50 protein-coding genes are annotated in these 52,315 nt (G+C 42.4%); 32 read left to right on the top strand and 18 right to left on the bottom strand.

Annotation, left to right across the window (positions count from 1 at the left end; translation table 11 throughout):
• Nucleotides 1–218 precede the first annotated feature (218 nt).
• Complete coding sequence (locus ABN256_RS17875) at nucleotides 219–821, bottom strand: hypothetical protein (RefSeq protein WP_048608523.1); 603 nt, start codon at nucleotides 819–821, stop codon at nucleotides 219–221.
• Between the two features lie 366 nt (nucleotides 822–1,187).
• Between ABN256_RS17875 and ABN256_RS17870 the strand changes: the two genes are divergently transcribed.
• From ABN256_RS17870 to ABN256_RS17790, 17 genes are all read left to right on the top strand, one after another.
• Nucleotides 1,188–1,514, top strand: coding sequence for a hypothetical protein (locus tag ABN256_RS17870; protein WP_048608521.1), 327 nt, complete (start codon nucleotides 1,188–1,190; stop codon nucleotides 1,512–1,514).
• A 15-nt stretch (nucleotides 1,515–1,529) separates the two neighbouring features.
• Nucleotides 1,530–1,949 carry a single-stranded DNA-binding protein gene (locus ABN256_RS17865; RefSeq protein ID WP_012368368.1) on the top strand — a complete coding sequence of 140 codons (420 nt, stop codon included), beginning with the start codon at nucleotides 1,530–1,532 and terminating at the stop codon, nucleotides 1,947–1,949.
• A gap of 79 nt (nucleotides 1,950–2,028) precedes the next feature.
• On the top strand, nucleotides 2,029–2,847 hold the full coding sequence (gene bet, locus ABN256_RS17860) for a phage recombination protein Bet (RefSeq protein WP_000414662.1): 819 nt from the start codon (nucleotides 2,029–2,031) through the stop codon (nucleotides 2,845–2,847).
• A gap of 82 nt (nucleotides 2,848–2,929) precedes the next feature.
• The gene (locus ABN256_RS17855) at nucleotides 2,930–3,073 is read left to right on the top strand and encodes a hypothetical protein (RefSeq protein ID WP_015066581.1); all 144 of its coding nucleotides are present in this window, start codon (nucleotides 2,930–2,932) and stop codon (nucleotides 3,071–3,073) included.
• 60 nt (nucleotides 3,074–3,133) lie between these two features.
• Entirely contained in the window at nucleotides 3,134–4,150 is a 1,017-nt protein-coding gene (locus ABN256_RS17850) for a YqaJ viral recombinase family nuclease (protein ID WP_024015926.1), read from the top strand.
• Between the two features lie 209 nt (nucleotides 4,151–4,359).
• Nucleotides 4,360–5,319 (top strand): AAA family ATPase, encoded by a 960-nt coding sequence (locus tag ABN256_RS17845; protein ID WP_024015927.1) that lies wholly within the window; start codon nucleotides 4,360–4,362, stop codon nucleotides 5,317–5,319.
• Nucleotides 5,319–6,086, top strand: a complete 768-nt coding sequence (locus ABN256_RS17840) for a hypothetical protein (RefSeq protein WP_053410253.1) — start codon at nucleotides 5,319–5,321, stop codon at nucleotides 6,084–6,086. The genes ABN256_RS17845 and ABN256_RS17840 overlap by 1 nt, the downstream gene beginning before the upstream one ends.
• Nucleotides 6,087–6,184: 98 nt before the next feature.
• A complete protein-coding gene (locus ABN256_RS17835) occupies nucleotides 6,185–7,138 on the top strand; it encodes a DUF3150 domain-containing protein (RefSeq protein ID WP_000027441.1) in 954 nt (317 codons plus the stop codon).
• Nucleotides 7,139–7,199: 61 nt separating this feature from the next.
• Nucleotides 7,200–7,640, top strand: coding sequence for a hypothetical protein (locus tag ABN256_RS17830; RefSeq protein ID WP_024023027.1), 441 nt, complete (start codon nucleotides 7,200–7,202; stop codon nucleotides 7,638–7,640).
• Nucleotides 7,641–7,709: 69 nt separating this feature from the next.
• The gene (locus ABN256_RS17825; protein ID WP_053410252.1) at nucleotides 7,710–9,365 is read left to right on the top strand and encodes a VWA domain-containing protein; all 1,656 of its coding nucleotides are present in this window, start codon (nucleotides 7,710–7,712) and stop codon (nucleotides 9,363–9,365) included.
• Nucleotides 9,366–9,447: 82 nt separating this feature from the next.
• Nucleotides 9,448–9,945, top strand: a complete 498-nt coding sequence (radC, locus tag ABN256_RS17820; RefSeq protein WP_000797298.1) for a RadC family protein — start codon at nucleotides 9,448–9,450, stop codon at nucleotides 9,943–9,945.
• Nucleotides 9,945–10,286, top strand: coding sequence for a hypothetical protein (locus ABN256_RS17815; protein WP_024023025.1), 342 nt, complete (start codon nucleotides 9,945–9,947; stop codon nucleotides 10,284–10,286). Before radC ends, ABN256_RS17815 begins: the two co-directional genes overlap by 1 nt.
• A gap of 91 nt (nucleotides 10,287–10,377) precedes the next feature.
• Complete coding sequence (locus tag ABN256_RS17810; RefSeq protein ID WP_024023024.1) at nucleotides 10,378–11,451, top strand: DUF7146 domain-containing protein; 1,074 nt, start codon at nucleotides 10,378–10,380, stop codon at nucleotides 11,449–11,451.
• Between the two features lie 88 nt (nucleotides 11,452–11,539).
• Nucleotides 11,540–12,244 (top strand): hypothetical protein, encoded by a 705-nt coding sequence (locus tag ABN256_RS17805; RefSeq protein WP_024023022.1) that lies wholly within the window; start codon nucleotides 11,540–11,542, stop codon nucleotides 12,242–12,244.
• A 92-nt stretch (nucleotides 12,245–12,336) separates the two neighbouring features.
• Entirely contained in the window at nucleotides 12,337–13,281 is a 945-nt protein-coding gene (locus ABN256_RS17800; RefSeq protein WP_053410251.1) for a thioredoxin family protein, read from the top strand.
• 2 nt (nucleotides 13,282–13,283) lie between these two features.
• A complete protein-coding gene (locus tag ABN256_RS17795) occupies nucleotides 13,284–14,672 on the top strand; it encodes a conjugal transfer protein TraH (protein ID WP_064497420.1) in 1,389 nt (462 codons plus the stop codon).
• Between the two features lie 3 nt (nucleotides 14,673–14,675).
• Complete coding sequence (locus tag ABN256_RS17790; protein ID WP_349439849.1) at nucleotides 14,676–18,245, top strand: conjugal transfer protein TraG N-terminal domain-containing protein; 3,570 nt, start codon at nucleotides 14,676–14,678, stop codon at nucleotides 18,243–18,245.
• A 32-nt stretch (nucleotides 18,246–18,277) separates the two neighbouring features.
• Here ABN256_RS17790 and eexS read toward each other — a convergent pair whose 3' ends face one another.
• The 7 genes from eexS to ABN256_RS17755 are packed head-to-tail and all read right to left on the bottom strand — an operon-like array spanning nucleotide 18,278 to nucleotide 21,953.
• Nucleotides 18,278–18,709: an entry exclusion protein EexS gene (gene eexS / locus ABN256_RS17785; RefSeq protein WP_024015938.1), complete on the bottom strand. Its 432-nt coding sequence runs from the start codon at nucleotides 18,707–18,709 to the stop codon at nucleotides 18,278–18,280.
• A 57-nt stretch (nucleotides 18,710–18,766) separates the two neighbouring features.
• Nucleotides 18,767–19,300 (bottom strand): FlhC family transcriptional regulator, encoded by a 534-nt coding sequence (locus ABN256_RS17780; protein WP_000566755.1) that lies wholly within the window; start codon nucleotides 19,298–19,300, stop codon nucleotides 18,767–18,769.
• Nucleotides 19,297–19,596 (bottom strand): flagellar transcriptional regulator FlhD, encoded by a 300-nt coding sequence (locus ABN256_RS17775; RefSeq protein WP_000210563.1) that lies wholly within the window; start codon nucleotides 19,594–19,596, stop codon nucleotides 19,297–19,299. Before ABN256_RS17775 ends, ABN256_RS17780 begins: the two co-directional genes overlap by 4 nt.
• Nucleotides 19,593–20,141: a lytic transglycosylase domain-containing protein gene (locus tag ABN256_RS17770; RefSeq protein WP_024015939.1), complete on the bottom strand. Its 549-nt coding sequence runs from the start codon at nucleotides 20,139–20,141 to the stop codon at nucleotides 19,593–19,595. The genes ABN256_RS17775 and ABN256_RS17770 overlap by 4 nt, the downstream gene beginning before the upstream one ends.
• Nucleotides 20,128–20,790 (bottom strand): DUF6475 domain-containing protein, encoded by a 663-nt coding sequence (locus tag ABN256_RS17765; protein WP_024015940.1) that lies wholly within the window; start codon nucleotides 20,788–20,790, stop codon nucleotides 20,128–20,130. Before ABN256_RS17765 ends, ABN256_RS17770 begins: the two co-directional genes overlap by 14 nt.
• Nucleotides 20,777–21,646 carry a hypothetical protein gene (locus ABN256_RS17760; RefSeq protein WP_024015941.1) on the bottom strand — a complete coding sequence of 290 codons (870 nt, stop codon included), beginning with the start codon at nucleotides 21,644–21,646 and terminating at the stop codon, nucleotides 20,777–20,779. The genes ABN256_RS17765 and ABN256_RS17760 overlap by 14 nt, the downstream gene beginning before the upstream one ends.
• A gap of 55 nt (nucleotides 21,647–21,701) precedes the next feature.
• Nucleotides 21,702–21,953 carry a helix-turn-helix domain-containing protein gene (locus ABN256_RS17755; RefSeq protein ID WP_024015942.1) on the bottom strand — a complete coding sequence of 84 codons (252 nt, stop codon included), beginning with the start codon at nucleotides 21,951–21,953 and terminating at the stop codon, nucleotides 21,702–21,704.
• A gap of 117 nt (nucleotides 21,954–22,070) precedes the next feature.
• Between ABN256_RS17755 and ABN256_RS17750 the strand changes: the two genes are divergently transcribed.
• The 10 genes from ABN256_RS17750 (at nucleotide 22,071) to deoD (ending at nucleotide 33,840) form a co-directional block, all read left to right on the top strand.
• A complete protein-coding gene (locus ABN256_RS17750; protein ID WP_000854920.1) occupies nucleotides 22,071–22,718 on the top strand; it encodes a LexA family protein in 648 nt (215 codons plus the stop codon).
• A 256-nt stretch (nucleotides 22,719–22,974) separates the two neighbouring features.
• Nucleotides 22,975–24,564 carry a peptide chain release factor 3 gene (prfC, locus tag ABN256_RS17745; protein WP_164526749.1) on the top strand — a complete coding sequence of 530 codons (1,590 nt, stop codon included), beginning with the start codon at nucleotides 22,975–22,977 and terminating at the stop codon, nucleotides 24,562–24,564.
• Between the two features lie 620 nt (nucleotides 24,565–25,184).
• The gene (locus ABN256_RS17740; RefSeq protein WP_255297126.1) at nucleotides 25,185–25,493 is read left to right on the top strand and encodes a BON domain-containing protein; all 309 of its coding nucleotides are present in this window, start codon (nucleotides 25,185–25,187) and stop codon (nucleotides 25,491–25,493) included.
• A 98-nt stretch (nucleotides 25,494–25,591) separates the two neighbouring features.
• Nucleotides 25,592–26,647, top strand: coding sequence for a patatin-like phospholipase family protein (locus ABN256_RS17735; RefSeq protein ID WP_072069005.1), 1,056 nt, complete (start codon nucleotides 25,592–25,594; stop codon nucleotides 26,645–26,647).
• A gap of 2 nt (nucleotides 26,648–26,649) precedes the next feature.
• Nucleotides 26,650–27,432, top strand: a complete 783-nt coding sequence (locus ABN256_RS17730; protein ID WP_349439847.1) for a TatD family hydrolase — start codon at nucleotides 26,650–26,652, stop codon at nucleotides 27,430–27,432.
• A 329-nt stretch (nucleotides 27,433–27,761) separates the two neighbouring features.
• Nucleotides 27,762–29,063, top strand: coding sequence for a NupC/NupG family nucleoside CNT transporter (locus ABN256_RS17725; protein ID WP_115350218.1), 1,302 nt, complete (start codon nucleotides 27,762–27,764; stop codon nucleotides 29,061–29,063).
• A 520-nt stretch (nucleotides 29,064–29,583) separates the two neighbouring features.
• On the top strand, nucleotides 29,584–30,363 hold the full coding sequence (deoC, locus tag ABN256_RS17720) for a deoxyribose-phosphate aldolase (RefSeq protein WP_072069002.1): 780 nt from the start codon (nucleotides 29,584–29,586) through the stop codon (nucleotides 30,361–30,363).
• Between the two features lie 67 nt (nucleotides 30,364–30,430).
• The gene (deoA, locus tag ABN256_RS17715) at nucleotides 30,431–31,753 is read left to right on the top strand and encodes a thymidine phosphorylase (protein ID WP_072069001.1); all 1,323 of its coding nucleotides are present in this window, start codon (nucleotides 30,431–30,433) and stop codon (nucleotides 31,751–31,753) included.
• A gap of 66 nt (nucleotides 31,754–31,819) precedes the next feature.
• Complete coding sequence (gene deoB / locus ABN256_RS17710) at nucleotides 31,820–33,046, top strand: phosphopentomutase (protein ID WP_072069000.1); 1,227 nt, start codon at nucleotides 31,820–31,822, stop codon at nucleotides 33,044–33,046.
• 77 nt (nucleotides 33,047–33,123) lie between these two features.
• Nucleotides 33,124–33,840, top strand: a complete 717-nt coding sequence (gene deoD / locus ABN256_RS17705) for a purine-nucleoside phosphorylase (protein WP_036934279.1) — start codon at nucleotides 33,124–33,126, stop codon at nucleotides 33,838–33,840.
• 90 nt (nucleotides 33,841–33,930) lie between these two features.
• Here the strand turns inward: deoD and ABN256_RS17700 are convergent, their stop codons facing one another.
• The gene (locus tag ABN256_RS17700) at nucleotides 33,931–34,380 is read right to left on the bottom strand and encodes a hypothetical protein (RefSeq protein ID WP_340893864.1); all 450 of its coding nucleotides are present in this window, start codon (nucleotides 34,378–34,380) and stop codon (nucleotides 33,931–33,933) included.
• Nucleotides 34,381–35,072: 692 nt separating this feature from the next.
• Between ABN256_RS17700 and ABN256_RS17695 the strand changes: the two genes are divergently transcribed.
• The gene (locus tag ABN256_RS17695; protein ID WP_196554851.1) at nucleotides 35,073–36,809 is read left to right on the top strand and encodes a pyridoxal phosphate-dependent decarboxylase family protein; all 1,737 of its coding nucleotides are present in this window, start codon (nucleotides 35,073–35,075) and stop codon (nucleotides 36,807–36,809) included.
• Nucleotides 36,810–36,905: 96 nt separating this feature from the next.
• Here ABN256_RS17695 and ABN256_RS17690 read toward each other — a convergent pair whose 3' ends face one another.
• From ABN256_RS17690 to ABN256_RS17675, 4 genes are all read right to left on the bottom strand, one after another.
• Nucleotides 36,906–37,172 carry a DksA/TraR family C4-type zinc finger protein gene (locus tag ABN256_RS17690; RefSeq protein ID WP_072068997.1) on the bottom strand — a complete coding sequence of 89 codons (267 nt, stop codon included), beginning with the start codon at nucleotides 37,170–37,172 and terminating at the stop codon, nucleotides 36,906–36,908.
• 157 nt (nucleotides 37,173–37,329) lie between these two features.
• Nucleotides 37,330–38,490 (bottom strand): MFS transporter, encoded by a 1,161-nt coding sequence (locus tag ABN256_RS17685; RefSeq protein WP_072068996.1) that lies wholly within the window; start codon nucleotides 38,488–38,490, stop codon nucleotides 37,330–37,332.
• Nucleotides 38,491–38,520: 30 nt separating this feature from the next.
• Nucleotides 38,521–39,816: a hypothetical protein gene (locus ABN256_RS17680; RefSeq protein ID WP_197269873.1), complete on the bottom strand. Its 1,296-nt coding sequence runs from the start codon at nucleotides 39,814–39,816 to the stop codon at nucleotides 38,521–38,523.
• A 39-nt stretch (nucleotides 39,817–39,855) separates the two neighbouring features.
• A complete protein-coding gene (locus ABN256_RS17675; RefSeq protein WP_231619356.1) occupies nucleotides 39,856–41,043 on the bottom strand; it encodes an ROK family transcriptional regulator in 1,188 nt (395 codons plus the stop codon).
• Between the two features lie 285 nt (nucleotides 41,044–41,328).
• On the opposite strand from ABN256_RS17675, the gene ABN256_RS17670 reads away from it, so the two are divergent.
• Nucleotides 41,329–41,745 (top strand): Rap1a family protein, encoded by a 417-nt coding sequence (locus tag ABN256_RS17670; RefSeq protein ID WP_072068995.1) that lies wholly within the window; start codon nucleotides 41,329–41,331, stop codon nucleotides 41,743–41,745.
• Between the two features lie 105 nt (nucleotides 41,746–41,850).
• On the opposite strand, the gene pyk is transcribed toward ABN256_RS17670, so the two are convergent.
• Both pyk and ABN256_RS17660 read right to left on the bottom strand, forming a co-directional pair.
• Nucleotides 41,851–43,302: a pyruvate kinase gene (gene pyk, locus ABN256_RS17665; RefSeq protein WP_284551146.1), complete on the bottom strand. Its 1,452-nt coding sequence runs from the start codon at nucleotides 43,300–43,302 to the stop codon at nucleotides 41,851–41,853.
• A 65-nt stretch (nucleotides 43,303–43,367) separates the two neighbouring features.
• The gene (locus ABN256_RS17660) at nucleotides 43,368–44,705 is read right to left on the bottom strand and encodes an MFS transporter (protein ID WP_196554848.1); all 1,338 of its coding nucleotides are present in this window, start codon (nucleotides 44,703–44,705) and stop codon (nucleotides 43,368–43,370) included.
• Between the two features lie 312 nt (nucleotides 44,706–45,017).
• Here ABN256_RS17660 and ABN256_RS17655 point away from each other — a divergent pair, with 312 nt between their 5' ends.
• From ABN256_RS17655 to ABN256_RS17645, 3 genes are read left to right on the top strand one after another with little or no spacing between them, the layout of a single operon-like run.
• Nucleotides 45,018–46,307 (top strand): ABC transporter substrate-binding protein, encoded by a 1,290-nt coding sequence (locus tag ABN256_RS17655; protein WP_196554847.1) that lies wholly within the window; start codon nucleotides 45,018–45,020, stop codon nucleotides 46,305–46,307.
• 57 nt (nucleotides 46,308–46,364) lie between these two features.
• Nucleotides 46,365–48,740: an ATP-binding protein gene (locus ABN256_RS17650; protein WP_349439846.1), complete on the top strand. Its 2,376-nt coding sequence runs from the start codon at nucleotides 46,365–46,367 to the stop codon at nucleotides 48,738–48,740.
• Nucleotides 48,718–49,995, top strand: coding sequence for a sigma-54-dependent transcriptional regulator (locus tag ABN256_RS17645; protein ID WP_072068990.1), 1,278 nt, complete (start codon nucleotides 48,718–48,720; stop codon nucleotides 49,993–49,995). Before ABN256_RS17650 ends, ABN256_RS17645 begins: the two co-directional genes overlap by 23 nt.
• A 77-nt stretch (nucleotides 49,996–50,072) precedes the next feature.
• Here the strand turns inward: ABN256_RS17645 and ABN256_RS17640 are convergent, their stop codons facing one another.
• The 3 genes from ABN256_RS17640 to ABN256_RS17630 all read right to left on the bottom strand — a co-directional run.
• Nucleotides 50,073–50,657 carry a common pilus major fimbrillin subunit EcpA gene (locus tag ABN256_RS17640; protein ID WP_196554845.1) on the bottom strand — a complete coding sequence of 195 codons (585 nt, stop codon included), beginning with the start codon at nucleotides 50,655–50,657 and terminating at the stop codon, nucleotides 50,073–50,075.
• A 466-nt stretch (nucleotides 50,658–51,123) separates the two neighbouring features.
• Complete coding sequence (locus ABN256_RS17635) at nucleotides 51,124–51,810, bottom strand: fimbrial biogenesis chaperone (RefSeq protein ID WP_340893843.1); 687 nt, start codon at nucleotides 51,808–51,810, stop codon at nucleotides 51,124–51,126.
• Between the two features lie 139 nt (nucleotides 51,811–51,949).
• Nucleotides 51,950–52,315, bottom strand: a 366-nt coding sequence (locus ABN256_RS17630; protein WP_502929707.1) for a fimbrial adhesin EcpD family protein, incomplete at its 5' end; no start/stop codon positions are given.

The raw sequence follows: 52,315 nt of genomic DNA, 5'->3' as shown, positions 1-52,315 counted from the left end.
ACCAGATAATCCGATGAGATGCCGGTCTGTCTCACTCTCATGCAAAGGTAAGATCAACCATTTAATCCGCTTACCCTAAAGAAAGTAACGAAAAAATTAGTTCTATTCATGTAGCTTGGCCAAAAATGACAGTTAAATTCATTTTAATGATTTTGATAGAAAATACAGCAAGATGAAGAGCCCCTTCGAGAGGGGCTGGTTGATGGGAGCCTAGTTGGCTAGTTGGCGGGGTTATCTGTTTCCTCTTCAGTGATATCGTCATCGGTTGAAGGCACCGCTTGCTCAACTTCTGCTTCTTTACCCTTAGCTTGGGCTGATTTTCGTGCTCGAATTTCGATATCAATAATGCGTCGTGCAAGTTTGATAATGCGCTGTTGCCATGCGTAGTTGCCATCAACGCGTTGCTTGTTGCTAAGCACGCTAGACAACCAGAGAGTGTCCATTGAGATCATTAACGCATCGAGTTTGCGCACTAAGCCGACAAACTGGCCAACCTGAGGCGAGCTTATTTTGGCGTTGAAGGTAATCGGGTCGGTGTAGTCAGGTACTTCATCGATACCGTTGGACTCCATCAATTTGTCTAAACGAGCTTGTTCGTTGTCTACCGCCTTAGCGCAATCCTCGATCAACTGGCTAATGATCTGTTCCACTTCATCAATTTCGTTCTCATCGCCGATGATGCGCAGGATGACATCGATTCCGTAAAGCGCACTGACCGTCCGTCTAAAAACACGGTCAACGACACGTTGCGCCTGTAAGCTATTAATTGTGAATGATTGTTCAAAGATGGGTTTTGAGTAATTGGGTCTTGCTTGGGCCATAAGTTTGCTCCTGATATGACAATAATCAGTCCCTAGCCTAATCCTCTGTGCGGTAATGGCCTTTCAGCTAGGTGGAAGAATTGAGCATCTTTCTAACTATCCTGTCTGGATAAGACGGTTACACTGACTATCAAATATTGCTGATCTGTTTCAGTGATATCTGCGCCTGAGAGCATGAGCTCAAAGGAAGCCCGCCGCTGAGTTTTCTCAGTGGTACTAAGAGGTAGCTAGCCTCCTTAAACAAATAGCCTGCATGTTTTTACATGCGCAACCATGCGTTCCTTACGGTTCGCCTTTTCACCACCCAACTGGGGGAGTTTTCCCCAGTTGGGGTGACTCCTTCACAACCAAATTAAGGAGTCACCAATGGAATATATCTTCGGATTTATTATCCAAATCGCAGGCATTATGTTGCTTGCAAAACTGAGCTGGTCGCTTTTGCGATTACTTGCTCGTCAAACCGTGCGCCCGTTTCGATTTGTACTTACTCAAATCAAGCGATTGCTCACACCAACATCAAAACGTCGTCCAATGGCAGTGCCTAAAGCTCCTGGTATGCCCCGTTTGACATCTGCGTTTTACAAAGAGCCACATCAGTACGACATGGCTTTACTCGAAATACCAACCTATCTGCGTCGTCAGTCTTCTTTGCCCAGTCGGGTAGAAGCAACTGTGTGCACAGAGTTCAACTAAGACGAGGAGAACATCATGAAAAACCAAGTAACACTCATAGGCTACGTTGGCTCTGAGCCAGAGACGCGAGCCTATCCATCAGGTGATTTAGTGACCAGCATTTCACTGGCCACTTCTGAGAAATGGCGCGACCGTCAATCCAATGAGCTCAAAGAGCATACGGAATGGCATCGGGTCGTTTTTCGAGATCGTGGTGGATTTAAGTTAGGGCTAAGAGCAAAAGATTTGATCCAAAAAGGAGCGAAGCTTTTTGTTCAAGGGCCTCAGCGCACGCGCTCATGGGAGAAAGATGGCATTAAGCATCGATTGACCGAAGTGGACGCGGATGAGTTTCTGCTTCTTGATAGTGTGAACAAAGCATCTGAGCCATCACCGGCGGATGATGCGAGCTCCCAAGCTAATTGGGCACAAACTTATCCTGAACCAGATTTTTAACCGAGCGATAACGCTTTAACCCAGCCGGGAGTACTTTCCCGTCAGGGGCAGACTCCCACTTTGATTGTCGGAGTCCATAATGGAAAAACCAAAGCTAATCCAACGCTTTGCTGAGCGCTTTAGTGTCGATCCAAACAAGTTGTTCGATACCCTAAAAGCAACAGCATTCAAGCAACGTGACGGTAGTGCACCGACCAATGAGCAGATGATGGCGCTCTTGGTGGTTGCAGATCAGTACGGTTTGAACCCTTTCACCAAAGAGATTTTTGCGTTCCCTGATAAACAAGCTGGGATTATCCCAGTGGTAGGTGTCGATGGATGGTCTCGCATCATCAATCAACACGACCAGTTTGATGGCATGGAGTTCAAGACTTCAGAAAACAAAGTCTCACTGGATGGCGCGAAAGAATGCCCTGAATGGATGGAATGCATCATCTATCGGCGCGACCGTTCGCACCCAGTCAAAATCACTGAGTATCTGGATGAAGTCTATCGACCGCCTTTTGAAGGTAATGGCAAAAATGGCCCTTACCGTGTAGATGGTCCATGGCAGACGCACACTAAGCGAATGCTAAGACATAAATCCATGATCCAGTGTTCCCGCATTGCGTTTGGCTTTGTGGGAATTTTCGATCAAGACGAAGCGGAGCGAATTATCGAAGGCCAAGCAACACACGTTGTTGAGCCATCTGTGATTCCACCCGAGCAAGTTGATGATCGAACCCGAGGGCTTGTTTACAAGCTTATCGAGCGGGCGGAAGCTTCAAACGCTTGGAATAGTGCATTGGAATATGCCAATGAACATTTTCAAGGTGTTGAGCTGACGTTTGCGAAGCAAGAAATCTTTAATGCTCAGCAACAAGCAGCCAAAGCGCTCACACAGCCTTTAGCTTCTTAGCGCCACGCATTCATTTTACTAACCCTGGCGGGATTATTCTCCCGTCAGGGGGAAGGTCTCGTCTTTTTTTTGGAGATCTTCCATGACTAAATCAGCCTCACTTTTTCGCTTGGTATTGGTTGTTGCCCTTGTCTTAGGTTCGATTCAAGCCGGTAAAGCGGCAATTGATTCGGTTCAAGCAAGTGTTGTTCAGCACCAAACAGCGTTAGCACAAGCTGCAAAGTAACCACTTAACCCTGAAGGGGAGTTCTCTCCTTCAGGGGAGTCTCCCTTCAAAGGAGGCAATATGAAGGTTATCGACCTATCACAACGTACTCCTGCATGGCACCAGTGGCGCATTGCAGGGGTTACGGCATCTGAAGCCCCAATTATTATGGGGCGTTCACCCTACAAAACACCTTGGCGATTATGGGCAGAAAAAACCGGATTCGTATTACCGGAAGACCTGTCGAATAATCCAAATGTGCTTCGTGGTATAAGGTTGGAGCCTCAAGCAAGGCGAGCATTTGAGAATGCGCATAATGACTTTCTTCTGCCGTCATGTGCAGAAGCCGATCATAACGCAATCTTTCGAGCCAGCTTTGATGGCATCAACGATGCGGGCGAACCCGTTGAACTGAAATGTCCTTGCCAGTCAGTTTTTGAGGATGTGCAAGCTCACCGAGAACAAAGCGAGGCGTACCAGTTGTATTGGGTGCAAGTACAGCATCAAATACTGGTCGCCAATAGCACGCGAGGTTGGTTGGTTTTCTATTTTGAGGATCAACTGATTGAGTTTGAAATACAGCGAGACGCGGCGTTCTTAACTGAGTTGCAAGAAACAGCGCTTCAGTTTTGGGAGTTAGTACAGACCAAAAAAGAGCCGTCAAAATGCCCTGAGCAAGATTGTTTTGTTCCCAAGGGTGAAGCCCAATACCGTTGGACATCGCTGTCTCGACAGTATTGCTCAGCACATGCCGAAGTGGTCCGACTGGAAAATCACATTAAATCTTTGAAAGAGGAAATGCGAGACGCCCAGTCAAAATTGGTCGCCATGATGGGTAACTACGCTCATGCCGACTATGCTGGGGTCAAACTCAGCCGCTACATGATGGCGGGCACGGTGGACTATAAGCAATTGGCCACCGATAAGTTAGGCGAGCTGGATGAACAGGTTTTAGCCGCTTACCGAAAAGCGCCACAAGAGCGGTTGCGCATTAGCACCAATAAGCCAGAGCAGCCCGTTGAAACACCAATCAAAATCAGTCTTGAGCAAGATAACTTGGTTCTGCCAGGTGACTCGCCGAGCTCATTTTACTTTTAACGTTCACTTGGAGCCGATTTCGGCTCCTTTCTCATGCGCTTACATCGAGTGCATCAGAAAGCAGTTTCACTCGTAGCCAATGCTGGGTACGAATGATAGAGCGAGCTGAACTCTTACATACACAGCCATACCACAATCAACACACCACCCGACGGGGACTTCATTCCCTGTTGGGGCATGGGGCCTCGTTAAAACTAATGAGGTTTACCATGACAGAACAATCCCCATTTTTGGTTCAAGTGAATCAAGCGTTTAATGTCCCGGCTCCTGATGCTTTCGTTCTGGAAGGATTTAGTGCCGACACTACCCATCCAAACATTCCCGTTCGCAAGGACGAGTATGTTTTTAGAAAAGAAGACTTACGTGACGTATTGGCGTTCTTGTCTCACCCAGACGGTGACGGTTTGTATATTACAGGCCCCACTGGATGCGGTAAGACCTCGCTAATTTGCCAAGTTGCTTCTCGATTGAATTGGCCTGTTCAGCAAATTACTGCGCACGGTCGATTGGAGTTGTCCGATCTTATCGGTCACCACACACTGGTTAATGGCAACATGACCTTTGTGTATGGGCCGCTGGCACTGGCTGTCAAGCATGGCCATTTGCTGATCATTAATGAAATGGATCTTGCTGAGCCTGCTGAACTGGCTGGGCTCAATGACATTTTGGAAGGTGCCCCGTTGGTCATCGCACAAAATGGCGGTGAGATCATCATGCCACATACCAAGTTTCGTTTTATCGCTACCGGCAACAGTGCGGGCAGCGGTGACCAAACGGGCTTGTATCAAGGTGTGCTCCAACAGAATTTGGCTTTTCTTGATCGCTTTAGAATCATCGAAGCGACCTATGCAGAGCCTTCTGTAGAGGAAGCCATTCTGGAGAACGTTGCGCCGGGCTTGCCAGAAGTCTTTCGCCAAAAAATGGTGAAAGTGGCTGGTGACATTCGTCGTCTCTTTATTGGGGGCGCGGATGGTGGTGCTGAGCTTAGTATCACTATGTCCACTCGGACCTTGGTGCGCTGGGCAAAGTTAACACTTGCTTTTAAAGGCGCTCCTAACGCAGTGGAGTATGCACTGGTTCGGTCTTTGACGGCTCGTGCTGAGTTGGAGCAACGAGAAGCCATTCACCGTATTGCCGCTGATGTCTTCGGTGACCATTGGGAGGATTGATGATGGATAAGTGCTTTGCTCTTTACCGTTACCGTCATTCTGATGGGACAGCCAAAGAATGGGCCATTTACGTTGGATCGGATACCCAGGAGATTGAAGTTCGGTTTGGAAAAGCCGGTCAATTGTCGCAGCAGCGATTGATTGATTCGACTGATCCTAACGCTGAAGCAGACCGACGAATCAATGAGAAAATCAACAAGGGTTATCGATTGGTTGGACAAGTCGGCATTGATCATCAAGGGCGGCCATTTGAACTCTCAAATGCGCTAGATAGTGTCGCGTGCGTCAATAACGTCAGTTGGGAGTTTCGTACTCGCAAGGACGTCAATGGCCAAATATCGCTGGCGAAAAAAGCGTTGTTCGATATGGCAAAGCTGCTTGAAGCCTATGGCTTGGCTGTTATTGATGATAACCAAGTCAGGATTGGAGAATGGTCATTAGGGTTTTGCAAAAGCGGATTACCTAGTACCAATCAAATCAGCATGGTGTCAGGTGAAGGCGCTGGCATTGTTAACACTGATGATGGCCCGTGGCCATTGTTGCTGTTACTGGCTTTTAAGCGTCAATTACCACCACTGTGTTCGCTCACAGTAGCGAGTCCTGAAGGGATAGAAGTATCCGACCAACTGAAGTTGGAAAAAGATGTATTGCGGTTGCTAGGCAGTGATTTAGAGCGGGTTCGCCCGATAGCTGAAGCACTGGACTTAATGCCTGTGAAAATCGATCTCAACCAATCGTCGCCTGATTCGCAAAATTACTATTTCTGATAGTGGTATTGCCATTAGCGCGTCAACTACTACCACCCAAACGGGGGCCATTGCTCCTGTTGGGAGTGGTGCGTCCCCATCTCGCATGAGGATGCACTATGAGTATTCAAACCCTCGACAAACTGTTGATTTGTCACATCGACTGTTCCATCTGGAGCGGTAGAAAAAAGCTAAGGCCTGAAGATTTCAGATTAGCCAATGGCAGCCAACTTCCACCGAAGGATGTTGCCAGCTTAGGGAGTAAAAAAATTTGCGACCCAGAGGCATTGGCGAACTTTGAAAGGCTTAAGAAAGAAGCGCAGCGCTTGTGTGAGCAAGTCGGTGTGCGGTTTTTAGGTGGCTATGCCGTCCCTGAAGACCGAATTGATCAGATTGTTCCAGAGCTTGACAGGATCGGTCAGGAGTTTGCGCAGTGCAAGCAGTTGTTCTTGGACAACTATGATCAGGTGACGTTTGACTGGGTTGCGAAACACCCGGAATTTGCAGATGCAATTCGGCGTGCGCTGTCACCCATCGAAGACGTGGAACAACGGCTTCAGTTCGATTATGCCATCTATCGAATGCAACCGGCTGAACAAGCTGGTGGCTTAGATGACAAGGTCAATGGCATGGGACACACCCTATTTAGGGAGGTGGCTCGTGATGCTAATGAACTGTTTGAGCGTTCCGTTGCAGGAAAGAATCAAATCAGTCAGCGTGCCCTTAATCCTCTCAAGCGATTAAGAGACAAGTTGGATGGTTTGTCATTCCTGGATCATCGAGTTCAGCCGATGGTTGAAGCGATGGACAATTTATTTGTTCGTCTGCCGAAGACCGGCCCTGTGACAGACAATCTCTATCACGAACTGATGGCGACCATTTTAATTTTGTCTGATCCAGACAAGATGAGAATGCACGGTGAAGGTCAATTGGATATCAGACAACTGATGCCCAAACCTGAACCTAAACCCGCACAGCCAGTATCTGCTCAGGCAGATAACTTACGTGCAATACCACAACCAACCGTCAGACCAAACCTTGGTTCGACTGTACCAAACTCATTTTATTTCTAACGTCCTTGAGGGCATGTTGCCCTTAAGGGCGCATGTCCTCTGAACTATGTAAGAGGAAATTATGCAATCAACCATCCATAACCCCAGCCAACTGAACCAGTTTGAACCGCATTTTCGTGGTGTGACTGATGCGGTTGAAAGTGAATCGATACCAGAAGTGGCGTGTTGTCGAACGTTAGTACAACGATCGTACTCAACACATAGTGTCGTGATCCCCAAGAACCCTGTATTGATCGCAGATGCGGACGGGCAAGGTGTTTGGGTAACGGCCATGGTGTTTGTTCCAAACATGGCATTGCAGCAAACCGCTCATGAGCGGGCCTGGCTGCAATATCAACACGAGGTGTCTACTCAGTTACAAGACCAGTATGGTCTGACATTGGATGACATCCTGAGTTTAGACCAGCTTAAAACGTCATTTGAGCAGCACGAGAGTACCGCTCAATTGGTGGCTTGGTTAGGTCAAAAATACGACCTGGTTAAGCTAAAAGCACAGGTTTAAACACTTACATTCCCAGCGGGGAAACGCTCCCGCTGAGGGAGTATTCCCCCTAATGATTAGGAGACTCCCATGAATCATCCATTAAAAAATGCACTGCCAATCGTTGCCGCCGCTTATGGCGAAAAGTTTGGTGTGAAGGTGCTTATTCAAGGACAAGATGCGTTTACCGATGGTGAGCGGATTGTGATCCCAACAGCAAACCCAGACGACCCACACTATCAACAAATAGCTTGGGGTTATCTGGCTCATGAAGCGGCGCATATTCGGCATACCAATTTTGACATGGTGAAGAAGGCGTCGTCTAAGCCGATCCGTAAGGCACTTCTCAATATTATTGAGGATGTGCGCATTGAAAACGAATTGGCAAAGGATTACCCCGGAACCCGGCGCAGTATTTCGCAAGTGATTGAGTACATGGTGGACACACAGCAAATGTGTGTACCTGAACAGCCTGAGCCTGCATCTAACTTGCAAGCCTGGTTGTTGTTTCGCTTGAGATGCCATTTTCTGGGCCAGAAAGCGCTGACGCCTTTGTATCAAGCTGTTGATGAAAGAGTGAGACAACTCTTTCCTGCCGCAGCGATGAGCCGGTTAAGCGCCATGCTGACAGCAGTGCCTAGCCTGGCATCTACAGGTGAAGTGCTGAAACTTGTCGATGCCATCGTTGCCATGTTGGAAGAAGAATCTCGTCCACCACAGGATGAGTCTGATGCTGATGGCGGTGATGACATTGGACAAGATGCGAGTAATGACAGCAATAGCAGTAGTGACAGTCAAACCCCGGAAACAAGTTCGTCTGCAACAGGGGATGCTGCTGAAACGAGTGATTCAGATAACTCTGATCAAGCTGATAATTTGCGACAAGCCTTAGAGGCCAGTGCCGCTCACTTTGAACCCGATACCTTTGCACAAGTGGCAGAAGTGTTGTCGGAACAAGCAGAAGGACATCAGGGCGTCACTCCACTCAGTTTGCCCCAAGCAGAGCAAGCTATGTTGGGTGATGAGGCTATCTTGACCTTATCGGCGTCTGAGTCGGCTCAAATTCGAGCCCGACTTAGGGGCATGGTTCAGTCCAGTCAGGACAATCGGAATCATGCCAAACGGTACGGTCTTCGAGTGGCAACTCATCGTCTTGCCGCTTCACAAGCAGGTGAGTCGAGATTGTTTATTCAAAGGCAGCCCCGCATTGCGCCTAATGCTGCTGTGCACTTGCTTGTCGATATATCGGGCTCAATGGGTAAGCCCATTGGCGAAGGTAATCGCAAGTATTTTCATGTTGCCAATGAAGCCGCTTTGGCTTTAGCCATGGCATTGGAAGGTATACCGGGTGTTGTACCTGCGGTCAGTTATTTTCCTGGTATTCATCAGGAAGTTTCTATCGCGTTATTGCCCAAGCAATCGGTTCGACATCGGGCCGCCTGTTTTGACCAAAAACCAAGAGGTTGTACGCCTATGGCACAAGCTATGTGGTTTGCGGCAAACAGTTTGTTGGCACAAAAACAGAAGCGAAAGCTAATGATAGTGCTAACGGATGGTGACCCAGATGATTGGGCTGCCACGCATGACATTGTTGACCGGTGCAGACGCAGTGGCTTTGAGCTGCTGGGGATCGGGATTCAAACACGCAGTGTTGAGAAATTCTTTCCTCGAAGCATCGTGATTAACGACGTCAAAGATCTGAAGCGTGAGTTATTCGAAGTAACACAACAACTGATAATTCAGTAACCACATCCATTTTACCACCCTGCGGGGACGATTCCGTCCCCGCCTGGGCATGGGTTCGTCTCCGTTTTTTTTGGAGACTCCTATGAAAAACAGAAAGTTCTTAGCTGGCGAAGAAGCCGGTACTTACATCGTTCCTGAGCAAGTGACTGAAGCGGATATCTTAGATATGGCGCTCAAGCTTGCCCGTGGTCGATTGAGTAAAGGTCGAAAAATTGAACAGCCATCGTCGGCGTTCTCATACCTGCAAACACTGATGCACGAGTATGAGCACGAAGTCTTTGGCGTACTGTTTCTTGATACAAAGCATCGCGTTATTCGATTTGAAGAGCTGTTCAAAGGCACTTTAGATGCAGCGAGCGTTTATCCAAGGGAAGTAACAAAACGAGCGCTAGAACTTAATGCGGCAGCAGTGATACTGGTTCATAACCATCCATCGGGTGATCCTGAACCCAGTGAAGCTGATAAACGCATCACTCATCGACTCCGTGACGCCTTGTCACTTGTTGATATTCGAACGCTTGACCATGTCGTGGTCGCATCCGAGGGCTGCGTTTCGCTTGCCGAACGCGGTTATCTTTAATGAATGGGCGCATTGCCCATTCTCCTTCATCACAAAAGCAGTCCTATCAACACACGTCATCACAGCTCGAATTTCTATTTGAGTTTGATGATGCCCCAGTCACTTGGTCTGACACGGAAATCTGGCAGTTACGCGAAGGCATTCTATTGGATGCGATCCGTGTATTGCTGGACGGTCGTGTCAGTACTCGATTGCGAAGGGATGTGTTGTCGTGGATTCAAAATGACGAATTAACGCCATTTTGCTTTCGTGTTTGCGCGATGGCTGCGGTTGTCGATCCTGATGTGCTTCGTGATTCCATCATGTGGCTATTAAGACGACATGGTATCCAGCTTGACTAACGTTCCTGCATTAACCAAACGGCTCAATGCAGGACCCAAGCTGACTTTTACCACCAGTGGTAGGAGTCGGCTTTTTACTTAAGGAGGTTATATGGCGTTACCTTTACAAATTGAAACAGTAAGGCCATATCTTAATGGCCAATGGCTTCAAGTATTAGCGGTATTGGTGCCAGAACTTGATGCCGCCATTGCTCGAAAGGGCCGTCATGTGGCTTGTCCTGTTCATGGCGGTCGTGATGGCTTTAGGCTATTCAAAGATGCTGAATATACCGGAGGTGGCGTTTGTAACACCTGCGGTATCTTTCATGATGGTTTTGAACTGTTGTCTTGGATTAATGGATGGAACTTTGCTCAGTCTATTGAAGCAATCGGCCAGGTTCTTGGTATTCAACCCGGACAAATACAAGCGCCTATTCGGCCAATACCGAGTAACGCAGTTGATTGGAAGGCTAGAAAGCAGGACGAGGACAAAGCGATTATCCATCGCTTGAATCAAACCTGGGGAGAAACGTTTTCTCTTGCAGATACTCGTGCGCAACCAGTTTGGAACTACATGCATCGTCGTGGCATTGTTACCCGGCTTCGTCCTGAATGGGATTCGGTGCTGAGGTATCATCCAAACTTGCCTTACCATGATGAAGATGGCTTGTTTATCGATAGCTACCCAGCGCTGCTAGGTAAAATCGTTACTCAGCAAGGGCGTTCGGCCACGTTTCATCGGATCTACCTAAGTGAAGATGGATTCAAAGCGCCGGTTGAAAAGCCTAAAAAGATGATGCCGATACCAAGTGACAGAACAATCACTGGTGGTGCCATTCCGATAGGTGAGCCTGGTGAGGTATTAGGTGTTTCTGAAGGCATCGAAACAGCTTTAGCGGTTACCAGAGCTACGGGACAGACATGTTGGTCGGTTGTGAATGCAACGCTACTGGCTAGGTTTGAACCACCAAGTAATGTGAAAATGCTGTACATCTGGGCAGATCACGATCTCTCTGAGACCGGCCTGAATGCAGCGAATGAACTCAAGAAAAAAGCCTGGCAAAAAGGCATTCTGACACAAGTTCTGATCCCTCCGATACCAACGTCACTTGGCGTGAAAAGTTGGGATTGGAATGATGTGCTGAATGTTTACGGAGCCATGGGCTTTCCGAAAGTTCATATCTGATCTAAGGGGCTTCGGCCCTTTTTTTGCGCCTTGCATATTTGAAAAATCATGGAGAATGAAAAATAGATAACCAATAGGAGAAACAAACATGATGGTATTAACCCTGTTAACAAAGCAGATTGATGGTGAGTTTACGGTTTACTGGAAGACCGGCCTTCGAAGAGGTGGTGAACTAAAGGTCGATTTAGGTGAGCAATACGACAAGCTAACTGAGCAGCAAAAGCCAATTGCAGCTGAGCTCTATGCGATTCATCACCTACTGTCAGTGAAAGAGGTGATGGGGAGTAACCGAAGCGGTAATGGGCTTCAAATCCGGGTCAGTAAAGGAGCTATCAAAAAGTTACAGAAACAACGCTCAACTCAGCATTCACTTTACAGCCTGACTAGGTTTTTGCTCACTCGATACCAGGAAGCACAGATATCGGTAGAGAAACGGGAAGATTGGCTCTCATATTCCTTCGAAGAATACAGCGTCGATAATGCTACCGTGAGAGAAATCGATGAGGTCATCAACGTTCCGAACATTGGGCCTGTCGTGGTGACTCGTCATGCACTGGAAAGGTTTGTGGAACGGCTTTCAGGCGGTGTACCTAAGCATCCTTGGAAGGCTTTGTGCGCTAAATTGTGTAGCACAGAATTGGCAAAATCTTTATTGCCAGAATGTATAGCTTCAAAGAAAGCAAAAAAATATTTCGTACAGGCAGAGTTTTGGTGTCATGGGAGCTCTGGTATGCACTTTGTGATGGTGCCATCAGCCAAAGCACTTACGTTAGTAACAGTGTTTAATAGATAGTCAGAAACACACACGATTCCTTCATCTATCTGGCCAATCGCTCTTACGGGGATCTTTAGCATGTTAGCTCTGTGAAATTTCTGGAGCTGACAATGAGAACGCCTTTGTTACCTTGGTTCATCCTATGGGTGACCATCCCAATCATTATTTTCTTTCTATTCATCTTGCCCGCCTATGCTAGTGATGGGCAATTCTATCAGCGTGGTCAGGAAGGTTGGTTTTGGTATCAGGTCATTCCCGAGCCAGCCGAGTCTGAAGACCTAATGAAGCCGAAATCTGGTGTTGTGGAGCCCACTAAGGACGGGCTAAAGCCTTTCAGTGCTGCCTGGTTTCGTGAGCACATGCAGTCGTTCATGGACAAGGCAATTGATGAGCCGACGAATGAGAACGTCAGAGCCTATCTGTATCTCCAGCGCGTCATGATGGATAAGGGCTCACAGTTTGCTGATGTTAGTCAGCAGGTGGTCATGGGCGATCCTGTTTTGGATGAAATCAGTCGCAGACCCTTGGCGACCTATGCTGCCAATCGGATGGATCGAGAAGCTGGCACTCAACGTGATGTAGCTTTAGGTGAAGTAGCGAAGCGGGCTGGTTTGTTCTTTTTCTATCGTTCGGATTGCCCTTATTGCCATGCTCAAGCGCCTATCATCGAATCTATGGCCTTGAACTATGGGTTCGAGGTGTTTGCTATTGCTGTCGATGGCTTGCCTTTACCCGGTGGAGAGTTTCCCAATTACAAAGTCGATTCAGGACAAGCCCAATCCTTGTCCGTTACGACTGTCCCTGCCGTGTTCTTAGTTGACCCGCCTAACGTTATTACTCCGATTGGACAAGGCGCAATGAGCCTTGATGAGCTCAATAATCGAATCATTCTCGCAGCCCATCAAGCCGGTTGGATTGACGATCAAACTTACTATGCCACCAGACCTGTTCAACCCGGCGTGTCACTCGCGATGTCAGCCCAAGAGCTTAACGAAAAGATATTACAGGACCCTGAGTTCCTTGTTCGCTATCTGCGTGCACAAGGAGGGTTATAACAATGAAAAAAGTAATCCGAGTATCGCTAATCGCCTGTGCGATTGGTTTTTCATCTATGAGCCAAGCAAGCTTGCAACAGGAGATGAACCAGTTGTTTGGTTCAATGACCAACACCACTGCGCCTGGTGTATTCGAGAGTCAGCGGCGTGGCGTTATATCTGGAGGAAGCGTTGTTGTTCGTAACAGGATCATGAACGAGAACCTCGTCTCTATGGTGCCACCGTCATTCCAAGCCGGTTGTGGCGGCATTGATATGTTCGCGGGAAGTTTGTCATTTGTTAACGCGGATCAGTTTGTTCAATTACTTCGCTCTGTTGCTGCAAACGCCAAGGGGTATGCATTCCAATTGGCGCTCAGTGCTATGTGTGAGAAATGCTCTCAGCACATGGAGACACTGCAAAAGAAAATCCAGCAGTTGAACGAGTATTTTGGTAATTCCTGTCAAATGGCTCAGGGAGTCGTGAACGATACCCTGGCTGCTTTTGGTAAAAAGGGGCAAACAGAAGCCAGCATGTTGAGCTCACTTAAAGGGGCTGGGGACATTTTTACCAGTTGGAGTGAGTCCAATGGTAAGAACCCATATGAGAACGCTTCGAGTGTCGCGGCATCTGATGTAAACAGAACGATTAAAGGTAATTTGGTTTGGCGAGCACTGAAACGTCATTCGGCATCAAGCTGGTTTGCATCGGGGGATGACCGTTTTCTTGAAGCGGTTATGTCCGTGACGGGCTCGATCATCGTTGGTGATTTAGCGAATGCGGCTGATGGTCAAGGTAAAGCCCCGAAACTGACCAGACTGAATGGCAATAAAGTGACTATTGAACATCTAATTCATGGCGGTAACGTCGCTATGTACCGATGTGACACAGTGACGCAAGACGGTTGTCTGAACCCAATAATCACTAACGTGACTCTTACCGGGTTATCAACTCAGGTAGAAAATTTACTTCTTGGTACAGGTTCTAGTAACGGCATTATTTTTAAGTTTGCTCGAAATACAGGGGCTGCTAGCGCCACCGAAAAGGCTTTTATGACCTCGGCTCCTGCCAGCATTGGGGGCATGATTCGAACTCTTTCTGCATTAAATGAAGGGGCCGCTAGGTCGTTTGCTTCACGAGCGGCACCATTTATTGCTGTTGAGATGGCCCGAGCATTAGTTGAAGACATGCTCAATGCAGCTAGAAGTACCTCCGGTGTGGAAGATCATGCCTATGCGAAGTTATTAACGGAAGACCTTGAACGTGCACGTCGCCAAATCAATGAGGAGTACGCCGCGTTGCAGCGAAGATACGGCTCAGAGCAAGAGTTGCTGGCACATTTTAACCAGGTGATACAGACCATTCGCAAACAGCGTTATTACACCGTTAAATCTACGGCGCTGGGGGAATAGGTCATGTGGGAAATCTATTCCATCGGGGATTCGGCTTTTTTAGAGCAGGTCCTGAACGCTGTCGCGATGATCACTGGTACAGGCGATTTTACTTCAATGGTTCGCATTGGCTTGCTCATTGGGGTATTGATGGTCTCTGTCCAGGCCTTAATGCAAGGCGGTCGTGGGATTAACTTTCAACACGTTTTAGTCTCATGGCTAGTCTTTGCAACCATGTTTGGACCCAGTACCCGAGTGAGCATTGAGGATACGTACACCGGACAAGTTCGAGTGGTTGATAATGTGCCCATCGGTGTTGCTGCCGCAGGTAGTACGATTTCGACTGTTGGCTTTCAAATCACGCGATTGTTTGAAACCGCCTTCTCAACTCCCGCGATGACGGAATACGGCTTTGCATCCAGTTTACAGTCACTGATTAAAGTGAGAAAACAGGTGATGGATCGCTCTGGGTTGGGTGATGCAAATCGTGTCGGCGGCTCGGACATCGAGCAATCGTGGTTTAACTACATCAAAGAGTGCACCTTGATTGGTATCGACATCGGCCAAAAGAACCTCGATCAGGTGCTGAGTGATCCTAACCCGATGACAGCGATTAGGTTTGATTCGCGCATTTATGGCACTCGAATCATGCTCAGTGGTAGCAGTAGCGATCTGGACTGCACCGATGCCTATAGCCAACTGAAACTCATGACAGAATCAACCTTCATTCCAAGGCTTAAACAGGTTCTGTCAGCCTCATTGGGGACTTCGTCAGCAACGGACACTGATGACGTGATCCGAAATGCACTGAATAACCTTGGTTTGGCTTCGGTTAACACCCAAGAGTATATGACCGCGTCAGTGCTTTTGCCTATTTATGAGCAAAGCGTGACGGGCAAGTATATGGATGATCAAGCTTTCACCGCAGCCGTTATGGTTAACCAAGCGATTGAGCAGCGTAATACGCAATGGGCGGCGGAGCAGACCCTGTTCCAGAGTATCGTTCGTCCGATGATGACGTTTTTTGAGGGGTTCATTTACGCCATCACCCCATTGATGGCCTTTGTGATAGCCCTTGGCCAAATCGGGATGCGAATGGCTGGGAAGTACTTGTTAATCCTGCTTTGGATTCAACTTTGGATGCCTGTCATGGCCATCATTAACCTGTATATTCATTTAACCGTTGCAGGGAAAATGTCTGCTCTTGATGCCTTTGCAGGTACAGAAGTGCCATCTTTTGCTGGGATGATGCAGATGGATTCAGTGCTGCAAACCTGGATAGCTACTGGCGGCATGTTGGCGTCGAGTGTTCCGGCGATTTCGCTCATGCTCGTTTATGGCTCAGCAATAACCGCTACCCACTTGGCTGGGCGTCTACAAAACGGTGATGCCATTGATGAAAAGCTGGCAAGTCCAGATGTCGCGAAAAATGCCCCGGTAATGCAATCACAGTCAATGTTCCAAAATTCAGCCCTCACTGGTTCTGCTATGACCGGCGCGTCAAACCTACTAAGCAGTTTCTCTGTCGGAAACGCAGTGGGTTCAATGGTCGGCTCTGCAAAAGAATCCATGACTCAGGCAACTCAAGCCTTTAGCCGTCAGGTTGGCAATACCATGAGTCGAACCTTTGGTGAAAAGCTAAGTTACGACAACCTTTCTTCGGTTGGACGTCAGATTGGTTCTTCTAACTCCGCATCTAGCGCCGTTGTTAATCAGGTTACTGATGACCTGCAAACTCGGTATGGTTTTGGAGACGATAAAAAAGATGCTGTACGTGGCTTGGTATCGGGCGTGCTATCGGGAGGCCTAAGGGTCGGTGGCGATGGAACCATTACTAATCCCGGTGAGAAAGAAGTTGCTGATAAGGGCTTTCTTGGAAGGCTTCTTGGTACTGGCGGCAATGATTCTCCACAGGGCAACTTGCCAGGAGTCGATAAGCCAGACTCATCTCGTGTACCAAAACTATCAAGGGTACGAGCAGGGCTGGATTTAGGTGGTAACTTTAGTGGCCAAGTTGAGTCGTCAGAAGGCAGTTCTCGATCTACGACCGCAAATACGCTCACTGGGGAGATGCAAAGCTTGGCATTAAGTGATTCACGACGTGCTGAGTATCGCGATGCGATGGTTAAGGACCTTTCAGATTCAAGACGTTCTGGCGTTGAAATGTCGTTGTCTAACCAAGACTATCAGTCACTTCAGAGTTCAGCACAAGACGTTGTCACGGCATCAAATCGCTTTAGTGAGCTTGATCAGGCCAGCTACAGTCTATCAGGACAAAGAAATACTGATGGTGCGACGTTAACCCGATTAGCGGCGGACAATCCTGAAGTCATGGATTATTTAGGTCGCTATATGAACCAGCATGTTGAAGCAGGTAACCGTTTACGTGAAAACCTTCCAATGTATCAGCGCTTGCTACCTGATGATAATCAGGCGTATGTAGCGGCAGCTATGGAGTCTTTAACCTATAGCAACTCTTCAACGCCCGCTGAACGCGACAATGATTATCAAGCTGCAATGACGGTTATGGCCATGGCTACCGGAGCCGATTTACGATCAATTCAGCCGCGCTCAAATGAAGGCTTGTCATCAACTGCACCTACTTTTGGTGGTACTCAAAGCCAAGTTGAATCGGGTGTATTGGGCGGCTACGAGGATGCAGCAACAGTTCAAACTCAGTTCAACGCAGCTCAATCGGCTTACCAAACCAATCTGTCTGGTATAGATGGACAGTTGAATGCGCATCAGCAGCAAGCTCAGCAGGCCGTAGCTACTGACACAAGTACCTATCAATCTGGACTAAACAGTGAAGCTGGATCTCAGTGGCGATCACGCATTATGGCTGATGATAGCGGAGTTTCTGGTGCTGAAATGTTCTTCAACAGCGCCAGTGCTATTGGTGATTTCAGTGGCAAGCATACTGATGCAGCTCTGCATACCTTGAATCACTTTGGCGAAGACTATGAGAGTTACAAAGAACAAGCGCTTGAAGATCCTGGCTCACGAGGTTTCTTGCACAACGCAACGGTGGCCAGCAAATCAACCTGGGATGGGTTAAAAGCCGCCGTTGATGCCGGAACCTCTTTGGAAAATCCATTGACGGCGTTTAATGATGCATACAGTGGATCGAGTTCGCAGTATGCCTCCGAAGTAAACTGGGGCACTAAGTCTGAAGCCATGTTGGCGGGGGCATTTGGTGCGGCAGTTAACAATCGATATGGTGAGTTCTTAGAACAGTATGCCGATGATTTCAAACAGGAAGCATACAGCGAAGGGCAGAGAATGGGATTGACCCCGATTCAAAGTCAAGTGTTCGCTCAAGCTTTCAATGAAGGTTTGGCGGGACGCGTATTCAACTCTGAAGACTCATCGAGTTGGTCGCCTGAAATGCTAGGTCTAAGGGAGCAAATGCTAAATGAGTATCGTCAAAAGGATGAGAGTGGCGCTTACATCCCTGACAGTGTGTCTGAAGAAGATAAAGCATTTGTGGATAAGCAGATAGCGGTGATCTCAAATGCATCGCTTGCGGGAGATTATGCTCAGAACAACTTGATCGATATTAGGGCTTATAACCAGGCATCAGGAAGGAACTGAAAATAGAAGGTAGCCAGCTTGTGGTTGGCTGGCTATTTTTTTGGCTTTTTGGGATACCTTGGATAAAAGCCATCAAAAAACGAATGGAGCTTATACCAATACCATTTTTCTTCAATGCTCAAAGTTCTACCCGAATCTTTAACTTGGCTACTCAAGAATCTAATTCCAGTACAAATAGCTAAGAAAGAGAGTCCCAAACCAACAATTGTCCAACTCGCTTGCCAATATGCGATTGCTACAAGCATAGTGATTATGGCTATAAGTCCGATGGGATTACAGGTCGCTTTGAAACCCAAGTAGCTGAAAAAAACGACGGTGCAGAACAGAAATGGCAAAGCCGCTAACTTGGCAGATGCCGTTAATATTTCTGAAGGAAAGAAATGAGCCGCAGCCAAAGTCGCCAGAAAAAGCCCCAGTGATATAAACCAGCAGCGTGCTGGTAAAGATTTAAGTAAGTTTGTCATCTTCTTAGTACTCTCAAAGTGCACGGGAGGTGCACAATCAAATCATGCATCTGCATGTTAGTTCTCAAAAAGTGCTCTAGTGGTTTGCTCGGCCATAATCTCACACACAGGACATTTAAGCTGAATGCGCTGTTGTGATACCGTCAAATACAGACTGCCGCATCGACACCGGTGTAAGGATGCAAGCTGTGATCTTAAATCACGAGCTAGAACCCAACCTTCATTGATGGTCAGTTTTTTCCAGGGGATCTCAGCTGGAAGATCTGCTTCTTTTCTTGCAACCAAATACGCATCGTAAGCCTTCATCAAAGCATCGATATTTAATTGCTTGTAGACATTATCACCACCAATATTGACATAAAGCGCCATAAGCAGGGAGCCTTCAACTAATGCTCTTCTGCTTTTGACGATGGCATCAGATTCTGGCAATTGACCAGGACAAGGTGACTTGCCAGTCACTTCTTTGTGGAGCCTTCTGATAATGTGGATTGGCAAACCTGTATCGAGCGCGATAATGGTTGTTCGAAATCCGTATTTAATAAGCAGCGAGGCTCGGGTAAATAGCTCACTTTTGGACAGGTTATCAATCATGCATCCCCCTTGTTGTTTAGGGTTGATAATAAATAAGCGATTCTTGGGATACCTGTGCCTTTGCTCTTCACCATCTCAATCAGTTGGCTTTGGTTACCCCTTGGTTGAAACAGCATGAATGATGAGGTCGCCACTCGTTGCAGGTCGTCAACACCAGCATTAATCAGAGCATCAACCACGTCGCGTGTAAGTCCAAAGCGCAAGACGGCCTCTTGCGGATCAATTCGCGCCAATTCTCGTGCTGCGTGTAGGTACGCCAAATTTAATTGATAGAAGTCTTGTTGATTGGTTGTCATTGACGGACCTCCAGTTCATGTAAAATATTGCGATAGATAGAAAGCACTCTTTGCCCATACCAGCGTGCACGCTCTTCGTTCCAACTGTGATAGCGGCCTATGCCAAGCTCTAAATCATTTGGTGAAGACTTGATTGCTTCGGCCAAAATACTTGAGCCGACCGTAAGGTTGGTGATGGGGTCTAGCAGTTCCGCTGCTGAGCTCACCCGATGCCCATGCCAATGCAAATTGATTTGCATAAGGCCAATATCGAGCTGATATTTTTCAGTCTCTTGCAGTGCCTGGTTTAACAGTTGCTCTGCTTCTGTCTTAGATTTGGCGTAGGTTGCGTTTGAACCATTGCGAATTGCGTATGGCCATGGACTGGTCATGTTGAGACCACGATGTGAGGCCGACTCAGCCAAGGCAACGGCGTAGAGCATGACTGGATCAATACCAACGCTATGTGCTGCTTTTTCCCACTGATAGCCCGGAAACGCATAGACTGAAGTGCTTGCGGACATGGCTATCACTAGGGCAATGGTTTTTGCTTTAATCGTTTTCATTTTTGTCCTCTAATTGATTTCCGAGAAGCGCCTGAATGGCTTTCGGGCTTATTCTTTTTAATGGCACTGCGCTAAAGTCGGCGATGCCTCTCGTATAAACTTGTGCCGCTTTTGACCAGTCGCCTACGGCAACCGGCGCTTGCATATCAAATCCTTTTTGCTGGTTCTGATGGTCTGCAATACCCTGTAATAGCCTTGGGTATTCACCCACTTCGTCCCGCAGCAAGTAAGCCTGGTAGCGTGTTAAAAACTCTTTTTGCTTAAAGGGGTATTCCCTGTCATCAACCTTGCAGAGTTCAACCCATCCACCCATGTCTGAAATCACGCGGTGGATAAGCGCATCGTCAAACATCACGGATGTCCAAGCGCCAACCTGACGAACAGCCTTGTCAACTTTGTTCCAAGCAACCATGGCTCTTGAACCTGAGTTGCCGTCGATATGCTTGATGACGTCAGCGGGCTTTGGAAAAAATTGCCCAGTATCCGGTGATTGAATATGCCGAGTCAGACCGATTCGCACTTCTTCAATGCTATAAGCACGAAGGGCTTCAAATGCGATGGATAGCAATTGCGGTGATACGCTTTTGCCATACATGGCCCAAGCTGCTCCCCAAATTTCAGCAAACTCGCGTTTATCAACCTCCTGCACTTGAACGAACCTCCCGAATACCTGGTCCGGCCCAGCTTTCAGCAATGCGGCGATTGCTTTCTTCAATATTCAATTGGTGATTGCTGCCCTTTAGGCTCGTCGATGATTGCTGTACTTCATCAATGCGAACGTACTCGTCTTCCCATTGCCGGTTTAAAAGCCAGTTATGTGGCATAGGGGTCTTAGTCCGATCTTGATACTGCAATCGGTTGTCTCGTTGCTCTTTCCAGCGTGTTAGCACTTCCAAGGCGAGTTCATGGTCTTCATTGAGGCCCATGCGTAGCCATTCTTCTTTGGCTTTCGCTTTTTTTTCTTTGCGTATTTGTACATCCCAGAAGTCTTCAAACTGTATCTGGTCAACAGTTTTAACTGTTGGTTTATTGCTTCTCTCAGAGTCATCCGACCGTTGAGAGTCCCTTACCGGGTTGCCATCAGGCATAAACAATGATGAAAATTCTTCTGGAAGCCGAGCTTGAAAAGCGGCAAGAGATTTCAAAAGCGATGCCATACCAACGAAGTCGGCAGGTACATCTTTAAGCAACCGAAAGGCTGCCTTACCTTGGTTTGGGTTTTCGATTGGGTTGTGCTTCAGAAAGCTTCGAATCAAAGTCCAACCAGATCCCTCGCAACGAATCAGGAACTGATCTTGTTCTAACTCACTTAACGCCTTGGCAACCTGTTGCTCATCCCAGTTCAAGTCAGAAGCAACGTAACCAATCGGCAGTCGAAAGCAGCCAAGCAAATTACAATGTGGGCATGTAAGCAAATACAGTCCTAGCAACTTCGCAGAGTCACTCCAGGACAAAACGTTTTGCTTTAGCCAAAAGCGGGTATAGACCTTGCCATAATCACGCATGGAGGTACTCGCTTCTGTGTTTACGTAAAATGCTGACCATTACTTGCCCTTAATCCTACTGGTTACTGGCTTTCAGCTCGCTTGGGCATTCGGGATAGATGTCCGGTCTTAACTGAGATCGGGTTACCTGTCCTTGCGTAGCTTGTTCGATGGGTAAAACGAATTCAGCGGGAACACGCCCTGATTTATTCAACCAAAACCAGACGTTTTGCTGTTTTGAGTTGATGGCTCTTGCTAATGCTGATTGCCCGCCGACCAAGTCAATGGCACGGCGGAGATGTTTTTGTGTCGTTTTGAACACTTCCATACCGTCTCCTATTACAATAATAACTGTTACAAGATTGAATGTTACAGTTTAAACTGTAGATAAGTCAACAGTTAAAATTGTTGAAAGACTACAGTTTTATTTGTAGAATGCGGGCTTATGAAAACTTTATCCGAACGACTAAACCATGCCTTGCAGCTTACTGGGGTAACTCAGTCTGAGTTGGCTCGTCGCATTGGTATCAAACAGCAGTCGATCAGCCAGATTTGCTCTGGTAAATCGGCTAGGTCTCGTTACACCATGCAGATCGCGGAGGCGCTTCGCGTGAATGCTCATTGGCTCGCCACAGGTGATGGCGAGATTGGCTTGGGGGTCGGTAATGTAGAAGTCGGGCCTGATATTAAGGGAAGAATTCCTCTCATTAACTGGGTTCAGGCCGGTGATTGGACTGAAATAGCGGAGGGATTTGCCCATGAAGATGCTGAGGAGTGGCGTGAAGTCACTGGGAAAGCACATGAGGGTTGTTTCGCACTTCGCGTAAAAGGCGACAGTATGGAAAATCCAAGCGGAAAAAAATCCATACCTGAGGGGGCAGTGATCGTTGTTGATCCTGAGTTACCTTACTCTTCAGGTTCATTGGTTGTTGCGCGTTTGGATGATTCGAAAGAAGCAACCTTTAAGCAGTTGGTTATTGATGGTGAACAGAAGTATCTAAAACCTTTGAACCCGCAATACCCTGCAATACCGATCAACGGCAACTGCACCATCATCGGTGTAGTACGACAAGCTATCATCGATTTCTGGTAGCGAAGGAATTTGTGGTTTAGCCACAGTTGTTCATTAGCTGAAGAAGCAACGATTGCAAACAGCTACAACTGAGCATTGGTGCACGCTGAGAGTAAATGGTAACCGATTAGATAACCATTGATTGTTTATAAAGTCAAGATCAGCGAAAATAGCGGCCAATTACGATTAACACGACGGATTTGACAAGCGAAGAACTGAAAAGAGAGTACTTCCAAAAGTGTGTACAAATCCGTGTACAAACTAAAAGAATTTATACATGGCAAACCAAGATTTTCTTAATGAAATCAATAAGCGAAGGACCTTTGCTATCATCTCGCACCCCGATGCGGGTAAAACAACCATCACTGAAAAAGTGTTGTTATTCGGACAAGCGATTCAACGTGCAGGAACCGTAAAAGGGCGTGGTTCAAATCAGCATGCAAAATCTGACTGGATGGAAATGGAAAAACAACGTGGTATTTCTATTACAACTTCAGTTATGCAATTCCCTTATGCTGATTGTCTAGTTAACTTACTTGATACCCCAGGGCATGAAGACTTCTCTGAAGATACCTATCGTACTTTAACGGCTGTTGACTGCTGTTTAATGGTGATTGACTCTTCTAAAGGGGTCGAAGATCGTACACGTAAGTTAATGGAAGTAACACGTTTACGTGACACTCCAATTTTAACTTTTATGAATAAACTCGACCGTGATATTCGTGACCCAATGGAAGTCATGGACGAAGTTGAAACTGAGCTAAAAATTGCTTGCAGTCCGGTTACTTGGCCTATCGGTTGTGGAAAACTTTTTAAAGGGGTTTACCACATTCTCAAAGATGAAACTTATCTTTATCAAACAGGTCAAGGCCACACTATCCAAGATTCTCGTGTCATTAAAGGATTAGATAATCCAGAGCTTGATGAAGCGATAGGTGATGATTTAGCAAGCCAATTACGTGACGAATTAGAGTTAGTACTAGGTGCATCTCATGAATTTGATCATGAAGCCTTTTTAGCGGGTGAATTAACGCCAGTGTTCTTTGGTACAGCATTAGGTAACTTTGGTGTTAACCACATGCTTGATGGCCTTGTAAAATGGGCCCCAGCACCAATGCCTCGCCAAACAGATATGCGCCAAGTTACAGCAAATGAAGAAACGTTCACCGGCTTTGTTTTTAAAATCCAAGCAAATATGGATCCTAAGCACCGGGATCGTGTAGCATTTTTACGTGTTGTATCTGGTATGTATGATAAAGGTATGAAATTACATCAAGTCCGGATCAAAAAAGATGTAGTGATTTCAGATGCATTAACCTTTATGGCAGGCGATCGTTCCCACGTTGAACATGCTTACCCTGGCGATATTATTGGTCTTCATAACCATGGTACTATTCAGATTGGTGATACTTTTACTCAAGGTGAAATTCTTAAATTTACGGGTATTCCAAACTTTGCGCCAGAGTTATTCCGTCGTATTCGTTTACGTGATCCATTAAAACAGAAGCAGTTACTTAAAGGATTGGTACAGTTATCAGAAGAAGGTGCTGTACAAGTCTTTAGGCCATTGGCAAATAACGATTTAATCGTCGGTGCAGTCGGTGTGCTTCAGTTTGATGTGGTTGTTGCAAGACTTAAGAGTGAATATAACGTTGAAGCGATTTATGAATCCGTTAACGTTTCAACGGCACGCTGGGTTGAGTGTGATAACGAGAAGAAACTCGAAGAGTTTAAACGTAAAAATGAACAAAACTTGGCACTAGATGGTGGCGATAACTTAACGTATATCGCACCAACGATGGTGAACTTGAACTTAACGCGTGAGCGTTATCCTGATGTGGAGTTCCATCAAACACGCGAACACTAATTTACTCGTCATACTTCAAGCTACAACGTTGTTGACTACGTTCATTCGCGCTAGTCACATACTTATGTATGCTCCTAGCGACTTATTCACTTGTCGCCTAGTTGTAACTTGAATTATTTAGAGTAAAAATACTTGGCATACTTCAAGCTATTTAGAGTATGTAATCTAATGAAAAGGCTATATTTTTAATATAGCCTTTTTTGTTTCTTTATTTGGTTGAGTGTTTGTACTTAAAAAAGCTCGGTAAGAGACTCAATTTTTTTGTTAAATGCCCTTTGCATATCCCTAATATCCTACCGAAAAACCCTTCTTCATTCGGAATTACTCTTTTTTTTTTCTGTTAACATGACGCCTGTTTTTACACTTATTCATAAATATATGTAAAATTTTTTATAGTTTTATTTGTTGTTTTTAGAATAAAATTATTAGGATTAGTCTTTATTTGCTATTTTTTGCTTTATTTAATATTAATAGCTTATTAGTGTAATAACTTAATTTGTTAAATTTTTGTAATGCTTCATAAAAATAAAGATATTAAAACACACACATTTCCTAACTCAGTTATTGTGATTAAGGGGAGAGCAATGAAACAATATAAAACGTTTAAGTTAGCATTATTCATGTCCATGGGGCTTGCTTTTGTCAGTATGGGAGCATCAGCTGAAGTATCATGGTATAGCGAAATTAATAGTGGAACGAATAATACAGGTTACGCTATCAGCGATACGGCTATTTCTACAAAAATTAAAGATACATTATTGCCAATCGAAAGCATTGATAGTGAATCACTTTCTATTCGTACAGAATTTGGTCATGTATCTGTGACAGGCTTTGTTAAGAATAAAGAACAAGAAGCGCAAATTATGCAAATTATTGAAAAAGTAGAAGGCGTGAAAAGTGTTGATTTTTCAGTAAATACTCGTTCCTAAATTAAAGTTTGTTTTTTTTTATTTGTATGAATACGTAAAAAGAATGACGCCGAAAAAATGTGAGGGTATCCTTTGTTAAGTTGTGTAAAGGAGACATTATGGGGAAGTATGTACCTGTCACATTAAATAATATTACAGCACTCGAATTTCAATCATCTTTACCACAAGGTAAAGTCGCTTTAGTCTGTGAAGGTGGAGGTCAACGTGGGATCTTTACCGCAGGTGTTCTTGATGAATTTATGCGTTCACAATTCGATCCCTTCGATATTTTGCTTGGGGTGTCTGCGGGTGCACAAAATTTATCCGCTTTTGCCTGTGGTCAGCGTGGCTATGCACGTAAAATTATTAATCGTTATACAACTAATAATCAATTTTTTAATCCCATCCGATTTGTTCGTGGTGGTAATTTATTAGATTTAGATTGGTATATAGAAACGACAGCAAAAGAAATGCCTCTTGATATGCCAACGGCATTACGGCGTTTTGATACTGGCCGTGAATTTTATATGGTAGCCAGTCGTTCTGATAATTTCCAAGCAAATTATTTTCAACCAGATGAGCCAACTTGGCTTGATATCATCAAAGCATCTAGTGCAATTCCTGCTTTTTATCGTAATGGTGTTTTATTCCATGATGTTGTCTATCATGACGGCGGGATAAGTGATGCTATTCCAGTCAGGGAAGCTTATCGGCGGGGGTGTCGTACTATTGTTGTTGTGCGCACGGTTCCTTCTGAATATCAATATACAACTGAGTGGGTCGATCGCATGGGTAAATGGTTCGAAAATAGCCGTTTGCAACGTTTTATGGCGATGGCTCAAGTTCATATTGAAACCTATACCGAAACACTTAAATTTATTCAATCGCCTCCAGAAGATGTTGTGGTTATCGAAATCTATCCACCAACGACATTACAATCGAGTGCATTAGGTAGTCGTTTAAATGCATTAAATCATGATTATCATGTAGGTAGACGCTGTGGACGCTATTTTTTAGCGACAATAGGTCAGCATTTTTCTAAGAAAAAATTCAAACAGCATGATAAAAAAATCTTTAGCTTATTTGAGCAAGAAGCAAAGGCAGACAAAGCGGAGGATGCTTCTATTATTCAACAAGGAACAAGAAGTGTGCACCCTGATGTAAGGCAGGTTTAATAATGAATAAATTTATTGATACTCACTGTCATTTTGATTTTCCTGTTTTTTATAATGATATTGCGAATAGCTTATCTTTAGCGAATCAAGCGCAAGTTAAAAAAATCATTATTCCTGCCGTTGCTCGTTGGAATTTTGATGTAGTGACTGAGTTATCAAATGAATATCCTCAATTACATAGCGCATTAGGATTACATCCTTTATATATTGAAGAGCATACTGAGCAACATCTTATTGAATTGGAAGAGAAATTAAAAATAGCTCCTCGTTGTGTTGCTGTTGGGGAAATTGGTCTGGATGACTATATGGATAACCCGCAACCAGAAAAGCAGGAACACTTTTTAATTGCACAACTTAAATTAGCAGCTAAGTTTGATTTACCCGTTATTTTACACTCACGTAAAACTCACGATAAGTTAAGCGCGCTGTTACGTCGTTATGATGTTCCTCGTAAAGGGGTGGTACACGGTTTTGCTGGAAGCCAACAACAAGCTGAAAATTTTATTCAGCAAGGCTATTTTATTGGTGTTGGTGGTACGATTACTTATGAACGAGCACAAAAGACACGACGAGCAATTGCTTCATTGCCACTCGAATCGCTATTACTAGAAACAGATGCTCCCGATATGCCAGTGAGTGGTTTCCAAGGTGAGCCTAATCGACCTGAGCGTATTCAATCTGTTTTTTCCCAACTCTGTGAGCTACGTCAAGAACCCTCTGAGGTAATTGCACAGCAACTCTATCTTAATAGCCTACAATTATTTCGGTTAAAAGATAATGCCTAGTTGTTGAATTGAATTCATCTCAATTTAATCTTATTTATATAAATAAGGTGTTTATTTAACTTTATTGTTTAAGATTGAATACAAGAATTGTTAATCATATGATGTTTTCCTTTTATTCAGCCTATTCAATAAATGCGTTTTTCTCTCTTTTTGTGTGATCCACTTCTCATTTGTGACCTTTTTGTTACTTTTTTCAGATCCTATTTGTGATGGATGTTGAGGGTTCTTTTCTTAGACTAGGTATAATTATCCGGCAAAAAGAGTCAATAAGCTCTGACTAGAGCGTTATTGATAATCCATTAAATTTTTATATGAACAGGGATCCTTCAATGCAACTCATTATGAGCTTGGTCGGAATGGTAACATTAATTTTGATAGCCATTCTGTTTTCCAGCAATCGACGTGCAATTAGACTACGTACAGTTGGTGGCGCATTCCTTATTCAGATTGGCTTAGGTGCATTTGTTCTTTATTCCGACGGTGGTCGCGAGGTACTTCTTGCGGTTTCTGATGGTGTTAAGAATGTAATTGATTACGGCAATAACGGGATGAGTTTCCTATTTGCAGGCCTAGTATCAGATAAAATGTTCGAGTTGTTTGGTGGTGGCGGTTTCGTATTCGCCCTGCGCGTACTGCCTGTTATCGTATTCTTCTCTTCACTCATTGCAGTGCTGTATTATCTTGGCATTATGCAAATAGTCATTAAAATTCTCGGTGGTGGTTTACAAAAAGTACTTGGCACATCACGAACAGAATCTATGTCTGCCACTGCAAATATTTTCGTTGGACAAACAGAAGCCCCACTGGTTGTTCGTCCTTATATTGCAAGAATGACAACCTCTGAACTCTTTGCTGTTATGTGTGGTGGTTTAGCCTCTGTTGCGGGTTCAGTACTTGCTGGATATGCCAGCATGGGTGTGCCGTTAGAGTATTTGATCACAGCATCCTTTATGGCGGCTCCGGGTGGTTTACTCTTTGCTAAATTGTTGATCCCTGAAACAGAAACGCCAGACGATCAAAAAGACGCGCTTGATAAAATGGCAGATGACGAAAAGCCTGCGAATATTATCGATGCCGCAGCTGCGGGCGCATCTTCTGGTCTACAGCTTGCTCTGAACGTAGGTGCCATGTTGCTGGCTTTTGTTGCCTTGATTGCATTAGTTAATGGTATTCTTGGTGGTATTGGTGGCTGGTTTGGCTATGAGAATTTCTCATTAGAACTCGTGCTAGGTTGGGTGTTTGCACCAATTGCCTTCCTGATTGGTGTACCTTGGAGTGAAGCAACCATTGCAGGCTCATTTATTGGACAAAAAATTGTTATCAATGAGTTTTATGCTTACTCTGAATTTAGTAAATACCTAAAAGAAGATGCATTAGTCGCAGGTTCTGGATTAGTGGTGTTATCTGCTCAAACGAAGGTTATTATCTCCTTTGCATTATGTGGTTTTGCTAATCTCTCTTCTGTTGCCGTACTACTCGGTGGTTTAGGTGGAATGGCGCCAAACCGTCGTAAAGATGTGGCTCGTTTAGGAATGAAAGCTGTACTAGCGGGTACACTCTCTAACTTAATGAGTGCAACAATTGCTGGATTCTTCTTTGCATTAACGGCAATGGCAGTTGTTGCCGCTTAATTGATTTAATTGTAAAGAGCAGATGGGTATTTTACCTATCTGCTCTTTTATGTTTGTTTTCTGCTGTAATGTTAACTACTTTTATTGTGTGAGATATTTCGCATATTGTATTGAATATGGTCACAAAGGTTGTCATTTAATGCGTATCACACTTTTTTTGCGTTATAAAGACGACTTAAAAACGGTATTCAAGTAACATTAAACCAGAAAATGACCTAACTGTGACATTTATCACACTTTTATGTCATTGTTTGCAAGTTACATTTGATTAGTGTGACGCAAAGCACATCTAATTGTTCCTTAGCGTGTTCAAATAAGATGTGCTGAAACTTCATGGAATGGCGAAGGCTCAATGACGGGTCGCCGAAGTGAGCATAGCGCGGTGAGAGGGAGCTCAGCTGTCGTTGTAGCACTAGTTACAACAACATCTTCAAGGAACCAAGTCCGCTCGCCAACAAATTTAATCGCTAACCTTAAGCGTATGCCCAAAAGGGCTTAAGAAACATCGTTGGAGAGTTTTATGACAGATTTAACCGCTGCAGCGCGCCTTGCGCTGTCTTTGATGGATTTAACTACATTAAATGATGATGACACTGATGCAAAAGTGACTGCGTTATGTCATCAGGCTAAAAGCCCAGAAGGCAATACAGCCGCTATTTGTATCTACCCACGCTTTATTCCGTTAGCACGTAAAGTGTTACGTGAGCAGGGTACTCCAGAAGTCCGTATCGCAACCGTAACTAACTTCCCTCATGGTAATGATGATTTAGATATCGCATTAGCAGAAACCAATGCGGCATTAGCTTATGGCGCAGATGAGGTTGATGTAGTTTTCCCTTACCGTGCACTAATGGCAGGTAACGAGCAAATCGGTTTTGATATCGTTAAAGCATGTAAAGAAGCTTGCGCAGAAGCAGGTTCTTTATTGAAAGTCATCATCGAAACGGGTGAACTGAAAGATCCGGCTCTTATCCGTAAAGCTTCTGAAATTTCAATCAAAGCGGGTGCTGACTTTATTAAAACTTCCACAGGTAAAGTACCTGTAAATGCAACACTGGAAAGCGCTGAGTTAATGATCCAAGTGATCCACGATATGGGTGTTGGCAAAGAAGTTGGTTTTAAACCTGCAGGTGGTGTTCGTACCGCTGAAGAAGCTGCTCAATATCTAGCATTAGCTAACCGCATTATGGGTGACAACTGGGTTGATGCCCGTCACTTTCGTTTTGGTGCATCAAGCTTGTTAGGTAATTTACTAGCCACTTTAGGTCATGGCGAGCAAAAATCGTCTAGTGGTTACTAATCCATTCGTGTAATACGCCCACGTTTTATTGTGGGCGTTATCAATGCTATAAAACCAGGAGGTTGCAGTGTTTCTTGCCCAAGAGATTATTCGTAAAAAACGTGATGGTCATCCTTTAACAGAGGAAGAAATTCGTTTTTTCATTAACGGTGTCAGAGATAATACTGTTTCTGAAGGTCAAATTGCTGCATTAGCAATGACTATTTATTTCCACGATATGACCATGCCTGAGCGTGTTGCTCTGACATTAGCCATGCGTGATTCCGGTACAGTATTGAACTGGAAAAGCCTAAATTTAAACGGTCCAATTGTTGATAAACATTCAACAGGTGGTGTGGGTGATGTCACTTCACTGATGTTAGGGCCAATGGTTGCCGCGTGTGGCGGTTATGTTCCTATGATTTCAGGTCGTGGATTAGGTCATACAGGTGGAACATTAGATAAACTCGAAGCTATCCCAGGTTTCGATATTTTCCCTGATGATGAGAAATTTCGCGATATTATTCGTAACGTGGGTGTTGCTATTATCGGACAGACTAACTCATTAGCACCTGCTGATAAACGCTTTTATGCTACCCGTGATATTACTGCTACAGTTGATTCAATCCCTCTTATCACAGCCTCTATTTTAGGTAAGAAATTAGCCGAAGGCTTAGATGCATTAGTGATGGACGTTAAAGTGGGATCGGGTGCCTTTATGCCAACTTATCAGAAATCTGAAGAGCTGGCTGAGTCTATTGTTCAAGTAGCAAATGGCGCAGGCTGTCAAACTACGGCACTGTTAACGGATATGAATGAAGTTCTAGCTTCTAGCGCAGGTAATGCCGTCGAAGTTCGTGAAGCAGTTCAATTCTTAACAGGTGAATACCGTAACCCTCGTCTATTTGAAGTCACTATGGCGTTGTGTGTTGAAATGTTAGTATCAGGCCGTTTAGCGGACTCACGTCAACAAGCTCGTCAAAAACTGCAAGATGTGTTGGATAACGGTAAAGCGGCAGAAGTCTTTGGTCGTATGGTTGCAGCACAGAAAGGCCCATCTGATTTTGTTGAAAACTACAATAAATACCTGCCAACTGCGGTATTAAGTAAACCTGTATTTGCTGAGAAAACTGGGTTTATCACAGAAATGGATACGCGTGCATTAGGTATGTCTGTTGTGACATTAGGTGGTGGTCGTCGTAAAGCCACTGATGCAATTGATTATAGTGTGGGATTAAGCGACATCGTAGCGCTTGGTGCTGAAATCAACACAGACACTCCGTTAGCGATGATCCATGCTAACAGTGAAAAATCATGGCAAGAAGCTGCGGCTGAAGTCCGTAAAGCGATGGTAATTGGTGATAGTAAACGTGAAGCCTCACCAATGGTGTACCGTCAAATCAGCGAATAAGAACTCAATTACGATTTATAAGTGACATATCCGTGGTCTACGGAGAATGACACAGGAGAGAGAATTATGAAACGTGTACATATCATGGTATTAGATTCCTTCGGTATCGGTGCTGCCGGTGATGCAGAGAAATTCGGTGATCAAGGCTCAGATACTTTAGGGCATATCGCACAAGCGTTTGCTGACGGTAAAGCAGATAAAGAAGGTCGTAAAGGCCCACTTCATTTGCCAAATCTTTGCCGTTTAGGTTTAGGTAAAGCCGCTGAAGAATCAACAGGTAAATTCCCTATTGGTTTAGATAAAAACGCAGATATCATCGGTGCTTATGGCTACGCGAGTGAAATCTCTTCTGGTAAAGATACTCCGTCAGGCCACTGGGAAATTGCGGGTGTTCCTGTGCTTTTTGATTGGGGATACTTTAAAGAGCTGAAAAATTCATTTCCACAAGAACTGCTAGAAAACATCGTTAAACGTGCAAAATTACCGGGGTACTTAGGTAACTGCCACGCGTCTGGTACGGTTATTTTGGATGAGCTTGGCGAAGAACACATGAAAACCGGCAAACCGATTTTCTATACTTCTGCTGACTCTGTATTCCAAATTGCATGTCATGAAGAAACTTACGGTTTAGACGAATTATATGAGCTGTGTGAAATTGCTCGTGATGAACTAAACAAAGGTGATTACAACATTGGTCGTGTTATTGCGCGTCCATTTATTGGTGATAAACCAGGTAATTTCGCCCGTACAGGTAACCGTCATGATTTAGCAGTAGAACCACCAGCACCAACTATGTTGAAAAAACTGGTTGATGAAAAACAAGGCCATGTTGTTTCTATCGGTAAAATTGCTGACATCTACGCAAACGTAGGTATCACTAAAAAAGTGAAAGCAACAGGTATTGATGCACTGTTTGATGCAACACTTGAAGAAATGAAACTTGCGGGCGATAACACAATCGTCTTCACCAACTTTGTTGACTTCGACTCCTCTTATGGCCACCGTCGTGATGTTGTTGGTTATGGTGAAGCACTGGAATTATTCGACCGTCGCTTACCTGAATTAATGGAGCTGGTAAAAGAAGATGACATTCTTATCTTAACAGCAGACCACGGTTGTGACCCAACTTGGCCAGGTTCTGATCATACTCGTGAGCACATTCCTGTTCTGGTTTATGGTCCTAAAGTTAAACCGGGTTCATTAGGTCATCGTGAAACCTTCGCTGACATCGGCCAAACTGTTGTGAAATACTTCGGTTTATCACCGGTCGATTATGGTAAAGCAATGTTTTAATTTAATTTCGGTAGGTATAGCAATATGCCTACCGAATGATATTTGAATAGTAAAAAGATCAATTAAAAGGAAGAATTATGGCTACCCCTCATATTAACGCAGAAATGGGCGATTTTGCTGATGTCGTTTTAATGCCGGGCGACCCGCTTCGTGCTAAATACATCGCTGAAACTTTTTTACAAGATGTCCGTCAAGTAAACAATGTTCGTGGTATGTTAGGTTTTACAGGTACGTATAAAGGCCGTAAAGTTTCTGTAATGGGCCACGGTATGGGTATTCCTTCCTGCTCAATTTACGCTAAAGAATTAATTACTGATTTTGGCGTAAAAGTGATTATTCGTGTAGGTTCATGTGGTGCCGTATTACCAGATGTTGAATTACGTGATGTTGTTATCGGTATGGGTGCATGTACAGACTCTAAAGTTAACCGTCTACGTTTCAAAGACCAAGATTTCGCAGCTATTGCAGATTACCAATTAGTTCAAAATGCTGTTGATGCAGCAAAAGCGAAAGACATTAAAGTTCGCGTAGGTAATATCTTCTCTGCTGATCTGTTCTATTCTCCAGATCCAGAAATGTTTGATGTAATGGAAAAATACGGCATTCTAGGTGTTGAAATGGAAGCCGCAGGTATTTACGGCGTTGCAGCTGAATACGGTGCAAAAGCGCTGACTATCTGTACTGTATCTGACCACATCAAAAAAGGTACACAGACTACAGCAGAAGAGCGCCAAACTACCTTTAACGAAATGATTGAAATTGCATTAGAATCTGTTCTGCTATTAGAAGACTAATCAATACATCTCGTTGCTTAAAAATATTAAAAACCCAATTTAAAAATTGGGTTTTTTTATGTCCATATGTTTGATTAATTAAATTAGAAACTAAGGAGCATAAATATAGGTTTCTAAATAAGGGTCCATTTTAATAGCGTAGTTTTTTAGATTATTCAGGCTAGGTGTTAACGGATCTTTGCACTCTTTTTTACTAATAATATTATTGTCTTTATAAACAATCACGCCATTAAAGTTCCATCCTCTACCTTCACCGTCATAAACAACGTAGCTGTAATTTCCATTCTTAAATCGAATATAAGTCGATGCTCCTGCAACAAACATCTGATGCCCATAAAAGACATTATTATTGGGTTGTTGAGGCACTGGTAGTGTTATCTCTGTTTTGGCAAGAGTGCCATAGCGATACACCGGAGGGGTTCCATGTTCGGCAAATACACTGACATACTTACCATTTTCAAGTTGGCAGGTAAATTCTTCAGCATAGACACTTGCGGATAATAATACGAATACAGCAACAACAGCGATACGTGCTTTCATATTGTCTTCTCCGTTAATTACCTACTTTATTACTTTAAGTATCGGCAAAAAAAACAAAAAATGTAGAGTAAATATTCTGATTATTTAGCAGGGTGACTATGTTGTTTTTAACTGATATTTTTGTAATTTGCAGAGTTATTATCTGTGATTATTTTCTCTTTTATATTTTCATTAGTGACTGCTTTCTATTTTAACCTTAACCCATATTTTGTACCTAATAATAGTTAAAATTAGAATTAATTTGCTAATTATGAAAAATATCATAGTGTTTTCGTTTGATTTTGTCGGTAGTAATTAAACTTAATATAATTTTAGCCACACTAATTGCAGAAATAACAGATTAATTCAATTAATTAAATTAAGAATTCAGTAATATCAGTTGGTTAGCATGTGATTATTATATTTTGATTATATTTCAAATAGTTAATAGTATTGCAGGTGATTATTTTTGTTTATAGCCTTATTTTCACTGTGATGTCAGTCACATAAGCATATAAATGAAATAATAATATCTGTAAATTTAACTTTCCGAAGATTTCTATTGTATTGATATTAAATAAAATATTTTGTTTTATGTGGTTGCTAACAGAAGCTATGTGATCGCATGAAGCACTAACTAATTTAATTAGAAAATGTATAGTATTGCTATGCAATCAATTTAAATTTTTGTCGGTTTCTATTTGGAGAATATAGTGAAAAATCAAGATTTATTAGGTCTATCTTCTGCTAACATTCTGAATGCGGAATTTGAGAAGAAATACCACGACGTTATTGCTCACTTTTTCAGCCGAGATCCGAAGTATTGGCCGATATTTCAGGATAAAACAATCCAATCGATTACACAGTTTAGAAAAACAACAACTAATGATAATGACCAATTACAACGTTACTCAAATGGGCAACAGCTATTCGATCGTTTAATGGCGGATACGCAAATCCAACAAAATATTAATTACCCAGAAAACGATCCTAATGAATTACTGATGTTAGTTTCGACACTGTGTAAAAACTGGGAAAATCCATTAGCTGTTGAAAATGTTATTGCAATGCCAAGTGATCCGGGTGTTTATGGTTCAATCTTGGGGTTAATGGGCAACCCTAACATGGTGTATTGCGAATATTCAGGTGTGGCGGATGCGTTAGAAAAAGTGACCATCAAAAAAGTCGCTAAATTGGTTGGTTACGATCCTGAAGTTGCATCTGGTGTGTTCACTCAAGGTGGCACCATGTGTAATTTATATGGTTATCTATTTGGTTTACGCAAATCTATGCCTAATTCTAAACACTTAGGTATGGCAGCAGATCAAGATTATCGCATCATTAACTCTCAAGGTGGTCACTACTCAAACATGACTAACCTTGCGCTGTTAGGTGTTGATGTTGATAACAAAACCATCCGTATTAAAGTGTCTGAAGATAACACCATTAATTTAGAGCACTTAGAGCGTGAATTGAGAGCGTGCTTTACTGTTAAATGCAAAGTACCAACTATCATGTTAACCACAGGAACAACAGACACCTTCGGTGTGGATGATGTGAAAGGTGTTTGTGAGTTACGTGACCGTTTATGTGAAGAGTTCGAGATCCCTGTTAAGCCTCACGTACACGTTGATGCTGCTGTTGGTTGGCCGATTATCTTCTTCTTAGAATATGATTTTAACAGTAACCCGCTGGCAATTAATGATGTCACCTTAGAAGGTTTACGTCAGAACGTAGAGAAATTTAAGCATCTGAAATATGCCGACTCTATTACTATCGACTTCCATAAATGGGGCTATGTGCCTTATACCTCAAGTTTAGTATTAGTGAAAAATGGCAATGACTTCGTGGCACTGGAAAACGATCCTGAAAACTTCACCTATTTTGAGCACGAATTAGAAGGGCAGACTCACTTACAATCCACTATTGAATGTACACGTAGTGGTGTGGGTATCTTTGGTGCTTATTCTGCAATGCACTATATGGGAATTGAAGGTTACCAAACCATCATTGCTCACTGTTTGCAAAACGCGAACTACATGCGCCATCAGTTGTTAGAGATGGGTAATGCAAAAGTTATCGTTCCTCAAAACCAAGGTCCAAGTGTTGGTTTTAAACTGTATGATCCAAACTTAGTGAAAGACCCTAATGTTGCCTTTGATTTAGAGTTAACGTGCTCTACAGATAAAGAAGCATATGACTTTATGGTTCATAACACACAATGGCATAGAAAACTTTTCTTACAACGTGGTAGAGAAGGATTATTTACTAACTGGGTAGATTCTATTGCCTGCTCGAAATATGCGAAAAATAACCGTTACGTTTATCTTCCAGGTGAAAAAGCGGTATTTATGAATCCAAATACGGAACGTACACATATTGATAATTTTATGAAAATATTAACCGAAATGAGTCAAAATATGAGCTCAAAAAAGGTTGCGAAAATCTAATTAAATCATTGTCTGATTAAATAAAATAAACTGTACTTTAATCGAGGAAACTCATATTAAGGTACAGTTTTTATTTTATATGATAATAATTGCAGATTATCTGAGTTGGCTATCTTTGCTACCACGGCGATTATATCCACTAAAGGCATTATTTTTTTTATCAATTGCCTCTTGGCAGTTTAAACAATAACGCACACCAGGAACGGCTTTTTGCCGAGCTGGAGAGATTGGTTCACCACATTCATCACAAAACTCTGCACTTTCACCTTGTGCCATTTGGTTGCGAGCTCTTGCAATTGCATCATCAATGGTGGCATCTATTTGCTCTTGAACAGCACTATCATTAGCCCATCCACTCGCCATTATATTCTCCTATTTTTGCAGTGAATATAAATACTATTATTAGGGCGATGGTGAAAAAATCAACAAAATAAAAAGGGAAATGTACCTTAACTTACTGCGATAGAAATAAAAAACCCCTCATAGAGAGGGGTAAATTTCAGAGGCATAACGGTTGTTGTTATTGTTTTTGTTCTCTAATAAACAGAGAAATAATAAAGAAGAGGGCGACAAATACAATAATCAGGTTAAAGCCAACAGAAACATTATAGCTTTCTGATACTTGACCAATTAATGAACCTGCTAACGCACCACCCAATCCAGAAGCAACATAAATCAATCCCATCACCGAGCCACTTTTACTGGTTAATTTTGTGGCAACGGCGGCTGCTGTTGGAAACAGCACTGATAATGCAAAACCAAATACCATAAACAGATAAACAATATCTTGTACAAAGATACGGCTTACAATAATGGCTATCAGAGAAAATAATGAAAATAGAATAAGTGTTTTACGATCACCCAATGCAAGGTTAATAAAGCCACCAATAAAACGGCCAATAGTAAATAAGAATGCAAAACTGGAAATCACATAAGCGGCTGTTTCTGCTTTTTGCGCGCTACTCATATTTCCAATATCCATAGAGGTATAGAAAATAGGGAAGAAATTTAAGAAAGCGGCTTCAGCAGCAACATACAGCGTAATAAATAAGATAACCAATAATAGCGACTTTTGTGTCAGTAACTCTAAAAAGTCACTGAATTTCATATCGACTTGTGCGCTGTTTTCTATTTTTAATGTACTCAATACGAGAATAATGACCGCAACAATAACGGCAACACCCACATAAAAAGTACGCCATGAAATAGAGTGTGAAAATAGATATTGTAAAATTAGCGGAGTGACAATCATCCCTACGCCAAACATTGCATTGGAGACGTTAAACATCATGCCCGCTTTCTCTTTATAGAAAGTCGGAATAACGGTAACGATAGAGACAAGCATTGAGCCAATACCTAATCCAATAACCAGATAAAAGCCAAAAAATAGCATCACATTAAAAGCAAGGCTGGTTCCTGTTAAACCAACAGCCATCATCAGTGAGCCAATAAACATCATGACTTTTAACCCTTTCTTATCGGTAAAATAACCCGTTAATAAACTGGCAATTAAAAAACCGATTTGGAAAAAGGTAATTAATGAGCCAACTTGGCTCATATTTAATGAAATATCATGTTGAACTTGTTCGAGAATAAGCCCTTTTGTATTTTGAATGCCACCGAGTAAAAACATCGTGACAAACAGAAGGAAAAAGACTTTCCATTTTTGTTGTTTAGCCATAATTTTATCCTGATTTTCCACGGTGTATTATTATTTAATCATGTTGTTATAGGCGTTATTATTAGGTGTGTTGTGTTTACCAATTGCATCAAATAATTCTTGAGTAGCCCATCCATAGCAATAATAAAGTAAGTCATCACAAGCACTTTCTTCTGCTGCAATAACGGCTTCGATTAATTGAGAGGCAGGTAAATTCCACATTTGAATACCACTATAAATAAAGGTATTTGGCTGTGAAAGCTGGCGAACTTTATTATTTTGTTCAGCAACAAAGTGAATAGGGAAACCTTGCTGTTTAAAGGTTTCGTATGAAATATCATAAGGTAATTCAAATAAGCGTTTGAACGCAGTAAATGCACGTTCTTGGCTTTCGCTATCATGGGCAAAATGATTAATTAACCCTTGAACATCTGCACCTCCCCCTAATTTATGATAAGGGAAATGTTTGAGTGTCGAAGAATAACGGGTTAATTCATGATAATTTTGACCTAAGATCCAACTATAAGCTGGTGGCCATAGATCAAGCCATAACGTAATACCACCCGCAGTTTGTTTTGCATCAGACAGTAATTTTTCAACTAATTGAGTCACGCTTTGTTGGCGAAATGTTTGCCACGCTTTTAACAAAGGCTCTTCTTTTAATGCGGTAACAGGTGTTTCGAAATCCCCTTGTTTCAATGAATCAGCTAAAGCTGCGAGGCGATGTTTGATTTCATTAATAGGCAAACCTTGCTGTACCATTTTCTTTTCACAGTGAGGGCAGAAACAAGTAAATAATCCTGCGGGATTCACTTCTTTACCTGCCCAATCCGGGAAACGAATTCGGTCAATTAAAAAGGTATCGTAACCGTAGTTTTGTTTTAATGCGGTGAATGTCTTTTGCCATAATTGAGCGACATCAGGGGCGTTAGGGCAGAGCCAATGCGCTTGCGGACGACCTTTAAAATCCACAACCTGATTACTTTCTACATCCCCAGCGAAATCGCCATTAAGAATATTAGCCCATGGAATGACTTTATATTTTCCACCATCAGTGGCTTTTTTTATTGTCATTAGCGGATCGGCACCCGCTAAAATGGTGGGATCAACACGTTGGTTTAGACGAGGGAAATCGGTATGAGTGTTGATGTGTAGTGTACCTGTTCCCATAACCATATTATGAATAGGGTTATGAGGTAAATCACCAACAGGGTAAGGGTTACGTTCAAAAATGGTATTAATTTCGACAAATAAATGCTCGATATGCTTCATGCCATCAAGGCGTTGAAGTATAGCGGACATGCCTTCGTCTAAAATATCATGTGGGTGAAGATGTATTCCTGCCATGAGTTGCTCCCATCTCGTTTAGGTACTTTTTTATTAGGGTTATCTCAGTTGGATCTCGGGCATAAATTGAATTGATGGATAAACCGTAGCCAAGGCAAGAATGGCAATGCCATAAAGCGGGCCTTTTTCCCATAATTCAGACAGCTCGATATTCACTTTGGTGTTAGCAAATAAATGTCTATCTAGATTTGCCTGAACACGCGGTAAAAAGGTGTCAGCAGAGCGAGTGATCCCGCCTGTTAATACCACTTTTTCCAGATTTGCAATGGCGACTAAGTTCATAATGCCAATAGCAAGATAATCTGCCATTTCCTCAACTAAGGATTGAGCCAGAGGATCACCTTGTTGTGAGGCTTGAATAATCTCAATAGCACTAAGATTTTCTCCTCGTAAGCTCGCTATACGTTCACTTAAACCTGAGCCAGAACAGAAACTCTCAAAGCATCCTTTATTGCGCCAGTTTCTAAAGAGGTGCTCACGAGCAAACATCATATAGCCGATTTCACCGGCAGCATTGTTTGCGCCACGAATAACTTTTCCATCCATCAGTAAAGCGGAGCCTAAACCCGTACCGATACCAATCAGCGCACAACTGTGCGTATGACGGCATCGGCCTTTCCACATTTCACCCACAAGAGCCGCACGAATATCATTTTCGAGTACAACGGGTACATTGAGTTTTTCTGTAAGTTGTTGTGCTAAAGGCAAATTATCCCATTGAGGTAAATTAGGAGAGCCTTCTAGTACAACACCATTCTTGATATCGATGATCCCTGGTGTGGCGACACCGATAACATTGATCTTTTGGCGATCTATGCCGCTTTTTTCGATCACATTTTCAATACTTTGTGCAAATTGCGTAATAAAGTGATCACGATCGTCAGTATCAAAGGTTGGCTCTTGATATTCATACAACAATTCGGCATCTAAGTTAAAAACCGCATAGGCGATTTTGGTTCCGCCTAAATCAATGCTGACACCTAAACTGTGTTGAGGATCAAAGTTAACTAAAATACCTTTTCTGCCTTGTCCTGCTGGCGAACTGACACCGCTTTCATAAACGATTTTTTCTTCAAGGAGATCGTTAATAATTTCAGACACTGTCGCTTTTGTAATCCCGCTAATTTTGGCTATCTGAGCCCGTGACAAAGGACCTTGATGACGAATGACATTTAATACAAGCGAGGCATTCATTTGCCGTAATGTATTGGGTACGTTCGGTGTCACGTTACTACTCCATTTGTTTAGAAACAAAACTAAAAGATGTTTTTTTTATATAAAATCGTCTGTGTTTGATAGTTATGCACCGTTTTATTTACTTTGTAAAGTATATTAAGACTAATTAGTTTAGAAACCATCCTAAATGCGTTTGTGATCACAATTTGATGAGTCTGATTTGTACAATCAGATCTTCTAAAAGATCTTCAATGTATATATTCGTTGCACATATTCTTAGAGCAATAAAACGACTAGAATGAAATCAATATCTATTGAACTAAAGAGAAAATTAGCATGAAAAAAGGAATGTTATTAAAAGGGTTAATAGGGATGTTACTGCTACTCCCACTTTATTCACAGGCAGTAACATTAAGCGGTTATCTTGAGGTAAAACGATTATTAGCCTTAGACCATCCTTCTAATAAACAACTAGAATCGGTGACACAAGCGTATCTAAACGGTATTGCGAATGGATTTAATTTTTATGCTGTTGCCGTAAAAATTGAAAATCAAAATAACGATGATTTTCGTCCTCTTTATTGCCCACCTCCGAAAGTAGAACAAAATGGCGATTTTATGGTTAAGCACATCGATGCTTATTTAGATAAAAATCCTGAAGTGAAGAAAAAACAAAAAGAAACGCCGTTGGAGTTAATTTATATTTTGGCATTACAAGATGCCTATCCTTGCCATGTTGATGGAAGTCTCTAAACGAAAAATAGCCACAGTCCCTGTGGCTAAAATGATTTTGGTGTGCTCTTTTTCTTGTTATTTACTTCAGGTTGCCTCTCTCATAAGCCCCTTGATGGAAGACACTCAAGCAGTTGCTGCTTCAACTTGTTTTACAGGAACAAGATGACAACAATCGCTTTCACCGGTTTTTTCAAAGGTTGATAAACGAGTGATCAAGAGTGAATTCATGTCTGTTAATAATCCCTCTGCTTGCAGTTTTTGCATGATGCTTTCATCGCAGTCATTGTTGTTTTTACGTTGATAAGCCACAGGCGTTACACCACGTAATACAGTCAATTGACCAGCAAGTGCTGGATTATCTGTTAATGCATATACGTTGTTATTTGGCATAAAACGTGACAATAAGGTCACTGATTTACCATTTTCCGTTAGTGCGGCAACACTTAAATGTTTGTCATCATGGAAGGCAGTTGTCGCGGCTGCCAAAGCAATCCAACGGCCTGTTTGTGAGTAATAAGACGGTGATTGCCATGGGTTTTCAGCATTAGCAGCAAAAGAGCGTTCGGCTCCTTCAGCAACACGTGCCATTGCACTAACTGCTTCAACAGGATATTTTCCTGCCGCAGTTTCAGCGGAAAGCATCACAGCATCAGTGCCATCACCAACGGCATTCGCGATATCCATCACTTCGGCACGGGTTGGCATAGGGCTTTCAATCATCGATTCCATCATTTGGGTTGCAGTAATAACTGGGCAACCTAATGCGCGACAACGTGCAATTAGCTGTTTTTGTGCGCCTGGTAAGCTGGCATCACCTATTTCAACTGCGAGATCACCTCGTGCTACCATAATGACATCAGATGCTTTAATAATGTCATCCATATTTTCTTCACACGAAACCACTTCTGCGCGCTCAACTTTAGCAACGATTTTGGCGTGACTTCCTGCTGCGATCACTAAATTACGGGCATATTCAATATCCGCACCATTGCGTGGGAATGAAACGGCAATGTAATCTGCTTGAATAGCGGCTGCTGTGTGTATGTCTTGTTTGTCTTTCTCTGTTAATGCAGGTGCAGATAAACCACCACCGAGTAAGTTAATCCCTTTACGGTTAGATAATTTTCCACCAACAGTAACGACTGTTTCTATTTTATTATTATTTACGGTACTGACTTGTAATTGAATATTGCCATCATCAAGTAACAGAATATTCCCTGGTGTGACTTCCTGAACAAGTTGTGGGTAATCCAATCCCACTTGTTGCTCGTCGCCTAATGTGCTGTCTAAATCTGCATTTAGAATAAAGCTATCGCCTTGTTTTAATTGAATTGAATCATTTTTAAAGTTAGCGATGCGGATCTTCGGGCCTTGCAGGTCAGCTAAGATCCCGATAAATACACGATGTTTTTCTGCGACCTGACGGATAGTTGCGGCAGTGGCCTGATGCTGTTCGCGTGTGCCATGTGAAAAGTTTAAACGAAATACGTTAGCACCCGCCATAATCAGCTTTTCAATCATCTGTTCTGAACAGCTAGCTGGGCCAAGAGTCGCAACAATTTTTGTCTTACGCATAATGACATTCTCTTTTTAAAGAGGGATACCCAACGGTATCCCTTGATGACAACTTAATTAATTCATTAATCCATGGTAACTTTTTTCGCATTCCAGACTAGCGTCGCTAAAATCATGGAAACGATGGCAGAACCTATCCAGAAATACTGTACTGTGGTGAAGTCGTAGTTAGTGACATCTCCAACTTGAGTGACTTTGATCAGTGATGCTGAAATCAGTTCTTGCGCTGATGCTGCAATGTAAGCGAACAGTCCGATAAAGCCTTTTACTGCACCTACTGCATTTTTCGGCATCAGGTCACAAGCGGTCAAACCTGCTAAGAAAACAACCAGACCACCCATTGCAAAACCAACCATACTTAATGCAACAGCATCCATAACACGGCTTTGTGGACCCCAGAACATCAGTGCAAAACCAGCGATGTTGGCGATACCATAAATGAGTGTTGGAATATGACGGTTAGCGTTAAACAGTTTGTCAGAAGCCATACCCGCTAAGATTGCGCCGAAGAAACCAGCAATAGGGTAAGTAGACATGGCGAAACCAGCATCAATCAGTGAGTAACCTTTTGAACCTTGTAGGTAAAGAACGGCCCATGAACTGATTGCGTAGCGAGAGATATACATAGCCGCACATGCTGCTGCAATGATCCACACTGTTGGTTGTTTTAATACGAATAACTGAGCGCGACGAGTTTCTTTAGGATCACTTGATTTAACCGCTTCTGACTCTTCGCCATACGCAGTTGCTGGATCAGGCAAACCATAAGTACGAGGACGGTCTTTTAAAATCATCAGTAAAATGATACCTGCCGCAATACCTGCGATACCCGCACCGATAAAACCTGCACGCCAGCCGAAGAAGCTCACTATGGTTGCAGTCAAGATCCACGTAATTGCTTCACCGATATTACGCGAGCCACCCCAGATGGAATAAACCGTACCGCGTTGTTTTGGTGAGAACCATTGGAAGATAGAGACACAAGAAGGTGCTGAACCCACAGATTGGAACCAGCCGTTAATACCCCATAACAGGATAAAGAACAGGCTCGCCGTTGACATTCCCATGAAGATACAAACAAAGGAAGAGGCAATCAACGAGATGGACATAAAGCGTCCAATGTTGGCATAATCTGACAAGAAGCCGTTAGAGAACTTACCAAATGCATAGGTAAAGAAGAACGCAGAACCCATTAAACCCAGTTCAGCGGTGGTTACGATACCTGCATCCAGCATAGGTTTTTTCACCACACCGAGTGCCATACGAACCACATAGAACATGGCATAACCAAGAACAAGACCAAAGAAGACCTGCCATTGGTGCTTTTTATATATTGCGCGGATCTTTTCACTTGACGCTTCTATTAGCGGCAGATCCTTTCTGGTTTTAAAGAAACTTAGCATAGAGATGACTCCGAATATTATTCATGTCTGAAGCTGATTTTGGTTTTCAGAGCTGATGCTATTCATTTAGGTCATCTTGGCGCAAAACACGGAATTTGAGTCATCGATGACACATTCTGCTGAATCGGTGAGTCAAATTTGTAACATTGCTATTAGGCGTTGGTTTAAAAATGAGTGAAGATATCGTCGTATCATTGTTGTAAATGGGTCATTAAGGACTCATTAGCTAAAAATAATAAATATTGCTAAATATCAGAAGTTTGAAGTTCGACACATTTTTATGTTTATTCAAAACAAAATCAGGGGTATGTCATGAGAATAAAAATAACACTTAGCCTCGTCTGTTTATTGTTTAGTTGGCTGTTTATCACTCCGGTACGTAGTGATGAGCAGCCACTTGTTATATTGACGACGCTTTCAGATACACCAATGCGACCACTCACTGAAGCTTTTAGCGCACGTTATCCTGATACCAAAGTGCAAGTGGTTTATCGTCGTGTCGCGATAGCAACACGTATGATGAAGCAATATCCCACACAACCTGTGGATATTGTGATGTCGTCCTCGGCTAACTTTTTCCATCATCTAGATAGAGAAGGGCTACTGGCGCGGTTACCTGTTAATTATGAAACGCCAAAATGGTTAACTCGCCATAGTGATATCTTAAACGATAAGATAACCACGGTTGGCTATTCCGGTATTGGTATTATGAGCAATACACAATACTTGCAAAAGTTGGGGCTTCCTGCACCGAAAAGTTGGATTGATTTAAGTGATCCAATTTATCAAGGGCACTTAACCATGACCACACCGGCGAACTCTGGCACGATGCAATTGATGGTGGAAAATGTGCTACAAGAGTATGGCTGGGAGCGAGGATGGCAGATCTTACTGGAAACGAGTGGTAATCTTTCTTCCATTTCCGCACGTAGTTCACGTGTCAGTGATGCTATCGCCAGAGGTATTGTCGGCGCTGGGCCAATTATTGATAACTATGCTTTTAACCATCAAAAACGCTTTGATTTTGTTGAGTTTAGCTATTTTGATAAATCGATTATTTTACCTGCTTATGTCGCCATTGTGGCGGAAAGCAGTAAAAGAGACACTGCGGCCAAATTTATTGCCTTTCTTTTATCGGATGAAGGACAAGAGATCATCTATAAAAGTGATATGGCAAAGATCCCATTAAGTAAAGAGATCTTACGCAATAACGATGAACTTGCTAATAACACAGAATTTATTTTAAACAGCAATGAGGCTTATCGTCGTAGTGAAGTCGTTAATGCGTTATTTGATCAAATGATCACGCATAATTTTCCTTTAATGCGCCAAGTTTGGAATGATATCCATGAAGCAGAAAGACAGGAAAATAAAACCCCAGAACGTATTACTGCGATCAGTAAAGCAAGAAAAATAGCAAGTTCGGTGCTTATTAGTGAAAAAGAGGCAAATTCACCAACATTACAAGCATTATTTATGAAGGAAGCAGATCAGCGAGAATACTCTGATCAAGCATTAGCTGTGCTGTACCAATGGCGTACATTAGAAGCTGAAAGGCTCGAGCAAGCACTGGTTTTATTGAAAGAGACAAAATCACCCTAACCGCCTTGTGGTTCAGATATACAGCAGGAAGCGCTGTTTTTATGAAAGGTATTACGGATGAAATTATTAGTGCCTAAACAATTTGGCAAACTAGGTAGACGCCTGTATATGGCGTTTATCTTTAGTTCTTTACTCACCTTATTGATTGGTGTGGTTATCTTTTTTATGTGGGGAAAACTGGCGACACAAATTAATGCATCAGTGGGAGAATCTCTACCGATGTTAACCACCAGCTATAATATGGAGCGTTATAGCACCAATTTACAAATGCTATTAAAAGAGCGAGAGCAGACACAGAGAAAATCAGTTTCAGAGCAACAACAGCAGGAAATTCATCAGTTATTAGATAGTTTACGTGAATTCCCTATTGAACAAACACCGCAACGTGACTTTTATACTCAACTTGTTGATGAACTATCTGAGCTCATTAATCAACAGGATGTATTACTAGATAAACGGCGTGAGTTAGAGAATCGCCTTGCTCAATTATTGGGACAGTTGGCTTGGATGCATGACGCGGTTGGTGAAGATATTAAACCGCTACTTAATGAAATAGAGTGGCATGTCAGCCAAATGCTCAATGAAAAAAATGTGCAGGAAAATAGCTTACAATTGTTATTAGAATCAACGTTATTACAAGAATTATTTACCACTGAGAATGAATTAATTGGTTTAGTTGAAGAAATTGCTCACCAACGTTATAGCCGTGATATTGATGTTGCCTTTCACTATATCAGTGTCAAAATTGATGAAATTATTTCGTTAAATCAGAAGCTAAAGAGCTATCCTTCGACTATTGCTCACCGCCAAGTATTACAAGAGATTATTGCGATCACCCGTTATGACGGTGATATCTATCAAACACTGATTGATGATGTAGAAAACGAAAAAAAGCTTAAAGCATTAACCCCTGAATTAAATGAAAAGTTATCTCAGTTTGATAATGCAGTAAGTGGTAATGTTTTGGCGACCAGTGAAGTGTTAAATAAACTCAATGGCAATACCCGTAAACTGATGGCAACGGGAAAAATTGTTATTGTGGCGATTATTGTCGCTTCTTTATTGCTCAGTATTATTGTGATGAAAATCTTAATTGATAGAAGACTTATCGCAAGATTGAATAAACTAAGTGATGACTTAGCGCATGTTGCCAAAGGTAATTTAACCGAGCCAGTATTGATTGAAGGGCAAGATGAAATTGGTTTATTAAGTCGGCGACTTCGTCGTTTTTGGCGTCAAATGAAAGAAGTTGAAGCTAGTAATGCGTTAAATCTTATCAATAACACTGATGCAAGTTTAATTACTTGCCACCACGATGGCAGGATGGAAACGGTTAATCCAAGTGCGGCAACGTTATTAGGAACAGGAAAAGAGCAAAGTAATAAGCCTCTTTGGTTACTGTTTAGTGGCGAGGCGAGCACAATGCTTAAAGCGCAATTTAGCTCAACCAGTCAGCTTTATCGTTTAGGGCAGAGTGAATGTACTATTCGCATGGTAAAAGCAGGTGAACCTCATTTTTTACAATTTAATATTCGAGAGTATCCGCATAAAGATGAGCATAAATATATTGTTACTATCACGGATATTACGCGCCAAGAGTTAAGTCGATTAGAACTTCAAAGGCTGGTGGCATTAAAAACACAAGATTTACAAGATAAGAATCAGCAATTAAATGAAGAGATTGTGCGTCGTGAACAAGCACAAAAACACCTAATTCAAACGCAAGAAGAGTTGGTGCAAGCGGCTAAAATGGCGGTTGTAGGGCAAGCAATGACAAGTCTTGCGCATGAACTTAATCAACCTCTTTCTGCAATTAATACCTATTTGTATAGTGCAAAACTAACCATACAGATGGAAAAATACGATCAATTGCCTGATTCTATAGAGCGCATCGAAAAGCTTTGTGCGCGAATGAATCGAATTATTACAGCATTGCGTAATTTCTCTCGTAAATCATCATCTGAAATTAGTTTTGTATCAGCACCATTAAAAGAGCTGGTGGAAAGTGCAATGGTGCTGGTAGAGTCTCGTTCCAAGCGAGAGCAGTGCATCATTACGAATAATATTCCTGATGAATTAACCATTTGTGCCGATCCGACACAAATCGAGCAAGTCTTGGTTAATCTATTTGTTAATGCGATGGATGCCATTGCGGGTATTGGTGAAAGTCAGATCACTGTTGATCTCTTATCTACTGATCCTAAAAGAAAATTGGTGGGGATCGCTGATAGTGGAAAAGGGTTCAATTCTGCTGTTTTACCAAAACTTTTTACCCCGTTTACCACCACAAAAGATGTGGGGCTTGGGTTAGGGTTATCCATTTGCCGTTCTATTATGCAACGGTTTGGCTATGAAATTTATTTGGCCTCGGCGCTAAACGGTGGCGCTATGGTTGTTTTGGAGTTTACTGATGACACAATCACTCATGCCTGATATTGATGTTCTATTAATTGATGATGATGAAGATATTCTTGAATCTTATCGTCATTTGCTTAATCTCGCGGGTATGGTTGCCAGGGTGACTGACTCGCCTGAAAAAGCACTTAGCCTTTTAACTCCAGAGTGGCAGGGTGCTGTTGTGCTCGATATTTATATGCCTGCTATGAATGGTATGGAGGTGCTTGAACGCATTAAACATATTGATCCTCGTATCCCAGTTATTATGATCACGGGGCATGGCGATATACCGTTGGCCGTTGAAGCGGTAAAAAAAGGTGCTTATGACTTTATTGAAAAGCCAATTAATCCGCCATTATTCTTAGAGTTGGTGGCAAAAGCACATAAAGAACGACAGTCTATTCTTGCCCTTAGAAATGCGGTAATCAGCACTACTCAAGAGCGATTAGTGGGTGACAGCGCACAAATCACAGCGATCAGAGAGCAAGTACAACAAATTGCCGATATCGATAAAGACTTAATGATTGAAGGTGAGATGGGAACGGGGCGTCACCTTCTTGCTCAACTCTTACATGAGTTAAGCCCACACCGTGATAAAACTATTCAAACGGTAGATTGTCAAAATTTATCTGATATCAAACAGGTTATTGCTCAAATTGAGGCAGATGAAGTCGGAACATTAATTTTGCGTTCTCCATATGATTTATCATCAGAAGCACAACGTTGGTTAAGCTCTTATCTGTTAGATATCGAACGTCAAGGAAAGCGCCATTTTAGAACGATTGCGATTTTAGAAAATAATACACAGCAATTGGTAACAGAAGGGCGATTAATCCCTGAATTTTATTACTATTTTTCACAAATCACTTTTTCATTGCCTCCGTTAAGTGCGAGGCGTCCTGATATCATTCCGCTATTTAGAGCATTTTTGAGACAAAGTGCACAGCGACTTGGTATTGCGGTACCGAAGATTGATCGTAATTATCTTGATATTTTAAAACGTTATGATTGGCCGGGTAATATTCGAGAGTTACGAAATGTGGCGGAATTGTATGCGGTAGGTATTGTGAAAATGGTGGATAGTGAACAACATAGAGCGATTATTCCACCAGAAGGTCCTTTGGATAACTTAGTCGATGAATATGAGCGTCGATTAATTGAGGATGCATTATATTTATTTGCGGGTCGAGTCAGTGATGTAGCGGATTATTTAGGTATTCCACGTAAAAAGCTGTATTTACGAATGAAAAAACATGATCTCGATAAAGATAGCTATAAACCAAAGGTTTGATTTAATTCTATTGAATAACAAAGAAGCGCCATACAGGCGCTCTTTCGCATTTTTTCTTTTAAGGTATATCGATTGAATTATCTTGCAGCGAGTGTTACAAAATCGCCTGACCACTTACTGGTAAACTCAATACGTAAAGCGCCTTCCCATAAACCCTCTGGCAATGATGCGGCAGTTTGAGAGCCATTGATAATATTAAATAAAAAAGCACTTTGAAGGCTTTTCAGCTCACTTTTCTCTGACTCTTTATTTTCAGCCACCAGTCCATGATGAATACCTTTTTGATTATCAAGAATAACGGTTTCTTGATTATTTGATAATGTTTTGCCGTTCCAGTTTGCTTTCACTGTTAATACAGAATTATCAGTCGCATTTTTAAGTTCATTACTAATAATTTTCGAAGTCAATTTAAAGTCTGTTGCCCCTTCGGCATCTTTAACGGTGATATCAAAAGCCCCATTTTGTGTATTAAAGTGGTTATTTTCTGTCACTTCAAAATGTAGGGCATTTAAAGGGGTTACGCCTAATTCACTCTGTGGTTTCTTTACTGCTGTAGCATGCCAATTTGCAACAGTTTGTATTGAAGTTGTGTTGTTTGCATAAGTTGCAGTCGTGGTAAATGCTGTCAGTAATAAGCTTAGTAGTACGTGGTATTTTTTCATGGTTTATTCCTAAAAAATTATCGACGTTAATAGCAATATCGGCTAAAAAGTTTTTTTCATGAATTTATAAATAAAATTATGAGCATCCAAAAAAGATGAATCATTAGATAAATTATCGTATAAATTTGAAAAATAGTTTATTTAAAACGTCATAAAAAAATAGGAATAAAATGTAATAAAAATAACTTTATCGTTAATAATGTAAAACTATTAATAATCAATAGTCTATGTTGTTACTATTGTCTTTTTATGATTATTGGTCAAAAGTTAAAAATGATAAATATGACAAGATATAAATTAATTTAATTAATTATGTATTTACAAAAATTATATATTTAACAAAGTTACATTTTCTTTCAAATGAGAGGAAATAATAGGAAAGGTAATGGTGTCGGTAGAATGATTCGTTTTACAATAAAAAAGGTAGCTTATTAGGCTACCTTTATTTTTTTTATCAGCATTAAGGTTAGTTTGTAGCACAATTATTCTTTAACCCAATATAACGGTCAAAGGCAATAATAAATTGTTTATGCTCTTTCTTTAGCCAAGGATGTTGGTAACTTTCGCCGGGTAATAGCTGTAATATCTTGGCATTTTCTTCGTCAGAATCGCATTTATCATTTAGCAGTAAACGGAAATAAGTATTGCCTGTGTTTTTGATGGTGCCAGCAACATTATTATGATCATAACTGAATTTCATTTCACGAGGACGAATAACCATCACAGTGTTTAATCCAACAGTCGGAACGACTAAAGGTTGTTTACTGTTTTCTTGATAAGGTACTAAGTTAACAGGAGTTTCTTCAATAATAATACGATAATAACGCTCTTTATCGTCTTTGGCACCTTTATAAAATAATTTAAAAAACTCATGTTCATTAGGTAATAATACCTTTTGCAAAGGTGTATAAAGTATTTCACCATCATCTATAGGGAGTTGTTTTTCATCTTTTTCTTTGCCTCCCGGTTTTTCGATTTTATAGACATGAATTTTATAAAGATTCGTTCTGTCTGTATTATTAAGATAAGTGCGAGAGAAAAAAGTTTTATCAGATTCAAGAGTAAAAACCTCAGAACCTACATAAAGGGCATGGGCTGAAAATGTTAGTGCTGATAATGCTAATGTACTGATAAATTCTAATATTTTTTTCATTCTATCTCTTTAATTCGCTTTTTAATAATCAGTAATAAACCACACTATAATACCGTTAATCTAGATCGCATAATATAGGTTCAAAAGTAAAACGGGTATAAACACTAAATTTATACCCGCTGATCGACTAGCCTGACTGTTAGTGAATATCAGTCCCTGACCATTCAGCAAATACATTGACATAACCACGGGCTTCTACCACACCAATCCAGTCTTCACCTTCCATTGAGAAAAGTGAGGTACTTTCATTCATTGGAATAGTCAGTTGTAAATCAGTACGATAAAAATAACCCTCTAACTGATAAGGATGAGGCCATGCGGTCTGGGTCCATAGTGCTTCTTTAATGGAGATAGGCACATTATCGCAAGCAGCCCGATTTTTAACTTTTGAGCCACTGGCGTCGGTATATGTCAGATAAGCTGAAAAGGGGACATTCATTTTTTTATCTTTGGAGCTAAATAAGCAATAAGATTGACCTCGGATTGTTGTTTTAGGCCCTTCAAC

The organism is Proteus sp. fly-1008, assembly GCF_040140305.1.
In the GTDB taxonomy this organism is placed as follows: domain Bacteria; phylum Pseudomonadota; class Gammaproteobacteria; order Enterobacterales; family Enterobacteriaceae; genus Proteus; species Proteus vulgaris_B.
This window is presented reverse-complemented; position numbering and strand designations above follow the sequence as displayed.

Excerpts from the sequence above, each read along its gene's own strand:
- ABN256_RS17875 (WP_048608523.1), bottom strand. The coding sequence starts at position 821 with ATGGCCCAAGCAAGACCCAATTACTCAAAACCCATCTTTGAACAATCA.
- ABN256_RS17870 (WP_048608521.1), top strand. The coding sequence starts at position 1,188 with ATGGAATATATCTTCGGATTTATTATCCAAATCGCAGGCATTATGTTG.
- ABN256_RS17865 (WP_012368368.1), top strand. The coding sequence starts at position 1,530 with ATGAAAAACCAAGTAACACTCATAGGCTACGTTGGCTCTGAGCCAGAG.
- bet (WP_000414662.1), top strand. The coding sequence starts at position 2,029 with ATGGAAAAACCAAAGCTAATCCAACGCTTTGCTGAGCGCTTTAGTGTC.
- ABN256_RS17855 (WP_015066581.1), top strand. The coding sequence starts at position 2,930 with ATGACTAAATCAGCCTCACTTTTTCGCTTGGTATTGGTTGTTGCCCTT.
- ABN256_RS17850 (WP_024015926.1), top strand. The coding sequence starts at position 3,134 with ATGAAGGTTATCGACCTATCACAACGTACTCCTGCATGGCACCAGTGG.
- ABN256_RS17845 (WP_024015927.1), top strand. The coding sequence starts at position 4,360 with ATGACAGAACAATCCCCATTTTTGGTTCAAGTGAATCAAGCGTTTAAT.
- ABN256_RS17840 (WP_053410253.1), top strand. The coding sequence starts at position 5,319 with ATGATGGATAAGTGCTTTGCTCTTTACCGTTACCGTCATTCTGATGGG.
- ABN256_RS17835 (WP_000027441.1), top strand. The coding sequence starts at position 6,185 with ATGAGTATTCAAACCCTCGACAAACTGTTGATTTGTCACATCGACTGT.
- ABN256_RS17830 (WP_024023027.1), top strand. The coding sequence starts at position 7,200 with ATGCAATCAACCATCCATAACCCCAGCCAACTGAACCAGTTTGAACCG.
- ABN256_RS17825 (WP_053410252.1), top strand. The coding sequence starts at position 7,710 with ATGAATCATCCATTAAAAAATGCACTGCCAATCGTTGCCGCCGCTTAT.
- radC (WP_000797298.1), top strand. The coding sequence starts at position 9,448 with ATGAAAAACAGAAAGTTCTTAGCTGGCGAAGAAGCCGGTACTTACATC.
- ABN256_RS17815 (WP_024023025.1), top strand. The coding sequence starts at position 9,945 with ATGAATGGGCGCATTGCCCATTCTCCTTCATCACAAAAGCAGTCCTAT.
- ABN256_RS17810 (WP_024023024.1), top strand. The coding sequence starts at position 10,378 with ATGGCGTTACCTTTACAAATTGAAACAGTAAGGCCATATCTTAATGGC.
- ABN256_RS17805 (WP_024023022.1), top strand. The coding sequence starts at position 11,540 with ATGATGGTATTAACCCTGTTAACAAAGCAGATTGATGGTGAGTTTACG.
- ABN256_RS17800 (WP_053410251.1), top strand. The coding sequence starts at position 12,337 with ATGAGAACGCCTTTGTTACCTTGGTTCATCCTATGGGTGACCATCCCA.
- ABN256_RS17795 (WP_064497420.1), top strand. The coding sequence starts at position 13,284 with ATGAAAAAAGTAATCCGAGTATCGCTAATCGCCTGTGCGATTGGTTTT.
- ABN256_RS17790 (WP_349439849.1), top strand. The coding sequence starts at position 14,676 with ATGTGGGAAATCTATTCCATCGGGGATTCGGCTTTTTTAGAGCAGGTC.
- eexS (WP_024015938.1), bottom strand. The coding sequence starts at position 18,709 with ATGACAAACTTACTTAAATCTTTACCAGCACGCTGCTGGTTTATATCA.
- ABN256_RS17780 (WP_000566755.1), bottom strand. The coding sequence starts at position 19,300 with ATGATTGATAACCTGTCCAAAAGTGAGCTATTTACCCGAGCCTCGCTG.
- ABN256_RS17775 (WP_000210563.1), bottom strand. The coding sequence starts at position 19,596 with ATGACAACCAATCAACAAGACTTCTATCAATTAAATTTGGCGTACCTA.
- ABN256_RS17770 (WP_024015939.1), bottom strand. The coding sequence starts at position 20,141 with ATGAAAACGATTAAAGCAAAAACCATTGCCCTAGTGATAGCCATGTCC.
- ABN256_RS17760 (WP_024015941.1), bottom strand. The coding sequence starts at position 21,646 with ATGCGTGATTATGGCAAGGTCTATACCCGCTTTTGGCTAAAGCAAAAC.
- ABN256_RS17755 (WP_024015942.1), bottom strand. The coding sequence starts at position 21,953 with ATGGAAGTGTTCAAAACGACACAAAAACATCTCCGCCGTGCCATTGAC.
- ABN256_RS17750 (WP_000854920.1), top strand. The coding sequence starts at position 22,071 with ATGAAAACTTTATCCGAACGACTAAACCATGCCTTGCAGCTTACTGGG.
- prfC (WP_164526749.1), top strand. The coding sequence starts at position 22,975 with ATGGCAAACCAAGATTTTCTTAATGAAATCAATAAGCGAAGGACCTTT.
- ABN256_RS17740 (WP_255297126.1), top strand. The coding sequence starts at position 25,185 with ATGTCCATGGGGCTTGCTTTTGTCAGTATGGGAGCATCAGCTGAAGTA.
- ABN256_RS17735 (WP_072069005.1), top strand. The coding sequence starts at position 25,592 with ATGGGGAAGTATGTACCTGTCACATTAAATAATATTACAGCACTCGAA.
- ABN256_RS17730 (WP_349439847.1), top strand. The coding sequence starts at position 26,650 with ATGAATAAATTTATTGATACTCACTGTCATTTTGATTTTCCTGTTTTT.
- ABN256_RS17725 (WP_115350218.1), top strand. The coding sequence starts at position 27,762 with ATGCAACTCATTATGAGCTTGGTCGGAATGGTAACATTAATTTTGATA.
- deoC (WP_072069002.1), top strand. The coding sequence starts at position 29,584 with ATGACAGATTTAACCGCTGCAGCGCGCCTTGCGCTGTCTTTGATGGAT.
- deoB (WP_072069000.1), top strand. The coding sequence starts at position 31,820 with ATGAAACGTGTACATATCATGGTATTAGATTCCTTCGGTATCGGTGCT.
- deoD (WP_036934279.1), top strand. The coding sequence starts at position 33,124 with ATGGCTACCCCTCATATTAACGCAGAAATGGGCGATTTTGCTGATGTC.
- ABN256_RS17700 (WP_340893864.1), bottom strand. The coding sequence starts at position 34,380 with ATGAAAGCACGTATCGCTGTTGTTGCTGTATTCGTATTATTATCCGCA.
- ABN256_RS17690 (WP_072068997.1), bottom strand. The coding sequence starts at position 37,172 with ATGGCGAGTGGATGGGCTAATGATAGTGCTGTTCAAGAGCAAATAGAT.
- ABN256_RS17685 (WP_072068996.1), bottom strand. The coding sequence starts at position 38,490 with ATGGCTAAACAACAAAAATGGAAAGTCTTTTTCCTTCTGTTTGTCACG.
- ABN256_RS17680 (WP_197269873.1), bottom strand. The coding sequence starts at position 39,816 with ATGGCAGGAATACATCTTCACCCACATGATATTTTAGACGAAGGCATG.
- ABN256_RS17670 (WP_072068995.1), top strand. The coding sequence starts at position 41,329 with ATGAAAAAAGGAATGTTATTAAAAGGGTTAATAGGGATGTTACTGCTA.
- pyk (WP_284551146.1), bottom strand. The coding sequence starts at position 43,302 with ATGCGTAAGACAAAAATTGTTGCGACTCTTGGCCCAGCTAGCTGTTCA.
- ABN256_RS17660 (WP_196554848.1), bottom strand. The coding sequence starts at position 44,705 with ATGCTAAGTTTCTTTAAAACCAGAAAGGATCTGCCGCTAATAGAAGCG.
- ABN256_RS17655 (WP_196554847.1), top strand. The coding sequence starts at position 45,018 with ATGAGAATAAAAATAACACTTAGCCTCGTCTGTTTATTGTTTAGTTGG.
- ABN256_RS17650 (WP_349439846.1), top strand. The coding sequence starts at position 46,365 with ATGAAATTATTAGTGCCTAAACAATTTGGCAAACTAGGTAGACGCCTG.
- ABN256_RS17645 (WP_072068990.1), top strand. The coding sequence starts at position 48,718 with ATGACACAATCACTCATGCCTGATATTGATGTTCTATTAATTGATGAT.
- ABN256_RS17640 (WP_196554845.1), bottom strand. The coding sequence starts at position 50,657 with ATGAAAAAATACCACGTACTACTAAGCTTATTACTGACAGCATTTACC.
- ABN256_RS17635 (WP_340893843.1), bottom strand. The coding sequence starts at position 51,810 with ATGAAAAAAATATTAGAATTTATCAGTACATTAGCATTATCAGCACTA.